Origin of the sequence: Kitasatospora sp. NPDC056184, from assembly GCF_042268405.1 — a bacterium.
Taxonomy (GTDB): Bacteria; Actinomycetota; Actinomycetes; order Streptomycetales; family Streptomycetaceae; genus Kitasatospora.
The window spans coordinates 96,061-151,584 of sequence record NZ_JBHJUI010000012.1; the positions used below are offsets into that span (position 1 = coordinate 96,061).

Genomic DNA, 55,524 nt, shown 5'->3' on the forward strand with positions numbered 1-55,524 from the left:
GCGGCGGGGGGGGGGGGGGGGGGGGGGGGGGCGGGGGGGGGGTGGGGGCGGCGGGGGGGGGGGCCCTGGGGGGTTCCCGGGGGGGGGGGGGGGGCGGGGCGGGGGGGGCCCGCCCGCCGGGGGATCAGAAGGTGGGGGTGACCAGGCCGGTGCCGGAGACCTTCTGCGTGCCACCGGTGTAGCGGCCGAAGGTGTAGGCGAAGTAGGAGTAGGCGACCAGCAGGACGCCGAGGTTGGCGGCCTTGGGCTGCTCGGCGCGGATGAACAGCGGCGCGTTCGGGTCCTCCCACAGGTGGCACTCGCTCGCGGGGACGACGTACAGCTCGTCCTCGTTGGTGCCGGCGCCGAGGTTGGTCGCGACGTTGTTGTCGACGATCACCTCCAGGCCGCAGGGCAGGACGCCGCGCGGGCCGGAGCCGTAGGAGCTGGCCGCGTTCGCGGTCCCGGCCGCCTGGACCGGCAGGTTGGTCCAGTTGACCATCGGCCAGGTCGAGGACATCTGGCTGGTCAGCCAGTACCAGCGGCGGGAGTTCATCACCGCGTGGGTCGGCTTGCCCATGGCGAGCAGCGCCGCCTCGACGCCGGCGGCCGCGCCGAGGATCTTCGGGTACAGCTCGGCGCCGGTGGGCGAGGCGTCGGTGTAGGTCGTGGCGGCGGCCATGGCGGACAGGCCGGTGGTGGCCTGGTTGATGAGCGTGTTGTCGAGGGTGGTGGCGACCCGGTTGAACAGGTCCTGGAGGGTGACGTCCTCGATGCCGGTCCCGCGGTCGATGGCCTGGCGGGAGACGGTCTGCTGGCCGGAGGCGGTCTGCACCGGGATGGTCAGCTCGGTGTCGTCCATGTTCGTCTCGGACACCGCGTCGTTCTGGTTCGCCTGGAGGGCGGCCGAGGAGGCGGTGGTGATCCGGGAGATGGTCACCGACATGCCCTGCTCGGGGAGCGGGTGGGTGTTGCAGATGTCGGCGAAGGGCCGCAGCGCGGCGGTGGCCGGGGCGTAGAGGTCGGTGAGGTACTGCGGGACGGTCAGGCCTGCGAAGTTGCCGGTGCCGACCGCGCGCTGGAGGTACTGGGCGCGCTCGACGCGCTCCTCGCGCATGTGCTGGGCCAGGCGGGCGCTCGCCTCGACGTCCTGGAACATGAACTGCCTGCTGATGTCCATGAGGAACCCCTTGCCGTAGGGGTCCTGGTCGCGGCGGTAGGTGCGCTCCTCGGCGCCGACGCGGGCGACCTGGTCGTAGGCCGGCTTGCGGGTCTGGGTGGGCTGGACGTTGCGCTGGGCCTCGGCGCGCTCCTGTTCGTCGGCCTTGACCTTGCGGGCGTTGGCCAGCTTCACCTCGATGCCGGCGGCGTCGGCCTTGGCCTGGTCGCGGGCGGCGAAGCACTGGGTGACGCGCTCGTCCTCCTCCGGGGTGAGGTTGGAGCGGCCCTCCTGGCCGGCCTTGGCCAGGATCAGCTCGACCTCCTTGACGGCCTTGGTGCCGCGCTTCTGTGCGGCCTCCAGCTCGACCTCGATGCCGGCGATGAGATCGTCGATGACGGGCATGGTGGTGTCCTTCGGTCAGATCGGGTGTGGGTGTGGGCGGCCGCGGGCCGGGCGATCTGCCGGTGCGCGGGCCGGTGCCTCCGGGCGATCTGCCGGACGGCGGGATGGTCAAGGGGCCGGTCAGTCCTCGGCCTTGGCGACGAGGAGCTGGGTGGTCAGCAGGGACAGCGACCGGCCCTGCGGCACGGCGGCCGGAGCCGGGCCCGGCGCGGGGGCGGGCGGCAGGCCGGCGGGCGCGGGCTGGGTGCGGGCTGCGGCGAGGTCGGGGCGCTGGGAGAGCAGGGTGTAGGCCTCGCGGGCGACCAGCGGCGGCAGGGTCGGGATGGACGCGAGGAACTCCCCGGAGCGGGCTGCCACGCTGGTGTGGGGGTTGGCACCGAACGTGACGGGGCCGACGTCGCCGCGGTCCAGGTCGAACTCCTCGATCCGGTACTCGGTGTAGTCCGGCGACCAGACGCCGCGGGTGATGCGGAACTGAAACGATTGTTCGCGCACGTCGTCGTCCTCAATGGCCTGGACGAGCAGCTGCACGTCCGAGCGCTTGGGGTTGAGGAACGCGCGCTGCCCCAGGCCCTGGCTGTCCTCCCAGAGTTCGAGCCGCCCGTTGCGGGTGCCGGCCATCGGGGTGCCGGCGTGGTTGAACCGGAACACCACCTCGGGGTTCGCGGCCAGCGTCTTCTCGGCGGCGCCGAGCGAGACGACCTCGGTGTAGGGCCCGTACCAGTCCCACATCTCGTAGCCGCGCTCGTACACCGAGGCGTAGCCCTCGACCTGGAAGTACTCCAGGCCGTCGTCGCGCACGGTCTTCTTGGCGCGCAGCTGGGAGGTGAAGCGGACGTCGGCGGCCTCGGGGCGGTCGCGCGGCGTTCCGCGCTGGGCGAGGCCGGCCTGGGCGCGGGACTGGGCGGCGGCGGCCCGCAGTGTCTGCGGGTTCATGGGGTACCTCCGGGCGGAGCGGCAGGCGCGGGCGCCTGGGCGGGCGGCGGGTTGCGGCTGCCGAACAGCCGGTCGAACTCGGCGTACTGGGCCTCGGTGAACGGCTGCCGGTCCAGCAGCGCGCGGGCCTCCGACGGGGCGAGGATCCGGGCCTCGACCTGGGTGCGCATCGTCTGCGAGCGGGTGGCCGGGTCCATGCGCAGCAGCGAGTCCGTGTTGAGCTTCACGAACCGGGGCCGGGAGGAGAGGCGGCTCAGCGCGGCCTCGCGCCGGACCACGGCCGGGCCCAGGTTCATGATGAGGAACTGGAGGTTGCGCTGGGAGATGTTGGCGTAGGTCAGCGAGGTGCCGCCGACGGCCGCGTCGATGAGGTCGCCGGGGCAGTCGAAGAACCGGGCGACGTCCGCGATGCCGAACTGCTTGGCCTCCACCCAGGCGGACCCGGCCTGCTCGGCCTGGATCATCCGGTACTCCCAGTCCGCGCCGGCGACGAACAGGTCGCGGTTCGCGGTGGCGGCCTTGAACCTCGACTTGACCTCGGCGGCCTGCTGCGGGGAGATCGCCTTCGCGGTGTTCTTCAGCATCGCGGCCGGCATGCCGCCGGTGCCGAACCAGTCGAGGGCGAAGTCCTGGATGGACAGGTACTCGGCGATCGACCACGCCGCGTAGGCGACCGGCGAGAGACCGAGCGGGAACCCGGCGACGGTGTACTGCCGCTCGTGCCAGACCTCGGCCGGGTCGTACTCGGTGCCGCCGATTCGGTACGTCGCGATCTCGCCGCCGCTGCCCTTCACGCTGACCTCGCCGAGCGGGACGAGGTCGATGCGGGCCGGGAACCCCAGGCCGTCCCGTGCGGTGATCAGCCCGAAGGCGTTGCCCGCCCGGTCGAGGTCGAACTGGCTGGAGTACAGCCACTCCTGCATGTCGACCTTCTCGCCGCCGGGGGTGACCAGCACCGGGGGCTTGGTGACCTCGACCTGGATGCCGTCGACCTTGCGGTAGAGGTCGACCGGCATGCTGCCGATCATGTTGGCCCGCAGGCGCAGGCACGCCCACACCGCGGAGTGCCGCAGCGCCGTCTCGTTCGTCACCCGGGCAGTGCCCCGCCCGGCGCCCGGCCGGGGCGGGACCAGCTGCTCGGCGCTCGGGCCCGGCGCGGAGCGGCGGTGGAACAGGCTCACGCGCCGCCACCCCCGTCGGGCCAGCGGGCGGCGAGCCAGGAACCGGCCAGGACCACGGCGCCGGCCACGGCCAGGCACGCCCAGCCGACCAGCAGCCACGCGGCGGCCGCCGCTCCTGCGGCGAGCAGCAGCAGGCCGAGCACGTCGAGCAGGGTCGTCACGATGGTGCGCATCACGCCCCCTCTCAGAACACGGAGTCGAGTACCTCGTAGTCGTCGTGCACCAGGTGGGCGCGCGACTCGAACGCCCACCGGGCGAGAGTCGCGGCCACCAGCGGGGAGATGTCCACGGTGCTCACCCGGCGGGCCCACGCCCACGCGTCGCCCAGCGGCCTCGTCTTGGCGCCGCGGATCGCGGCCATCACCGGCTCCTGGCCGATGTGCCGCAGGGTGCCCTGCTTCACGGCGTCGACCAGCTGCCCGCAGCCGGCGGAGACGTCCTGGGCCAGAGGCAGGGCCAGCTGCCCGCGCTCGGGGCGCTCCGGGTCGTCGGGCGCCTCGATGCCGCGCTTGCTCAGCTCGACCAGCAGCGACCCGGCCGGGCCCTTCGCGTCAAGGCCGATCGCCACCGGCCGGTGGCGATCGCGCAGCTGCACCAGGCGCTCGACCAGCCAGTCCGTTCCGGCGCGGCGGTCGATGACCTCGACGTGGCCGAGGCCGTCCTCGCGCAGCCCGTACGCGGCGATCGACGCCCAGTCCCGGGACGGGGTGACGTCGACGGCGAACGCGACGTCGCCTGACCGTCGGCTGTCCGGGTCGGCCAGGGCCTCCCAGTCCTCCGGGTCCAGCGGGCCCGTGGCGCCGTCCGTGATGCGCGGCAGCCACGCGCCCAGGCGCTCGACCATGAACTTCTCGCCGAGGCCCGACGGCAGGGACTCGCCCCGGACGAACTCCTCGCTCATGCGCCGGCCCATGGACGGGTTGCACCGGTACCAGAGGTCGACGTCCCGGGCCGCGGCCCGGCGGTGCTCCGGGTCGGTCGGGTCCAGGTCGGTGCCCCAGTCCATATGCATCATCCGCGGGTCCGACCCGGCCGCGCCGTCCTCGCGCAGCCCGTAGCACCACGCGTCGGCGGTCAGCGGCGGCGTGCCGAAGAACCACAGCTGCGGGTCCGGCCGCGCGGCCATCGTCGGCAGCTGGGCGGCCATCTGCTCGGCCGTGATCGCCTGGGCCTCGTCCATCACGTTCTTGTCGCCGGAGAAGCCGCGGCCCGACCCCTGGGAGCGGGCGAGGAACCGCAGCCGCCCGCCGCCCGCCGATCTCGTGAGCTCGATGCCCTGCTCGCCGTTCGCCTGCCAGTACCGGTTCACCCGGCGGTCCAGGTCCGGCGTGTTCTGCACCAGCTCCTTGATCCGCAGGAACCCCTCCTGCGCGGTCTTGTACTCGTGCGCGCTGTGCAGGATCAGCCGCTCCTTCGTGAGGAACAGCCAGCCCAGCTCCAGCGCCTCGATCACGCCGCCCTTGCCGTTCTGCCGGGGCACCCACACCGAGTTCTTGAACGATGCCCAGGTGCCGTCCTCCCGCTCGCCCAGGCCGTGCGTCAGCACGAACTGCTGCCAGGGGTCGAGGATCAGGCCAGCCGACGCGGCGAGGTCGATGAACTCAGGGGCCGCGCTGCTCGCCGCCGGCGGGTAGACCGCGACCCTGGGCGTCTGCTCGCCGAGCCGCACGTCGCGCGGAGAGGTCGTCAACGGGGCTCACCTCCCGTCCGCCTGGCAGGGACTCCAGCTCGGCGATCGTGGCCCTCAACTCCTTCGACAGCTGGGCGACCACCGGCCCCGAGGACTCGGCCAGCTCGGCGGCCAGCTTGTCGCGCACCGCCTCCAGGGCGGCCCGCCGGTCACCCGACGCGACGGCTCCGACCACGTCGCCACTCATGATCACCTCGGCTCGAAATCGCGGGGAGAGAGACGGGGGAATGGGCGCGGGGCCTCCCGGCCGCCCCGGGCTAAAAAGCTGGCGACCGGTCGGCCCGCTCGCTCGTCACCACGGCTCCGAGGTCGTGAGCGGCCGCGTGACCGGGCCTGCCCCTCGCTCCTGGTTGCAGTGCCGGCCACACGTCGGGCACGGCGAGAGCGCGCCGTGCGCTGGCCGCATGAGGTGCGGGTCGACCGGCTGATCGGGGTGCAGCGAGACCGGGCCGAGGTGGTCCGCTTCGCCCGCCCCCGGGTGCCCGCACAGGTGGCAACGGTCGCCATAGATCGCGAACATCTGCGCGCGGGCCCGCCGGTAGGGGCGGCCCTTGCGGTGGCGGTTGGCTCCGGCCACAGGGGGGTGCCTCCTCCCGGGGAGGGGGTGGGGTGCAGAGGGGGGTGGGGGGTGTTCCGGGCCTAGGGGGCTACGGGTTCTCCAGCTCGGCGACCCGGGCCTCCACCGCCGTCATCCTCGACTCCAGGCCGGCCACCCGGTTGAGCGCGTCCGTGATGAACCCGTTGACGGTGGTGAACCCCGCCTCGACGGCGGACACGCGGGCAGCGAGCGCGTCGTAGGTCGCCTGAGTGCCCCAGCCGTCCGCGCCCTTCGGACCCTGCGCACCCTGGACACCCTGCAGCCCCTGCGCGCCCTGGTCACCCTTCATCCCCTGAACGCCCTGCGGCCCGGGCGCGCCCTGGACGCCCTGGTTGCCCTGCGGCCCCTGTGCGCCCTGCGGTCCGGGTTCGCCCTGGAGCCCGCGGGGCCCGGTGATGACGGTGTACTCGCCGGAGGCGGGCGTGGTCGGGGCGAGCTCGGCCAGCTTCACCGTGGGCGCCGAGGCGGGCAGGCTGATCGGGTAGCTGCGGCCGGGGGCGTCGTGCCAGTGCTCGGTGACGCGATACGTCCAGCCGGTCGGCTGGATATCGGTGGAGTCGACGGCGAGCAGCGTCACCGGGCCGGGGCTGCTCGCCCCGTCGTAGGCGACGGTGACGGCGCCGGCGAACAGGGCCCCGGCCTGGGCCGCGGTGACGACTGCGGGCTCGGGCTCGAACGTGATGCTGCCGCGCCGCACCGACCCATCGGCCCGCAGTGCACCGGGCAGGGCCACGCTGACGCTCTGCAGTCCACCGGGGATGGGCATCGCGCTACTCCTCAGCAGCGTGGTCGGGGGCGATGCTGTTGAGGAACAGGCGCTTGAAGGCGTCGGCCCCGGGGTCCGTGACCGACAGGCGGATCCCGCTCCTGGCGGCGTTCGGAGTGCCGCCGGTGGCCGGGCGCTCCGGGCGCGGGTCCTCGACGACGTCGACGTAGGCCGCGGCGGTCAGCGCCCGGCCCGTGTCCTTGGCCCAGATGTTGCCGGTCGGGGTGCGCACCACGACGGTCATGCTGATGAGGTCCATGTCGATGTGGACCTCGGTGATCGCGTCGGCGGGCAGGCCTAGCGATCGGAGCGCGTCGCACACCTGCTGGCGGGTCACCTTGTCGGGGACGCCTGCCGGGACGCTCGGCGCTGCGGCTCGGTCGGCGACGGGCTTGGGGGTGGTCGTCACTGGCGTCTCCTCCAGGCATGACGGAGGGCCCCGCGGCGGCTGCCGTGGGGCCCTCGGTGTCTGTGGTCCGCGTGCGTCTGGGCATGCGGCGCCGTTCGAATCGTGGCGCGCCCGGTTGATCTTGTCAAGCACTCCGCTGGCCGGGCCGGGTCGGCTTGGCCGCGCGACGGGCGGCTTGGACGTCGGCGACGCGGTAGATGGGGCGCTTCGGGGTGCCGCCGGATCGGGTGAGGATGCCTCGGCGGACCCAGTCGCGGATGGTGGCGGGGGCGACGCCGGCGGCGCGGGCAGCGAGGCTGGTGGTCAGGAGCCCGGGGGGCAGGGACAGGTACTCCATCTGGCCAGTGTGCGGGAATGGCCGAACCCCCGCCAGCGAGTACTGGCGGAGGCTCGGTGGGACGGGTCAGCTCTGCCGGAGGTTACGGCGGCGCTCCCACTCCCGGACACAGCTGAGGACGATGCTCTGGGTTGCGGGGTCGGGGTCGTCCTGGTGCTGCTGGATCGCGACGCACAGCTCTTCGGTGGTGAACTCCGGGACGGGCTTGTCGGGCCAGCGGCCTGTCATGGCGGTTCCTCTCGAACGGTAGGCGGGGTCGGTAGGCGCGGCGGTAGGGGGCCGGTAGGCACGGCGGTAGGTGGGTTCTGACCTGCGGTTCCTACCGGTCTACCGGCGCCCCGGGGGGTGGGGCGCGGGGCCGGTCGGGGAGGGTGTCACGCGGCGCTCGCGGCGGCCGACTGGACGATGGCCGGGAAGGGCGCCGGGTCGGCCTCGGGGAGAGCCTCCAGGAGGACCGCCATTCGGTTGCGGTTGCGGCCGTCGACGGTGAGCTTCTTGCCCTCCACCACGGGCACCCCGTAGGAGGCCAGTTCCTCGGTCAGATCGGCGACCTTCCAGTCGGTCATCTCGCCCCTCTTGCGGGCCTCGTCGAGGACCGCCTGGAGGTGCGCGCCGGTGCCCTGCCGGGTGAGGCTGGCGGTGTGGCGGATGAGGGCCCAGAGCACGGCCTCGTCGGGCGAGTCCTGGATCCATTCGTCGGCGTCATCCGGCTCGGGCGCGGCCGTCGGCGGGGCGGCCGGGTCGCCGGCCTTCTCTTCAGCCGCGGGGGCGCCGGGGTCGGGGGCGTGCATCATGGCGCCGACGCACCACAGGCCGATGCAGGACCAGGTGGCCATCGGAACCCACGGGCCGATGAGCTGCCAGGAGACGGGACCGGCGACGACGGCGACCAGGGCGCCGCCGCCGAGGACGTCGGCGACCCGGCCGCGCTTCTCGGCGCGGTCGGCCTTGTCGGCCTGGGCGTGGGCGGCCTTGGCCTTGGCGATCGCCTTCTCGTCGGTCAGCTTCGCCAGCTCGGCGGCGCGGGCGGTGGCGAGCGCGGTGGCGATCGCCTCGCGCTCACCGGTGGCCTTGTCGAGGCGGGTGGAGGCGGGGGCCCAGAGGCGGCCCGCCAGGACCGGGCTGCCGGCGATGACAGCTCGGACCGGAACGGCCGCGTTGGTGATGGCCTGCCGAAGCATCAGGCACCCACCAGCGACTTCAGCAGGCCGGTGGGCAGGGTGACCGGGAGCATCCACAGGCCGTTGGCCGCGGCGAAGACGCTGGGGGCGATGGCGCCGAACAGGGCGTCCTTCCAGGGGCGGGCCTTGAGGCCGAACACGCAGACGGTGAGCACCGCAGCGGTCGCGCCGGCCTTCCACTCGCCCAAGCCGTTCGCCTGCTGGAAGGCCTGGTTGAACTGGGCGCCGATGGTGCCCAGGTTGTCGAACGCGGTCCCCGCGCCGGCGGACACGAGCCCGATGCCGTACGCCCAGTAGGGCACGTGCTCCTTGTCAATCTTGATCTTGTTGTTGCCCCGGACGCCGACGAGGAGGGTGAAGCTGCCGACGACGGCCGCGCCGCCGGTGCCGAGGGCGATGATCCCGTCCATGGTGGAACTCCCTTGGGTTTGGGGTGGTTTGGGGTGATGGTGCGGCGGTGCGGGGGCTAGCTGAAGAGCTGGTGGACGCTGAGGTTCATGGCGGTGAGGAGGCCGTCGGCGCCCAGACCGGCGAGGAGCGCGGAGGCAAAGGGGACGCGGACGACGGCGAGGACCGGCAGGCGGCCGCGGCGGATGTCGCCGATCCGGGTCGCGCCCTCGGGGCGGGTGCCGCCGCGCAGGTACCAGTCGACGGACCAGCTCACGAAGATGAGGAAGCCGGCGGCGCCGGTCCCCATCCACTGCCCGCCCGCGTCCCAGGCGCCGGAGATCACCGCGCCGAAGGCCTGCGGCAGGTGCACCTCGGCGCCGATGGTCGCGGACAGGACGGTCAGCGCGGACCAGCGGCGGAAGCGGCGGGCGCGCTCGGCGCCGGCGGCGTCGCGGGTTCGGGTCCGCTCGGCCCTGGTCGGCTTCCTCTGCGGCTCGGCGCCATCCTCGGGCAGGTCGAACAGGCGCGAGACCCGGGTGCGGGCCGTGGCCGCGTGGTCGCCGCCGATCTCCCAGGCGACGCGGTCGGCGGCCGCGAGGCGGGCCGACCGGGTCCACCATGCGGGCGGGGTGACGTCCTCGGGCTCCTGGCCGTCCGGCTCGGTGTCGGCCGGGGCCGAGGCGGGCGGCACCGCGCCCGAGCCGCCGCCACTGCCACCGGCGGCTGGGGCCTGCGTCGGACGCGGCGGAACGGGCGGCGCCGGAGGAACCGGCGGAACTGGGCGCCGCGTCGGGCTGACCGGCGGAGCGGTCGGAGCCGCCGGGGCCGGGACGGGCTTCACGGCCTGGCCCAGGATGACCTGGGACGGTGTCGCGGCCGGAGTGGGCGGGGGCGTCGGGGCGGGGATGACGATGCCTTCCAGGACGACGTCCAGGTCGTCACCGTCGGCCGGGCCGGGCGCGGCGCTGGCCATCGCCTGGGTGACCAGGTCCGACCACCAGGACGGGGCCGGGTCGTGGTCGGCGGCGGTCGACGCGGGCAGGGCGAGCAACGCGCCGGGCTCGGAGGCGGCGTAGAGGGACGGTTCGTCGCCGGTCTCGTCGTGCGGCATGGTCATCGGGACCACCGCCGGGCGAGCTCGCGGATACCCCAGAGGAGGATGCCGGCGTCGGCCGTGCCGAAGAGGGTGAGGAGGATGATCCCCATGTCAGCTCCAGGTCTCGGTGCGGCCGTCAGCTGGCGACGCGGTCGACGAGTCGGCGGACGGTGTCGCGTTTCACGTCGGGGCCGTGGACGCGGCGGACAGCGGACAGGACAGCGTCGACGTTGTCCCCGTGGGTCCGGACAGCGGCGCGGACGGTGTCCGTGATGGTGTCGTCCGGGCGGTGGGGGACGAGCGCCAGCACGTCCCCTGAGCTGCTGTCCTGGCTGTCCGGGTGCTGTCCGGACAGCAGGCGGACCGTGTCCGCGTCGGTCTCGATGCCGATGCGGGCGAGCTGCTCGACGATGTCCTCGGGCCAGGCGCCCGGGCTGACCTCCAGCGCGGCGCGGACGGCGGAGCGGACGGTCGGCGAGACAGGCGCGGGCTGTCCGGACGGCCTGTCCGGGTCCGGCACGGGCTCGATGGCCGGCGCGGCGGTGTAGGCCGCGCGGTAGGCGGCGGCCCGGGCGCGGGAGCGCAGCAGCTCGACGTCCAGGCGCGCGTCGAGAAGCTCGGCGTCGGCGCTCTCGCGGCGCTCTCGAACCCAGGCCTGGGCCATGGGCGACAGCGGCTTCGCGGTGTGGGCGATGACCAGGCTCCACACGGTCTTGGCGATCGCCGAGACGCCAGCGCCGATGATGCCGGTGGCGAAGGCGTGCTCGGCGGCGGACAGCCAGCCGTGGACGCAGACGGCGGCCATCGCGACGACCAGGGCGACCCAGCCGAACGTCCGGGGCGCTCGGGCCTTGTCCGGGTCGTCGCGGGCGAGCCACTCCAGGATCATGCAGATGATCCACGCGGAGTCGAACGCGACGGCCGCGCCGTAGGCGATGACGGGGTTCGCGGCGCCGACGAGGAGGTCGCCGATGGAGGCGGTGGACCAGGCGACGGCGACGGCCAGGAGGACGGCGGTGCCGGTGGTGGCGGCGGCGAGTCCGCCGCGGCGCCAGTCCCGGGGGACCTGGACGGGGTAGGCCTCGGTGTCGGTGCGGACGGTGCCGTCGGGGGCAGTCCAGGTGATGGGGCGCTCGCACAGGACGGTGCGGGTCAGGATGGGCACGGTGGCTCCAGGAATGGTGGTGTGGTGGCCCGGGGCCGAGGGGTGTCTGCACCTCGGCCCCGGGCGGTGAGAGGGGGCGGTGACCGCGGCGCGCACGGGCGCTGGCACTTCCGCCGGGGGCGTTACATCAGCGGATCGGCGTGTGCTTGCGCCAGTTGCCGCCGCAGCCGCACGGGCACGGCGCGCTCACTCGCCGGCGTCCGGCGGGTCGAGGAGCGTCCAGCACTCCACCGGGATGCCGTTGACCTCGGTGGTCAGGCTCCAGTGAGTGCGCCCGTTGCCGTGCCGGCTGGAGGTGAGCTCGGCGCCGAGGGCCGCGGCCCAGGCCTCCAGGCCCGGCAGGTCCCGGTGGAGGCGCACGTCGATCGTCGGCTCGTAGGGCGACCACGCCGGGCAGTTGACCGTGATCCCGGTCGGCAGGGGCATGAGGAGCGCGAGGAGCTGGCCGGCCACGTCGTGCCCGGCCTGGTAGGCGGCGCGGTGGTCGTCGAGGTTCACGCGGCGGCCGCCGTCCGGGCCGGGGTGGGCTTGGGCCGGCCAACGGTGGCCGGGGTGCGGCGCAGCGTCTTGCCGGGGTCGCGCTGGGGCAGCGGCTCGGTGGCGGCGAGCGTGGCCTCGGCGTTCCACTCGGCGCGGGCCCGGGCGGCGGCGAGCGCGGCCTGGCGCAGGAGCGCGGTCCGGTCGCGGCGGATCTTCGCCAGGGTGATCACCTCGGGGTCCGTCGCGCTCGCGAGCGCGCCGCACGCGGCGGCGTACCGCTGGGTCATCGTCTTGTAGGCGGTGCACGCCTCGGTGAGGGTCTGCTCGGCCTGCTCGACCTCGGCCAGCAGCGCGCCGAGGTGCGGCGCGGCGGAGGCCGGCGCGGGGACGGCGCTGATGCGCGTCGCGGCGAAGTCGGTGACCCGCTCGTGGCTGCTGGCGCGCCGGAAGTGGTCGATGATGGCCCGATCGGCCAGCAGCTGGAGCAGCGCGCGGGGGTTCTCGACGGCCAGGCCCGCGGTCATCTTCCGCCACAGGGACAGAAACGTCTCGCTGGTGAGGTCCTCGGCAAGGTGCCGGTCGGTGCGGTAGAGGTGCGCCGCGATGTGCGAGGTGATCTGCCGGGAGTGGGCCCGGTAGAAGTCCTCGAACTGCTGGCGGGGGGCGGGCGGCGGCTCGGCCGACAGCGTGGGAGCATTGATCACAGCTGGTCTCCTTGGTAGTGCAAGGGGTCCGGTGAGGCCTTGCCTAGGCGTTGGCGCGCCAAGGCAAGGCCGTTCGTTTTGCCACCCTAGGGTGGCTAGCCACCACTGTATGCGCGGCTATGGACCGGTGGCAAGCCACCGTGAGAGGATTTCCGCATGCCGTCCGTCCACAAGAACCCCGCCAAGGCGTTCAGGCCTGAGCCGGAGCTCTACGAGAAGGCCAAGGCCGCGGTTGCCGAGGTCGGCTCGGACATGAACGCCCACCTGGTCGGCTTCTTGCGCTGGCTCACCCACGAGACCGACCAGCTGCCGTCCCGGCCGGCCAAGTCCGAGGGCTAAGCCGCTGCGGCCAGGTCGAGCCACGCCGACGGCGGGTAGGACGTCGAGCACCACGGGCACCGGATCTCCGGCACCCCGGGCGTAGCCCTCAGGACCGCCCCGCACACCTCGCCGTCGACCTCGGCTGTGCAGGTGCCGGCGCGCACCGTACGCCCCCGCGGGTCCACGATGCTGAGCGCGGCCGCATGGTGCGCCCGCACCTCGGCCGCGAACTCGCCGGCCGCGGGCCACCACTCCGCCATCGCAGGCAGCTGCTCGCGCAGCGCGCGCACCGCCCGGAGCAGGCGCCCCCGGTAATCGCCGAAGGGCTCCGGCCACCGCACGTCGGCGTCCTCACACCAGGCCTGCCGCCACTGCTCCAGCACGGTGACCATGCCGCCCGGGCCCCGGATGTCCAGCACCTCCTCCGACACTGGGAGCGGGGCGTCCGGACTGGCACTGCGGGTTCCCACCGCAGTGGAGGCCTGTGCCGACGGTCGCAGCCAGTCCGCCAGGACCTCGTACAAGGCCGGCAGCTCGCGCAGATGGTCGTCGGTCCGAGCGGTGCACGTCTGACACAGGGTGGCGCTGCGCTGCGTCGGGGCGGCACAGGAGAGGCAGATGTCCACGGGTACCTCCGGAGCGTGGCTGGTGGAGCGGGGACTGGCCTGCCGCCCGGTGTGGGGCGGCAGGCCGGCTCGTCGGTCAGTTGGCGGGCGGCAGCGGCAGGCCCTGGGCCACGTAGCCGATGCGGAGGGCGACCTGGCCGGGCGCGCCGAGGGTGCCGCCGCAGCCGAGGCTCGCCAACTGCTCGTTGCTGCCGTTCTCGCGGAGGCTGGCGTGCTGCCACCCGGTCTCTGTGGACCAGGCGACGAGCAGGCCGTGCGGGTGGGTCTCGACGTCGACGAGCGGGTGCTCGGGCCGCCAGGTGAGGACGGCGCTGGGGACGGTGGTGATGCCGTCCTCGGCGAGCTCGTCGCAGTCGCGGATGTCGACGTCGGTGGGGCGGAGGCCGCAGGCGGTGAGGGCGTCGTCGACCTGGTCGATGTACTGCTCGGCCTGGTCCATGGTCATGGTGGTCATGGGGTCCTCGGTGGGTTGGGGGCCGCCCGCGGGGTGCGGGCGGCCGGTCGGACGTCAGCTGGTCGTGGTGCGGGCGGCCAGGACGATGCCAGCGGCGGAGGCCAGCAGCGTGCGGCACCGGAGAAGCGCGTCGCCCTGGAGGCGGATCTCGGTGCGGAGCCGCGCGATCTCCTCGTCGCGGACGGCCAGCTCGGGCTCGACGACGGCCAGCACGGAAGCGGCCAGGGCGTCGGGCTCGCCGTACACCGACGCGACCACGCCGTGCCGGAGTGCGGAGACCTGAATCGGGTGCCGGGCGTCGCACTCGGCCTCGGTGAGGTCACAGCCGCCGGGGCAGTCGTAGGCGGCGTCGCGGATCGCCTGGGCGATGCGCTCGCGGAGGTCGGACGGGGTGGTCACCGGCCCTCCCCCGCGGCCTTGGTGGTGCGGATGAACAGCGGCGCGCCGGTGTACTGCGCACGGTGCTGCTCGGTGACGTAGCCCAGGGACCGCAGCGCGGCCTCGTGCCGGTCGGTCTGGGCCTGGAGGTCGGCTCGGCTCTGGGGACGCACGCAGACCTCGACCCGCCACGGGCTGTCCTGCAGCGAGATGAAGCCGCGGGTGCAGGTACCGGAGCCGTCGCCCGTGGACACGGAGCGGGTGAAGCCGGCCTGCCGGAGCTGTCGGCTGATGGCGGCAGCGGAGAGGGTGGCGCGGGCGGCGGTCGACGGGCCGTAGGTGTCGCCGTCGTCGTAGATGCCGGGCATGCGGGGCTCCAGGGGGGTCGGGGTGCGGGCGGCGAGGGTGTCGCGGAGGGCTCGGGCGTGGGGCTTGTCGGTGGCGAGCGCGTTGTCCCATCGGTCCGCGAGGGCGGTCACGCGGTCGAGCGCGGCTCGCAGGACGTGGGCGATCTCGCGGTTCGTCTCGACGGCGGCTTCGGCCGCGGTGAGCTGGGCCGCCAGGTGGCGAACGCCCGCGCGGAGGAGCGCGGCCTCTTCCACGGTGAGACGGCGTCGGTCGGCGGTGCCGAGCAGGTGGTCGAGCTGGTCGGCGTTCGGCGGGACGGTGTTCATGCGGCGGCCCCAGCGGCGCTCGCCCGGAGGGCGCGTCGGCGTTCGGCCTGGGTCTCCCCGCCGCAGACCCCGGCCTGGCCGGTGGCCCGCGCCCAGGACCGGCACGCGAGCATGTGCGGGCAGTCGTGGCAGAGGTCCGCAGCGCGCAGCTGCTCGGCGTGGACCGGCGAGTTCCACAGGTCCGGGTCGGTGGTGCGGCAGGGCAGGACCTGGTCGTCGACGTTCAACGGCAACGGGGACGCGGCGCGCGCCGATCCGGGAGCGGTCGTGGTCACCGGGGTTCTCCTCTCTGGGTGGTTGGATGGAAGCCGGGCGGGCCTACTAGGGGTGGGCCCGCCCAAGTCAGGCGGCGACGGCGGCGGCCGCCCGGACCCACGGGTCGAGCAGCGCGGTCGCCTGGGCGATGTCGAGCGCGTCGGAGACGTCGCCGGCGGTCCAGCCGGGGCTGACCCGCACCCGCCGGTAGCGGCACAGCTGCAGCTGCTTCGGGGAAGCCGGGCGGGCCCGCCAGGCGGAGTCGCGCAGCGCCAGAGCGCGGCCCTCGCGGCTGCGGGCGCCGATCTCGGCCCACCGCATCGCGTCGGCCTGGGTGAAGTCGTGGTCGAGGCTCGGGGGCTGGACACCGCCGTCCTCGGACCAGCGGCGGATCCGGTAGAGGCCGGCCGCGCTCGGCACGAGGAAGTAGAGCGAGCGGCCGGCCGGGATGAACCAGATGCCGCCGCCGGTCCGGAGCCAGCGCACCCGCGAGTGGTGGAACAGGTCGACGTCCTCCCAGCCGACCGCGAACGCGGCCCCGGCCCCGGGCTTCGTAGGCTCGGGCTCGGCGGGCTCGGCTGCGGCCTCGGCGAGCGACTGGTTCTCGCGCAGCGCGCCGACGTCCCGGCCGGTGAGGTCGACGATGGACGCGAGCTTGTGCCGGGTCGAGCTGCCCATCACGTCGAGGACCAGGGCATCCGTCTTGCCGGGCGACGGACGGAGCACGCGGCCAACCATCTGGACGTACAGGCCCGCCGACTTGGTGGGCCGGGCGATTACCGCGCAGGACGCCCACGGCGCGTCGAACCCCTCGGTCAACACCATGCAGTTGGTGAGGACCTGGACGTCACCGGCCTTGTACCGGTCGAGGACGGCGGTCCGGTCCTCGCGGGGCATGTCGCCCCAGACGGCGGCCGCGGTGATACCGGCGGCGGTGAGGGCCTCGGCCATGCCGTGGGCGGTGGCGACGGTCGGGGTGAAAACCACCCCGGGCCGGTCGGCGGCGTGCTCGGCGTAGGCGTCGGCGACGACCCGGGCGGCGCCGGAGTCCTCCAGGGCCTGGCCGAGCTGGCTGTCCTGGAGGTCGCCGGCCCGGGTCTTGACCTTGTCGAGGTCGAGGCCGCCGACGGTGACGCGCTTGCCGCGGACGTCGACGAGGTGGCCGTCGGCCATCAGGTCGAGGATGTCGAGCTGGAACACGATGTCCTGCCAGATGTCGGCGAGGCCTCCGTCGGTGCGGGTCATGGTGGCGGTGAACCCGGCGACCGGCACGCCCGACCAGGCGCCGAAGTGGTCGAGGACCTCGACGTAGGAGTCGGCGGCGGCGTGGTGGCACTCGTCGACGACGACCAGGCCGACGCCGGTGATCGCGGCCCGCCGCTTGCGCACGGCCAGGGTCTGGACGCTCGCGACGATCACGTCCACGCCGCGGTGCTCGTTCCGGCCGGCCTTGACGATGCCGACCGTCAGGTGTGGGGCGATGGCGCGGAGCTTCGCGGCGGCCTGCTGGATGAGCTCCTCGCGGTGCGCGATGACCAAGGCCCGGCGGCCGGTCTGCTGGTGCATGCGGCTGATCAGGTGGGACAGGACGACCGTCTTCCCGGCACCGGTCGGCAGGACGACGGCGAGCCGGGTCGGGCCAGCGGCCTGCCAGCCGTCGATGAGCCTGGAGATGGCCTCGCGCTGGTACGGGCGGAGGGCAAAGAGCATGGAACACCTCGATTCGAGTGGAGACGAGCAGGGATGCGGTACGCAGTGCGTACCGGCTGCGTACCGGCTGCGTACCGGGGCAATAGGCCCTCTGACCTGCTCTTTCTTGTCTCCCTGGAGAGACTGGTATGCAGGTACGCAGAACAACAGAGGGGTCGATGTGCGCAGGCACGCACGCACGCGCACACACGCACGCACACGCCTGAGGGGTGCCATTTCCTGGCGACCGCGTACCGCCCCGCATGAGGCCCTTGAGGGGCCTTTGACCTGGGGAAACTCGGGGCCTGGGGTGGTACGCACCCCGTGCGTACCACCCCAGAGGAGGGTGGTCACTGCTCCTCGGCCTGGTCTCCGAAGGCGATGCCCTCGGGGGTGAAGGCGAGGCACTTGGCCCGTGCGCCGTCGAAGCGGCGGGGCACCAGGTGCGCCGGGCGCTGGCTCTTCAGAGTCTTCAGGTACTGCGCGTCCACCCAACTCCCGACGACCGCATCGAGCGAGTAGCCGGCCTCGGCTAGGACCCTGCGGACGCGTTCGGGGAGCAGCGCGACCTCCGTCACCCCAGCTTTGTCCACCGACAGGGCGCCCAGCCAACCGGTGTACGGCGGCCGATCCCCCATGGCCGCGCGCGAGGCGCTGTACAGCTCATGGGAGTGCCCGGCGACGTACTCCCGGAGGACGTCCAGCGCCATCTCGGGCCGGTTGTCGGTGGGGTTGTGGGCGGTGAACAGACCGCGCCATAGGTCATGGGTCAGCGGCTCGTAGGGCAGCAGCCCGATGCCGCAGGCTAGGGTTTCGGCGAGCGCCAGGACAGCAACCATTGGCGCGCGCCGGTTCGTCATGTCTCCACCGCCGCGGAACTCGTCCACCAGGCGGCGGTGGTGCTCCTTCAGTTTGTCCTGGCCGTTCGGCTGGGCCAGGCCGCTGAGGATGTACTGGATGAACTCCGGCCCCGCATGACCGTGGTTGGCGAGCACGCCTTCTCGGGCCGCCGCCGCGGCCGCCCCGCCGTCGTCGCCGAACGGAGCGACGGTGGTTCCGAGAATGCGAGCTGCCGCGCCCTGGCTGGTGGTGAAGGAAAGTGCCGGCCGTTCGCCGGATGACAGGAGGATGGTCTCCCACGGCAGCATGTTTCCGAACGCACCGCCGCTACGGGCCTTCCCGTGGTTCATCGGGAGCTGGTACAGCACCTCGTCGATGAGGCTGTCGTCGGTCACGGCCATCGTCTCGTCGAAGACGGTGAGGATCCCGCGAACCAGGTTCAACCGCTTCTCGATCGCGTACAGCGTGGTGCGCCAGTTGGACATCGCTGACGCATGCTCGGAAGGGTCCGCCCACACCGACAGCGCGCACTGGAGTGCGGTCGTCTTCCCCTTCGTCGACCGGCTGGAGATGTCCAGGGTGAAACTGTTCAGCCCGAGCGGCTTGAGCAACGGCGCGGCGAGAGCGGCAGCTACTGCGACGCGCGGCACGGGGAACGGGGCGAGCTGGCCAATGGTGTCTCGCCAGCCATCCAGCTTTCCCTTCCGCGCGTGAGCACGTGCCGGGCCTCGCTGCTCCTCGAAGGGCGTGTCCACCTTGATGCCGTCCTGAGGCGACGAGACGAAGGTGCCGTCGTCCTGCCAGCCCAACCAGCGCGCCAGTTGCTCGGACGGGATGCGCCCAACGTTGGCGGACTCGAACTCAGCGAGCCACTTCTCGACGGCGCGCGCGTCCCCTTCAACGGCAGGAAGTCCGGCCGAACCCAGCGTTTCGATCAGCTTCCGCCCCCGCTTCGCGGTCTCGCGGCTGACGATGCGGGAGATGTGTCGGGGCCGACCCAGGCTTCGGTCGATCCAGGACAGCTCCACGTACTGGTCGCCTTCGGGGTCCTCGAAGGTGGCGGTGATGACCAACGGTGCGAACGTCACGCGGAGCCAGTTCTCGCCGCTGGTGCTGAGCACCTCGACCCCACGGTCGGTGACCCGGTAGTCGAAAGGCGTGCGCACCGAGGCGGGAAGGTCGAACGAGCTGTAGTCGAACCCCTCCCTGCCGCTCGCTTCGGCCGCCGCGGCCTGGCCGCCCTGCTCGGCGGCTGGCGTCTCGGCGGCGCCCGGCTGTTCGGCGCCAGGCGTCGGGCGCGGGACACCGGCCGCCACAGGGCGGCGACTTCCGTAGTTCTGACGAGCCAACTCCTTGGCGGCTGCCTTGTGGTCGCCGCCGTGGTGCAGCAGGGCATAGGCGCCGAACTTGCTGTACGGCACCTCGGCCAGGAACTCTGAGCCGGTGGTGAAGACGAAGAGCCGGTCCTGTTCATCGCGACCGGTCGTCGCCTTCACACCGCCGACGCCGTCATCCCACCCCCAGTAGGTCTCGGAGCCGCGGGTGTGCAGAGGGCGGAAGATGCCGCGGAGGATGTCAGTCCAGTCAGCACGCGCCTCGAAGTCGTCACCGGGCCGCATCGTGCCGTCGGACCTGGGCGGTGCCGGGCGCGGTGCCGTCCGAGGCGCCTCCGGCCGGGGCACCCGGTCCATCATCCGGCAGACCTCGCGGACGGCGCCCATGGTGTCTGCGTCCAGGACTGGAATGGTGCTCGGCCCTCCGGCGATCCGGACATACGGCCGGCCGGTGGCGTGGACGGTGCCGCCGGAGGGCTCGGTGAGTCCGTACCCGCCCTCGCCTCGCGTCTCGATGAGCACGCGCAGGATCCGGCTGTTCGGCCTCTCCGCGAGACGCTGACGCTCCTCCGGGGTGTACTCGTCCTCGCGCGCCGGGCGTTGGGCCAACTTGGTGTTCGGGGGGACCGGAGCGCCCTCGACGCGAACCCGGTAGTGCACGCCGCCGGACGGCGACTCGGTTGCCCAGCCCGTTCGGATCGCGGCCCAGATGTCACCGAGACCGGAAGCCTCCATGACCTCGGTGACCTCGTCGAGGACTCCCTCGCGGACGGCGAGGCCCTCGAACTCGATCATCTCGACTCCGCCGGACACGCCGCCGTAGACGACGGCGATGCCGACGGTGCGGCCGGGGGCGAACCAGCGGTCGTGCTCCTCCGGGGTGGATCGGTGCGTCTTGTACGGCGTCCAGCTGCTGACCGCAGCCGCCTTGCTGCCGTCCGCCTTGACAGGCAGGACGCACAGGCCGGCGTTGTGGAGGTCGCGAGCGGCGTCGCGCAGGGTGGTGCTGGTCAACGGAGCTCTCTTCCGGGCTGATGGCGAGGATCTGCAGCGACGCGTCAGGCCGTGCGTCGGGTACCGATCGGCGCGGAGTCGAACATCTGGCTGATGGCGAGGATCTGGTCGAGGCGCCAGGTGAGCTTCCCGGCGACGCCGGTGAAGGGGACCCGGCGGGCGTACGCCTCCTTTTTCAGCCAGCGCGCGGTGCAGGGCAGGAGGCGGAGCTGCTCGATCTCGTCGGCGGTGTAGTGGCGGACCGCCGCCTCGGTCAGGGGCGCTACGGCGCCCGCCTCGGCCTTCGGGTCGGCCTTGGACTTCGTCCTGGCCGGGCTCTTGATCGCCTTCACAAGCGTGCTCACGACATCTCCTCTCGGTTGATGGCCGCTACGGGGACGTCCAGCGCTGCCGCTATGTCGCGGAGGCTGGTCTCGCTCGCCCCCGACTTGCCGCGCTCGACGCGCGAGATGAAGGAGCGGTCGAGACCAGCGCGCGCCGCAAGCTGACGCAGGCTCACATTGCAAGCCTGGCGGATGACCCTGATCGCCGTGCCATTCGGTGTCACGAGAGAACAGAATCACAGGTAGGCCTACGTTGCAAGCTTTTTGGCACTCAGATGACTACATCGCGATCACCGCACAAGCTCACCTTGTAGGCAGCTCAAGGGGCGCGACTTACCACGCGCACGCCCCGTGCAACCCAATGTGAGCCTTAACGCAGGCCAAAAGGCCGGATCGGGCCTCGTTGGTTGCATGGAGGGTGGTGCATCATGAGCACCATGGACAGAGACTGGGTTCGGCTGGGGCGCATGCTCGCCGCAGCCCGAAAGACCGCCGGCCTGACGCAGGGCGAGATGGCCAGCGAGTTGGATCTCGCTCGGGCAACCGTCCAGAAGATCGAGAGGGGACACGAGTACGGCAAGGTCACCTCGAACCACCGCGCGCTCGCCCGACGAGTCGGATGGACTGCGGAGAGCGTGGAGGCGGTACTCGCCGGCGGTGAACCCGCCCGCGCCGAGGTTGGCGCACACGCCCCGCCGGGCGAGACTCCAGCGCTCGACACCGCCCTGGACGGGCTGTCCGAGCGGGTCCGGCTGGCGCTGCTCGGCGGGCAGGTCGTTGATGGCGACGTGATCGATCTGGCGCCGGACGACCCCGACTCGGTGGCCGTCCTGATCCTCAAGCGAGGCGCCACCAGACCGTCGGCCAGCACGGAGCGGATGCGGGAAGATCTGCGGAAGTGGAGTCAGCTCCAACGGGCAGCCCGACAGATTTTTTCTGATGACGAATCAGGTTCTTAAATCCTCTTTGCCTACACCCGACCGTGTGATTGGATTCCGTTTACCTGAGTGGGGGGTCACCCATCACAGGTGCACAGGGGCTGCCTCATGCGGATCATGCTCGTACCGGAGATGCCCTACGGCGGAGACGTCTACGTCGAAAGGAGCGGCGACACCGAGCCAACCATCTGGCTGGACGAGAACGTCTACTCGGAGGAGCAGGCTTTCTTGCTGGCCCGGAGGCTGGACGGCCCTCCGGAAACCCGCTGATCACCGGGGCCCGGCCGTTCGCACAGCGCCACCCGTCCGGCACGGCGGGGCCCTATCGTCATGATTGGCCCCGCCGGCCAGACGACGAGAGGGGAACGCTGTGGCGTATGCAGAGAAGCGCGTAAGCCAGGCCAAGGGAAAAAAGGGAAAAGCCACTTGGCGGGCACGTTTCAAAAAGCCCGATGGTAGCTGGGACAGCGAACCGGGCTTCCCAACCAAAACGACCGCGCTCGAATACGGCCAGGAGCAGGAAGCGGCCATCCGTGCCGGCACGTGGATCGATCCGAAGCTGGGCCGAGTCCGCTTCGGAGAATGGGCGCTGGAATGGCTCCAGGCGCAGTCTCCTCGCGGCCGAACCACCGACAATCGGTGGAACCTCCTGGAATCCCACATCCTCCCCCGTTGGCGGGAAACGGCGCTGATCGCGTTCACCTGGTTCGAGGTCGAGGCCTGGGCCCGCGGACTGGCCGGCGCGGTGGCGGAGAGCACGATCCGGGACGCGGTCGGTCTGCTCTCGCGGATCCTCACCGGCGCCGTGGACGCTCGACGGATCCCGATCAACCACCTGTACAACCGGCGCCTGACAGGCGTGGACGCCGCCTCAGCGGCGCGGCGTGGCGTCCGCGCGGCTCCTGTGAAGCCGAAGCCGCCGGTGGCGCCGTATGCGACCACGGAGTCCGTCCTGCGGCTCACGCGGCGACTCGGCCCGCTCTACGGCCTGCACGTGCTCACCGTGGCGTTCGCCGGCCCCCGCTGGGAAGAGCTCACCGGGCTCCACCGCGACAACGCCATGCTGACTCGGGCCGAGGCCGACGAGGAGGGGGGCATCTTCACGTGCCCGATCATCCGGATCGACGCCGAGATCGGCGCCCTGGCCGAGTACGCCAAGCGCGACCCGGAGACAGGCAAGCGGACCTCCTTCCGCGGCATCGAGCCGCTGAAGAACCCGCAGTCGGCCCGAGACATCGACCTGCCCCCCTTCCTCGCAGACCTCCTCCAGCAGCACCTGGACTCCAGGCCCTACCCATACGTCTTCACCACGGCCAAGGGCAAGTGGTGGTGGCGGAACGCGTGGTACGAGATCATCCGCCCGGCGGCCGACGGCCGTCCTGCCCGGCCGCCCGGGCGCGGACGGCCGGCCTGCGAGGAGTGGGAGCCTCTCCACCCCGGGCTGACAATGCGGCGGCTCCGGCACACCCATGACACCTGGCAGGCCGAGGAGGACGTGCACCCGCTGCTTCAGCATGAGCAGGCCGGGCACAAGTACCCTGGAATCAAGGGCGTGTACCAGCACCCAACGCCGTCCATGCGTCGGCACCGGCTCGCGGCGTTTCAGCGGCGGTACGAGCGGACGATGGAGGCGTTGCGCTGGGACCGACTCTGGGAGGCTCAGTAAATGATCTCCCGAATATCCCCCAGATGATCATGGTTTCGGGGTTTCAGTCCTCGGACTGACGACTCGCCCCGCTGGTCAGCGGCTCGGAGGCGATGGCCTCATGGTGCCTGATCACCTCAGCGATGATGAAGTTGAGGAACTTCTCCGCGAACACCGGGTCCAGGTGCGCCCCGGCGGCCAGCTCCCGCAGGCGCTTGATCTGGGTGCGCTCCCGGGCGTGGTCGGCGGGCGGGAGCCTGTGCTCGGCCTTGAGCCGGCCGACCCGCTGGGTGGCCTTGAAGCGCTCGGCCAGCATGTGGACCACCGCGGCGTCGATGTTGTCGATGCTCTCGCGCAGGCTGGTCAGCTCGGCCCGCACGGCGTCGTCGACCCCCTCGGGCAGTCCGGCGTCGGGGGTCGTGGGGTGGTCCGTCATCGGGGCGGCTCCGCGGCTCTCTCGGTGGTGCGCCCGACCGCGCGGCGGCCGGGCCCGGGCCCGGGCCAATCTAACAGGGCGCCCGGCACCGGCCCGCACCATTCGGCCTAACCGTCCACGATACGGACGGCACACGGACCGACCTCGGGGCCGCGCTCCGAGCTGCCGGGGTCCGTCCACGGACGACCCGGACCGCTGGGGCGGCCGGGGGATTTTCGGACGCGACGGACCGGTGCGCTACTTGTGGCACGCCCCCGACCTGCACGTAGGCTGGGCGCGGCATGACCGGACGTGACGAGTCAGCAGTTCCTCAGTGATGGAGGTACCGATCGTGGCAACCACCCGCACCGCCCGCACCGCGTGGGAAGGCAACCTGGTCGACGGCAAGGGCCAGGTGACGTTCGCGTCGTCCGGCATCGGCGAGTACCCGGTCTCGTGGCCGGCCCGCGCCGAGGCCCCGAACGGCAAGACCAGCCCGGAGGAGCTCATCGCGGCCGCGCACTCCGCCTGCTTCTCGATGGCCCTCTCGCACGGCCTGACCGGCGCGGGCACCCCGCCCACCAAGCTCGACACCCAGGCCGATGTGACCTTCCAGCCGGGCACCGGTATCACCGGCATCCACCTCACGGTCACCGGCGAGGTGCCCGGGCTGGACGAGGCCGGCTTCGTGAAGGCCGCCGAGGACGCCAAGGCGAACTGCCCGGTGAGCCAGGCCCTGACCGGCACCACCATCACCCTCACGGCCAACCTGGCCGGCTGACCTTCCCGGGCGTCCCGTCCACGGCCCCGGTCCGGGCGCGGCGCGCGGTCGGCGCGCGGTCGGCGCCGAACCGGGCCCCGAGGGCGCGCTCCCGGAGCACACGCCCCTGGTGCACATCATGTGATGTGCACCAGGGGCGTCCGCATGTATCGCCACACTCGCCCCCAAACCAGACGAATCACCCTGGCGGCGGTCACCGCGCGTTGCCATCGCGTCCTATGATCGGCCGCAGCGCCCTGTTCCTCACGGTTCCTCAGGCGGGCTCCCACCCGGTCGCTCCGTCCCGAGCGTCCCGCACCGGGGTCCCGTCTCCGCGAGTCCGGCAGAGTGCGGAGCCGGCCGCCGAAGTCGGGTGACCGGCCGGACCAGCGTCAAGCGTCAGCAGCGGACGGGAGCATGCCGTGCCGGGCCAGAACGAGGGGGCCGACGCACACCACCCAGGCGTGCGGCACGAGGACCCGCGGCCACGCCGCCTCCTGCCGCCCGCCCTCCACCCCGCCCCGGCCAACGGCACGGCCCGAGCCGCCCTGGCCGACCCCCGGGAGGGCCCGGTCGACGACACCGCCCTCCGCTGCCCCACCTGTTCGGCGCCGCTCGGTGACGGCACCCACCACGAGCCGGACGGCGACGGTGCGAACGGCCGGCCGGGGGCCGAGGAGCACGGCCGGCAGCTGGCCGCCCTGCGGGCCAGCGAGTCCCGACTGCGGGCCGCCTTCTCCGACGCCGCCATCGGCATGGCCCTCATCGACCCCGAGGACCGGATCATCGAGGTCAACCCCGCCTTCGCCGCGTTGACCGGCCGCACCGTCGACGAGCTGGTGCGGACCCACCTCCACGAGATCGTCGACCCCGAGGGCATGCCGCGCCGGCTGTTCCCCGCACTCGTCCACGGCGAGCACGACCGGCTCCGGGTCGAGAAGCAGCTCAAGCACCGCGCGGGGCGGACGGTCTGGAGCAAGGTGACCGTCTCGCTGATCCGGGACGCCGAGGGCAACCCGCTGTACACGCTCGCCCTGGTCGAGGACATCACCGAGCAGCGCCGGCTGGGCGACCGCCTGGAGTACCAGGCCCTCCACGACCCGCTGACCCGGCTGCCCAACCGGACGTACTTCTTCGAACGCCTCGACGCCGCCTGCCTCACCCCCGACCGGGCGACAGGGCCGGTCGCCGGGAGCACCGGGAGCGCCGGAACCGCCGACGGCTCCGGCGTCGCGGCCGACGGGACCGGGACAGGGGTCAGGGTCGGGGGCGCGGCAGGGGGCGGCGGGCCCCGGGTCGGCGTCTGCTACCTGGACCTCGACGGGTTCGCCGCGATCAACGAGGCCCTCGGCCACCACATCGGCGACCAGCTGCTGATCGCCGTCGCGACCCGGCTGCGGCGCGGCTTCTCCGCGCACGGCGCCCAACTCGTCGCGCGGATGGGCGGTGACGAGTTCGCCGTCCTGGTGACCGACAGCAGCGGCAGCGACCAGCTCACCGACCTGGCCGCCCGGATCCTCGACGCCCTGGAGCGCCCGTTCGACGTGGCCGGCCACCGGCTGGTGGTCACCGCCAGCGTCGGCGTCGTCGAACGCTCCGTGCACGAGACCACCCCCACCGACCTGGTCAAGGACGCCGACGCCACCCTGTACTGGTCCAAGGCCGACGGCCGGGCCCGCTGGACCCTCTACGACCCCGACCGGGGCGCCCACCAGCTGACCCGCCAACTGCTCGCCACCGCGCTGCGCCCGGCGCTGGAGCGCGGCGAGTTCACCATCGAGTACCAGCCGCTGGTCGGCCTGGCCGACGGCGCGGTGCACGGCGCCGAGGCGCTGGTCCGCTGGCGCCACCCCCGCTACGGGACGCTCTCGCCGGACCGCTTCATCCCGCTCGCCGAGGAGTCCGGGGCGATCGTGCCGCTCGGCAAGTGGGTGCTGGAGGAGTCCTGCCGCCAGGCGTACCGCTGGCTCACCGAGTTCCCCGAGACCGAGACCTTCGTGAGCGTCAACCTGGCCGCCCGCCAGATCTGGGACTCCGACGTGGTCGCCGATGTCGCCCAGGCCCTCGACCGCACCGGCCTGCCGGCGCGGCTGCTGCAGCTGGAGATCACCGAGAGCGCGCTGCTCGGCCCCGGTGGACGCCCGCTCCAGGCGCTCCAGGCACTCGCCGACATGGGTGTGCGGATCGCGATCGACGACTTCGGGACGGGCTACTCGAACCTGGCCTACCTCTCCCGGCTCCCGGTGCACGTGCTGAAGCTGGACGGCACCTTCATCGAAGGATTCCGCGACCCGGCGCCGGCCGGCGGCCGGCCGGAGCTGCCCGAGGTCCGCTCACGGCGGAGCGACGCCGACGAGCAGATCGTCGGCGCGATGGTGCAGCTGGCCCACACGCTCGGCCTGACCGTGACCGCCGAGGGCATCGAGAGCGCCGCGCAGGCCGAACGGCTGCGGCTCACCGGCTGCGACACCGCCCAGGGCTGGTACTTCGCCCGCCCCGGCGAGGCGGAGCTGGTCGCGGCGATACTCCGCGACGGCCGGGACGAGCGGGATGACCGGGCGGACCGGGCGGGCGTGGAGAACCGGGACCGGCGGGACACCCCGGGCGAGCGTTGACCCAGGGGCGTCCCGGCCCCGGTCCCGACCTCCCTCAGGCGGTCGCGGTCCGGTCCCCGGTCAGGCCGTACGCCTCGGCGATCAGCCCGTAGGACCGCAGCCGCGCCTCGTGGCCGTGGATGTGCGAGGTCACCATCAGCTCGTCCACCCCGGTCCGCTTGCGGAGCGCCTCCAGCCCGTCGGCCACCTCTCCCGGGGCACCCAGGACGACATTGCCCAGCCAGTCGTCGATGAAGTCCGCCTCCACCGGGCTGTACGGGTAGGCCTCGGCCTCCTCGGGGGTGGGGATCGGGCCCGGGTCGCCCCGGCGCAGCCGCAGCATGCTGAGCCCGGCGGAGCGGGCGAGGCGGCGGGCGGAGGCCTTGTCCTCGGCCGCGACCGCGCTCACCCCGATCAGCGCGTAGGGCTCGTCGAGGACGGCCGAGGGGCGGAACTCCGAGCGGTAGAGGTCGAGCGCCGGAAGGGTGTTCGCGCTGCTGAAGTGGTGGGCGAAGGCGAACGGCAGGCCGAGCCGGCCGGCCAGCTGGGCGCTGAATCCGGAGGAGCCGAGCAGCCAGACCGGCGGCCGCCCCTCCCCCTTCGGGACGGCGGTGAGCCGCTCGTACGGGTGCCCTGCGGGGAAGCTGCCGTCGAGGAAGTGGGTCAGCTCGGCGAGCTGCCGGGGGAAGTCGTCGGCGCCCTCGCCGAGGCCCCGGCGCAGGGCCCGGGCGGTGGCCTGGTCGGTGCCGGGGGCGCGGCCGAGGCCGAGGTCGATCCGTCCTGGGTGGAGCGACTCCAGCAGGCCGAACTGCTCGGCGATCGCCAGCGGGGCGTGGTTGGGCAGCATCACGCCGCCGGACCCGAGGCGCAGGGTGCTGGTGTGGGCCCCGAGGTGGGCCAGCAGGACGGCGGGCGTGGAGCTGGCGACGCCGGGCATGCCGTGGTGCTCGGCCACCCAGAAGCGGTGGTAGCCCCACTGTTCGGCACTGCGGGCCAGCGTGGTGGTCGCGGCGAGCGCCTGCGCGGGCGTGTGGCCGACCCCGACGGTGGCCAGGTCGAGAATCGACAGCGGGGCGGGCGCCGTTCCCCGGGAGGTGCCCCGGATCGCGTCCGCGGAGTGCGGGCCGGACCCGTTCTCCCGCCGGCTCTCCTGACTGTCCTCGGTCGTCATGCCGTCCGTCCTCCTGGCCGTGGTCGGGTACCGTCCGCCGGTGCGGTGCACCGGCGCTGCCCACCGGTGGCGGTCGGTGCCGCAGCCGGTGCCGACACTGGTCAACCCCGCCCCCGGGTCGCCTTGTTCCCCGGCCGGCGGTCCGGCCGGACCCTCCCGAGGGCGCCCGCCGACCGGCCTCCGCCGGCCGCCCGGTGACGTTCCCGCGGGCCTCCTGCGACTCCGGCCCCGGGTGGAGAGGCTGACGCAGAGCCAGCGGACGAACACCCGTGGCGACTTCACGCCAGCGCGGGAAGTCGCCAGCCCGGGGGCTCGCGGCCGGCCGTCGCCATCCGGCAGGCTAGGGCTCAGGCGGATCACCCAACCGGATCCGCACCACCAGCAAGATCGTCGGGCTGGACCAGCGCCGACCGATCCCCGCGAGCCCTCGGAGCGGCACCCCGCCCCGGGGGCTCGTGCCATGGTCCGCCCGGCGCCGGGGTGTGCCGCGTCCCGAACGGGCCGGAGCGGATGTGAGATACGCCACCCGCACCCACCGCATGACCGGGGTGCTTCATGGCATGAATAGTCGAGGCGCTAGCGTTGTCCCTTGCAACCACTGCTCCCCCGGGCAGCCTGGAGGGAGTAAGGGCATGGACATCGCGGCACTGGTCGGATCCTCATGGATCTGCGGCCTGGCGCTCTGCGCCGTGCTCGGCGATGCCTTCCTCCCGTTCCTGCCCAGCGGGACCCTCGTCATACTCGCGGTGCTCAAGACGGCGCAGATAGACGGCGCCCCCGTGCTCCTCGGGCTCGGGGTGGCCACGGCCTCCTTCCTCGGCGACCTGCTGCTGCTCCAGCTCGCGCGCCGCGGTGCGCCGATGGTCAACCGGCGCCTGGAACACCGCCCGAAGCTGGCGGCCAGCGTGGCACGGGTCCAGCAGGCCCTGGACGGGCGCACCACCCGGGCGGCGGCGGCCATGGTGGTGATCGCCCGCTTCGTACCGGCCGGGCGGACCATCCTCGACCTGGCCATCGGCCACTCCCCCGCCCATCCGCACCGCTTCCTGCGGTGGTCGGCCCTGGCCGCGCTGATCTGGGCGGCCTACATCGTGACCCTGGGCTGGCTCAACAGCCACTGGTTCGACACCGCCTGGCTGAGCCTCGCGGTCTCCTGCACGGCCGCCACCGTGGTGAGCACCGCCATCGCACGGGTCGCCTGCCGCAGCCGCCGCGTCTCCCTCGGCTGACGCCACAACGCCGGCGCCCTCGAAACGCCCCCCGCGAAACGGGCGAAGCGTCACAGGACGGCAACAGAAGACATTTCTTCGCATCCCGTACAGGTGTGCCCGGCGTGTTCAGTACCGGCGGACCTCGGGCCCCTTGGTGACCCCCGCGTTCGCATGACATGCTAACGACGGATAATCAATCAATTGTCCGATATGACTGGCACGGCCTGAGTTGCGGCCTCACCGGTCCGGGCAGCAGGGGAGACGATGGCCGGCATCTCGCGCAGGACCGTGCTCACAGCCACCGCCGCGACTGCGGCTCTCGGAGCGGTGGCGGCCTGTTCCGGTGGCGGCTCGGGATCGACCGATCCCACCGGGTCCGCCTCGGGCTCCGCCCCTGCCCCCACGACCGGCACCGGGAGTTCCGGACCGGCCGCCGGGTCCTCCGCCACGGCCCCGGCCAAGGGCACGCCGATCGGGGACGGCTCGACCTCCGACACCGGCCCCCAGCCGAACCAGCCCAAGCCGGAGAAGCTCAAGCCGGGCGAGCGGCCGCCGCAGTTCGTGGTCTTCTCCTGGGACGGCGCCGGCGGCACCGAGGACGGCCAGTTCCCCCGGTTCCTCAAGCTCGCCGAGGAGCACAAGGCCTCGATGACCTTCTTCCTCTCCGGCATCTACGCCCTCCCCAAGGGCAAGGCCGACCTCTACCACCCGCCGAAGCACGCGGTCGGCGCCTCCGACATCCCCTATCTGTCGGACGGCGCGGTGAAGGCCACCCTCAAGCTGATCAGCCAGGCCTGGTCGGCCGGCCATGAGATAGGCACCCACTTCAACGGCCACTTCTGCTCGACCCGCTCGGACGGCAACGGCGTCAACAAGTGGACCCCCGAGGACTGGCAGAGCGAGATAGACCAGGCCGTCGGCTTCGTGACCCAGTGGCGGACGAACACCGGCTTCACCGACGTCGACCCGCTCCCCTTCGACTACAAGAAGGAGCTGATCGGCGGCCGCACCCCCTGCCTGGAGGGGCAGAAGGCCCTGCTGCCGACCATCGCCAACCTGGGGTGGAAGTACGACGCCAGCTCCTCGGGCGGCCTGCAGATCTGGCCGCAGAAGGTGCAGGACGGCAAGATCTGGGACCTCCAGTTGCAGAGCATCCCCTTCCCCGGGCACACCTTCCAGGTGCTCTCCATGGACTACAACGTCCTGGCCAACCAGTCCGCGGGCAGTACCAAGGGGGACCCGGCCAAGTACAACGACTGGCGCACCCAGGCGCGGGACGCCTACCTGGCCGGGTTCGACCGCGCCTACAACGGCAACCGCGCGCCGTTCTTCATCGGCAACCACTTCGAGCAGTGGAACGGCGGCATCTACATGGACGCCGTCGAGGAGACGCTCAAGACCATCGCCGGCAAGCCCGAGGTCCGGCTGGTCTCCTTCAAGCAGCTCGTCGAGTGGCTGGAGGTCCAGGACCAGTCCACCCTCCGCAAGCTGCGCACCCTCAACGTCGGACAGGCGCCGGCCGGCGGCTGGGAGTCCTTCCTGGGCGCGGCCGGCTGACCCGTCGCGGCGGCTACGCGTCGGCGGGGCCGCCGGAGGCCGTGCCGAGCAGGGCGCGGACCACCGCCTCGGCCCCCGCGCGACCCCAGAGGATCGAGTAGTGGTTGGTGTCCGGCACCGTCGACGCCAGGACCGGGTGGGCGCGGTCCAGCCCGACGGCGGCGAGCCGCTTCTCGTCGTAGAGGCCCTGCGGCTCGTCGAGCAGACCGCGCTCCGCCCAGATCAGCTCGCCCGGGCAGGGCAGCCGGTGCACGGCGGTGGCCGCTTCCTGGTCCAGCAGGACCTGTGACCCGTCGGTCTCGACCGCCGCCAGCACGCAGGAGGAGCGCAGCTCGGGTTCGTCGCCGACGAGATCGCGCTGGGTGTACGCGTCGATCTCCGCGGACCAGTCGGCGGCGAAGGCCGGGTGCCGCTGCCAGAACTCGCGGTACGCCTGCCGGTCGGGGAAGGTCATCGACAGCCGGGCCAGCGCCGGCCCGAGCACGGTGGCCAGGGCGTCGTCCTCGCTCACGCCCTCGGGCAGCGGGAAGGTGACCCCGCCGTCGACCAGCACCACCCGACCGACCAGGTCGGGGTGGCGGACGGCCGCCAGGGCCGTCACCCACGCGCCCATGGAGTGGCCGGTCACGACGGTCGGCCCCAGACCGAGTCCGGCGATCAGGGCCGCCACGTCGTCGGCGTGGCGGGCGAGTCCGTAGGGCCCGCCGAGGTCGCGGCTGTCACCGCGCCCGCGCAGGTCGGGTGCGAGCAGGGTGGCCCGCCCGGCGAGGCGGCGGGCGACCTCGAACCAGGCGAGGCCGTTGGCGGTGATGCCGTGCACGGCCACGACGGTCGGGGCGCCGGGCACAGTGGCGGGCCAGCGGAGCACGGACAGCTCCCCGCCGGGGACCGGGACGCCCAGCCGTTCCGGGGCCGCCAGCCCACCGGGGACCCCGGACGGCTCGGGCGGCTCGGGCGGCGGAGCGGGCTGGGCGGATCGATCGGTCGCCCGGTGTGTCGACGGGCTCTCGGACTGGCTCACGCGGGACTACCTCCTGGGAGGGCGGGCACTGGGCGGAACGGCGGTCCGGCCGGCGACCCGGGCCGAACGGGTGGAGCGGGCGGCACGGATCCGGGCGGACGGCCTGGCCGGGCCGCCCGGCAGCACATGGACCACGGCGGCGAAGAGGCCCGAGGGCGGCGAGGGCCGGGGCCGGGTGGGGGGCGGGGGCGGAGGCGATCCAGGAGAGGTCGGTGGTGTTCTCGATGCCCCGGGGGCGGCCGGCGGTCGGCCCGCCGGGATCGCGCCGGACGAGAATCGAACCGGCCGGTGCGAAGGCCGGGGTGGCCGTGGAGGAGCCGGTGCCGGTGACGCGGAGGCCGACCGGGCCGAGCAGCAAGGGCCGGCGCGACGGTGCGGGCGGCGCCGAAGGCGGCCGCCGTCGCGAACGGCAGCCGGAGCTTCGGCCTGGCGAGGTCGGTGGTGCGGAGGCCGGTCGCGAAGCAGCGCGCGGCCGAAGGGCAGCAGTCCGGTACGGCCGGGCCGAAGGCCGTACCCGGAGGCGAGGGCCCCGTAGAACAGGCACGGGGCGATGAGTGGGAGGCTCCCGGGGCTGCCGAGCGGGCCGGCGAGCAGTCCCGGGGCGGGAAGCGCACTGTATGGGGCGACAAGGAACAGGATCAGCAGAGCGATCGGCCACGATCGTAGCCCTCGGTGCGGGATTGTCGAGCGATTTGTGATCGATTCACCTGTTCGAGCGATTCCAGCCCGTTCGGGCCCTCCTGAGCGGCTTCCGGCTGCGTCGATGTCAGTGCCGGGGACCGGAGGCGGTGGCGCCGGCCACGAGGAGGACACAGGCCGCAACCGCGGCGAGCCCGCGCGCGGAGCGGGCTCCGGATCGGACACCGGAGGGGGTCGTGGTGGGAACTGTCGAGCTGTGCATGATGACCGGCTCCCGAGGGCGGTGCTGTCGAGGTGGATGCCGGAACCGTAGACGGGGCGTACGGGCAGCGACATGTGTCCGGCCGATGCATCAGACCGCGCCGCTGTGGCGGCCGGCTCCATACCGCCCGCCGGACGGCGGCCCGGCGGTGCCCCGGTGTGGCCGTACGCCATGCCTCTCCGGCAGAGCGTGGCGGCGGCCGACATGGCCACGCAGGGCCGGCCGACGTGACGGTGGGTACGGCGGACCACGCACCACACCCCCCGCATCCCACCCCTCCCCCCTTCCCCTCCCGATCCCCCTCACGAGGTGACACCTTGGACAAGGTCCTGGACTCCGCCGCCGACGCGGTCGGCGACATCCCCGACGGCGCGGTGCTCGCCGTCGGCGGCTTCGGCCTCTGCGGCATCCCCAGCACGCTGATCGGCGCGCTCGCGGCCACCGACACCACCGGGCTGCGGGTGGTGTCGAACAACTGCGGGGTGGACGACTGGGGGCTGGGGCTGCTCCTGCGGGCCGGGCGGATCGCCCGGATGACCTCCTCCTACGTCGGGGAGAACAAGGAGTTCGCGCGGCAGTACCTCTCCGGCGAACTGGAGGTGGAGCTGACCCCGCAGGGCACGCTCGCCGAGCGGCTGCGGGCCGGTGGCGCGGGGATCCCCGCGTTCTTCACTCCCGCCGGGGTCGGCACCCAGGTCGAGGAGGGCGGACTGCCGTGGCGGTACGCGGCGGACGGATCGGTCGCGGTGGCCTCGCCGCCCAAGGAGGTCCGGGAGTTCGGCGGGCGTCGCCACCTCCTGGAGGAGGCCATCACGGCGGACTTCGCCCTGGTCCGCGCCGAGGTCGCGGACCGCCACGGCAACTGCGTGTTCCACGCCGCGGCCCGGAACTTCAATCCGCTCTGCGCGACGGCCGGGCGGATCACCGTCGTCGAGGCGGACCGGATCGTCGAGCCGGGCGAGTTGGCCCCGGACGCCGTCCACCTGCCGGGGGTGTACGTCGACCGGGTCGTCGCCGCCGACCCGCAGGACCGGCGGATCGAACGGCGCACCGTCCGCGCCGCGGCCCCCGAGGACGCCGCGGGCTCCACCGCCCGGAACGCGCTCGCGGCCCGGGCGGCGCGCGAACTGCGCGACGGCCAGTACGTCAACCTGGGCATCGGACTGCCCACACTGATCCCCGATCACCTCCCGGCCGGCGTGCACGTGGTGCTGCACTCCGAGAACGGCATCCTGGGCGTCGGCCCGTTCCCGGTGGAGGGGGACGAGCACCCCGACCTGATCAACGCCGGGAAGGAGACCGTCACGCTCACCGCCGGGGCCTCGACCTTCGACTCCACGTCCTCCTTCGGCATGGTCCGGGCGGGTCGGATCGATGTCTCGGTGCTCGGCGCGATGCAGGTCTCGGCCACCGGGGACCTCGCCAACTGGATGATCCCGGGCAAGACCGTCAAGGGCATGGGCGGCGCCATGGACCTGGTGCACGGCGCCCGGCGGCTGATCGTCGTGATGGAGCACACGGCGCGGGACGGTTCACCGAAGATCGTCGAGCGGCTCTCACTTCCCGCCACCGGCCGGGGCGTTGTGGACCGGATCGTCACCGAACTCGCGGTGATCGACGTGGCGCCGGAGGGGCTGCGGCTGGTCGAGACGGCGCCCGGAGTCACCGTCGACGAGGTGCGGGCGGCGACCGGTGCCGCCCTGCTGCCGCCGCTGTCGGCCCGGGCGGCGCCGCCAGTACGACACACCCACTGAACCACACACACATTCGAACAATCCGGAGGTGTCGAAACGCGATTCACCCCCTATAACACCGACACGCCCCCGATTGGCCGGGAATCACCGGATTCACCGATCTCCTCCCTGATCATCTTTCGGACCGGTTGCAATCAGGCTTCCCCTCCGCGACAGTTGGGGAAGCCCGGGGATCCCGGCGCCCCGGAAGGGAGTCCGGGACCGCCACGGGGATCCCGCTTTCCGACGCCGTTCCGCCACCGCGCACCACCCTCGATCGCGCACGTTCCAACGATTGACGGCCAGGGATCACCGAAAGCCACCGGACCGCCGGAATGCCGAACCACCGGAAGCGGAACGGTTCGCCGGACAGCGGCCCGGCAGCGGAGGCAGGGCTCCGGGGGACCGGTCCGCCGCCGTGCGGCTGTGCGGCGCATCAGGTCGCACACCCCTGGTCGGAGCACGCACGAAAGGCGGGTCCGCGCGGCCGGCCACGGGGGGAGCGCACATGACCGGGCCGCTGTCGCGTCGGGCGAAGGGCACGGATCCGTCCGCCCCGGCCGCCGTGCCGGAGCCGATCGCCGTTCCCGAAGCCCCCTACGACTACGCCTACTTCAGCCGCCTCGCCGGCCGCGCGGTCGAGGACCCCGCGCCGGACGAGCCGTACCGGGTGCAGTACCGCAGCCTGCTGCGCCGCGAACCGCACCGCATCCGGGCCGCGCTGCTCCTGCTGGCCGCGCCCCTGGTCGAAGGCGTGCTGCTGGTCTGGCTGCTCCAGCCGGGCCACTGGCCGGTCCGGCCCGGCGAGACCGACACCTGGCTGCTGGTCGGCGACAAGGTGATGATCGGGATCATCGCCGTGGTCGAGGCGTTCCGGCTGGTCAACGTCGTCTCCAACGTGCACGCGACGCTCGCCGCCCGCGACCCGGTCCCGGTGACGCCCGAACGCGGCACCCGGGTCGCGTTCCTCACCACCCTCGTCCCGGGCAAGGAACCGCCCGAGATGGTCCGCGCGACGCTCACCGCCGCGCTGGCCGTCCGGCACGACGGGCCCTACCAGGTCTGGCTGTTGGACGAGGGGAACGATCCCGCCATGCGCGATCTCTGCGACCGGCTGGGCGTGCGCCACTTCAGCCGGGACGACATCCCGCAGTGGAACACGCCCAAGGGCCGGTTCCGTGCCCGGACCAAGCACGGCAACTACAACAGCTGGCTCCAGGCGTACGGCGCGGACTACGACTTCTGGATCTCGGTGGACACCGACCACGTGCCGCTGCCCGAGTTCTGCGAGCGCATGCTCGGCTACTTCCGCGACCCGGATGTGGCCTTCGTGGTCGGCCCGCAGGTGTACGGGAACTACCGCAGCTCGGGTTCGGTGGTCACCAAGTTCTCGGAGAGCCAGCAGTACCTCTTCCACGCCCTGGTCCAGCGGGCCGGGAACCGCTACGGCGCACCGATGTTCGTCGGGACCAACAACGCCGTCCGGCTGGAGGCGCTGCGCTCGATCGGCGGGCTGTACGACTCGGTCACCGAGGACATGGCCACCGGTCTGGAGTTCCACCGGAGCCGCAACCCGGCCACCGGCGCGCGCTGGAAGTCGGTCTACACGCCGGACGTGCTGGCGGTCGGCGAGGGACCGTCGTCCTGGACGGACTTCTTCTCGCAGCAGCTGCGCTGGAGCCGGGGCACCTACGAGACGCTGCTGACCCAGTTCTGGCGGGTGGCGTGGGGGCTGTCGCCGGGGCGGCTGCTGAACTACACGCTGCTCGTCTCCTTCTACCCGATGGCGGCGCTGACCTGGCTGCTCGGCGGGGTGTCCAGCGTGCTCTACCTGGGGTTCGGCGCCTCGGGCGTCCATGTGTCGTCCGAGCTCTGGATGGCGCTCTACAGCGACGCGGCCGTGCTGCAGCTGCTGCTCTACACCTGGAACCGCAAGCACAACGTGAGCCCGCACGAGCCGGCGGGCTCCTCGGGCGTGGCGGGCATGGTGATGTCCGCGCTGTGCGGTCCGGTCTACGCGGCGTCGCTCCTCCAAGCCCTCCTGCGGATCCGCAGCCGCTTCGTGGTGACGCCGAAGGGCGCGTCGACCAGCCCCGACCGGGTCTCCACCTTCCGGTTCCACCTGTTCTGGGCGGTGGTGTTCGGCGGCGCCGTCGCGGCCTCCTTCCGTACCGGCCACGACCACGTCGCCATGCGCACCTGGGCCTGCCTGGCCCTCCTCCTGAGCCTGCTGCCGATGCTGCTGCTCGCCGCGGACGCCGTGCGCCGCCGCCGGGCCCGGCCCGTCTCGACCCTCACCCTCACCCTCACCCCGGCGGGCGCGACCGCCACCCCGGCTCCCGCACCCGGGCCCGCGCCCGCGCCGGAGCCCGGCTCCACGCCCGCAGTCGAGCCCGAGCCCGAGCCCGAGCCCGAACCCGAAACCGCCTCCGAACCCGAAGCCACACCCGCCACGAGGGGATGACGAACCACCGTGAAGATCCGCCACACCGGCCGCACCCGGCGCTTCGCCCTCGGCAGCACCGTCGCCCTCACCGTGGCCGGGATGAACGCACCCGCCGTCCTCGGCTTCGCCACCGACCAGTACCACCACTACGCGATCAACCGCCCCGCCTACAAGGCGGAGTACGGCCACTGGCAGACCCTGGTCCTCCCCGCCGAGTTCCGGATCAACGCCATCCACGCCGCCCTGCTGCGCACCGGCAAGGTCCTGATCATCGCCGGCTCCGGCAACAACCAGAAGAACTTCGACGCCGGCACCTTCCGCAGCCTGCTCTGGGACCCGGTCGCCAACACCTACAAGAACGTCCCCACCCCCGCCGACATGTTCTGCGGCGGCCACACCGCGCTGCCCGACGGCCGAATGCTGGTGGCCGGGGGCACCCGCCGCTACGAGGCGCTGGACGGCGCGGTGAAGAAGGCCGCCGGCACCATGCGGATCCGCAACGAGGACCCGGACACCGCCCGCAGCCTCCCCCGGGGCACCGTCTTCCGCGCGCCCGACGGCCGCGAGTACGTCTCCACCGACGACGTCACCGTCCCCGCCGCGACCAAGACCGGGGCCGGCGCCGCGACCGTCGTCACGGCCGGCGAGACCAGGGTGTTCGCCGAGGCGGTGGCCCCCGGCCCGGGCTCGGTGCTGGACTCCCCCGCCCAGTACACGGTCAAGGGCCTGACCGGCGCCGACGCCCGGAACGTCTACGGCACGGCCGACCGGATGACCCTGGAGAAGCAGGACTACCAGGGCATCCGCGCCGCCTTCGAGTTCAACCCGGACACCGAGCTGTACGAGCAGGTCACCGACATGGCCTACGCCCGCTGGTACCCGACGCTGACCGGTCTGGGCGACGGCCGGGTGGTCACCGTCTCCGGGCTGGACGACACCGGCCAGATCCTCAGCGGCAACGACAACGAGATCTACGACCCGGCCCGCAAGACCTGGTCCAAGGCCCCCGACCGCTACTTCCCGACCTACCCGTCGATCTTCCTCACCGGGTCCGGCAAGCTCTTCTACTCCGGCTCGAACGCCGGCTACGGCCCCGCCGACAAGGGCCGCGCGCCCGGGCTCTGGGACCTCGCCGACAACAGCTTCCACCCCGTCCCCGGCCTGCGCGACCCCGAGCTCACCGAGACGTCCTCCTCCGTCCTGCTGCCGCCCGCGCAGGCGCAGAAGGTGATGGTGCTCGGCGGCGGGGGCGTCGGCGAGTCCCCGCTCTCCACCGCCCGCACGGACATCGCCGACCTCGCCGCCGAACGGCCCGCGTTCACCCCGGGCCCCGACCTGCCGGCCGGCGGCACCCGGTACCTCAACAGCGTGATCCTGCCCGACGACACCGTCTTCACCACCGGCGGCTCACGCGACTACCGGGGCAAGCACCGCAGTGACCTGCTCAAGGCGCAGACCTACCACCCGGACACCAACACCTTCACCACCGCCGCCGAGCCGGCCGTCGGCCGGAACTACCACGCCGAGGCCCTGCTGCTGCCCGACGGCCGGGTGGCGGTGCTCGGCTCCGACCCGCTCTTCAACGACAGGGCGAACACCGAGCCGGGCACCTTCGAGCAGCGGATCGAGATCTACAGCCCGGCCTACCTGTTCCACGGCGAGCGGCCGCGGCTCACCGGCGCCCCGGCCGCCGCCAAGCTCGGCGGCACCGTCCAGGTGACCGCTCCGGCGCCGGGCGGCATCGCCACCGCCAAACTGGTCCGGCCGAGCTCGGTCACCCACGCCACGGACGTCGAGCAGCGCTCGGTGGCCCTGGACATCACCGCGCGCACGGCGGACGGCCTCGCGCTCACCCTGCCCGCCAACCCGAACCTGCTGCCGCCCGGCTGGTACATGCTCTTCGTCACGGACGCCGCCGGCACCCCCTCGGAGGCCCGCTGGATCCAGGTCACCCCCTGAGCGGAGAGGCCCGCTACCCCGCGGCCCCGGTGCCGCCGGCCGCCGTCGCCAGCCCCAGCGCGTACGGGAGCCAGAACTCGCCGGCGCGCGGCTCGCCGCGGCCGCACTCGCCGTCCGACTCACCGGGGTTCTTGATCCAGAGGTAGGCGTCGACGCCGGGCCGGCCGGTCCCGGTCGTGGGCGGCGCGCCGAGGGCCCGGCCGGGCGGGTTGCACCACGCCCCGGCGTCCAGCGGGCCGTTGCCGTTGCGGCTGGTGTCGACGACGAAGTGCTTGCCGTCCAGCAGGGCGGACAGCTGCGCGCCGAACGCCTCGTTGCGGTCGGTGGTGAAGAAGTTGGAGACGTTCACCGCGAAGCCGTCGGCCGCCGCGATCCCCGACTTGCGCAGGGCCTCGGCCAGCGCCGGCAAGTCCTGCGTCCACCCGGGGTTGCCCGCGTCCAGGTAGACCCGCACCTGCGGGCGCTTCTTCAACTCCTGGACGGCGAAGGCCAGCAGGCCGTACCGCTCGGCGGCGGCGTCGCCCTTGACCCCGCAGGTGTCCAGGGTGTGCGCGACCGCGTCCGGCTCCAGCACCACCCAGGCCCGGCGGTCGCCGATCGCCTCCGCCAGGCCGGTGATCCAGGCCCGGTACGCGCCGGCGTCGGCCGCCCCGCCGGCCGAGTAGAGGCCGCAGTCCCGGTGCGGGATGTTGTACGCGACGAAGACCGGCGTGCGGTCGGCCTCGGCGGCACGGCGGCTGACCTGGTCGGCGATGCCCCGGGCCGCCTGGTCGCCGAGCCACTGGGAGGACGGCTGGGCGGCGATCCGTTGCAGGGTGTCGGCCTCGGCCGTACGGCCCTGGCCGCGCAGGGCGGCCGCCTGGCGGGCGACGGAGGTCTGGTCGGAGACGTAGAAGGTCTGGCCCGGAAGCTGCGGCAGCGTGCCGGCGCCGGCCTGCGCGGTCGGCGTCCCGCTCGGACTCCCACCACCGGGCGCGGTCTGCGCGCCGCCTGCGCTCTTCCCGGTACTTCCCCCCGAGCAGCCCGTGACACCCGCCACCAGTCCCAGCAGGGCCACCCCCACAGCCAGCCGGAACCCCGCCCCTCGCCCTACTCGGCGCACCTACGCCCCTCCCCCGCCCCGGTCCGGCCCCCAGCTTCGCACACCGGAGCACCGCCCGCCGTCCACCTCCAGGTGAACGGCGGGCGCTCGCCCCACGGCAGACGCTCCGTCAGGCCGGTCGAGGGGGCACCGCGGCTCAGGCCTGCTTGAGGTCCGGGATCCGCCAGTCGATCGGGTCGACCCCGAAGCCGTCCAGCGCGGTGTTGATCTGCGAGAACGGCCGGCTGCCGAAGAACAGCTTGGCGGACAGCGGGGACGGGTGCGCGCCCTGGACCACCACGTGCTTCTCGGTGTCGATCAGCGGCAGCTTCTTCTTGGCGTAGTTGCCCCAGAGCACGAAGACCACCGGCTCCTCGCGCGCGCTCACCGCCTTGATCACCGCGTCGGTGAACTTCTCCCAGCCCTTGGCCTTGTGCGAGTTGGCCTCGTGCGCGCGCACCGTGAGCACCGCGTTGAGCAGCAGCACGCCCTGCTCGGCCCAGTGCATCAGGTAGCCGTTGTCCGGCGCCTGGATGCCGAGGTCGGCGTCCAGCTCCTTGAAGATGTTGCGCAGCGACGGCGGGGTCTTGGTGCCGGGCAGCACCGAGAAGCTCATGCCGTGCGCCTGGCCGTCGTCGTGGTACGGGTCCTGGCCGAGGACGAGCACCCGGACCTTCTCGTACGGGGTGGCCTCCAGCGCGGAGAACTCCTGCCCGCTCGGCGGGAACACCTGGTGCTCCGAGCGCTGGGCCGCCACGAAGGACGCCAGCTCGGCGAAGTACGGCTTCTCCGTCTCGGCGCCCAGCACCCCCCGCCAGGACTCCGGCAGCTCCAGCCCGGTACCCGCTTGCGCCTCGCCCACGTTCGCCTCGACCGTCCCCGCCTCGACCGTGTCCGTCACGACGACCTCTACCTCCCACCGGGCGGCCGCTCACCGCGGCACCGCCCCGACCCGCGGGCGTATCGCGCCGCTCGCGCCGTACGCCCTCTTTCACCCCGAACGCTACACAGACCCACCGACAACCGGCTCAACGCCCAGCTCACGGGCCGCCGCCCTCGCCACCCGCAGGTGCTCGACCACGTTCAGCGCCACCAGCACCACCGCGAGCGACACCAGCGCGGTGATCGCCGGCCACCGCACCATCAGCGGCGCGAGCGCCAGCACCACCGCCGCCGCCCCGATCCGGGTCGTCGCGACCGAGCGGAACATCATCCAGCGGGTGTAGCCGAAGGTCAGCAGGTACAGCCCGCACCCCCCGTACAGCAGCGCCACCGACCCTGCGCCGAGCGCCCGGCGCGGATCGGCCACCGTCTCCCCGAACCCGACCGCCACCGCGATCACTCCGGCGACCAGCGCCAGGTGCCCGTACTGGAAGACCCGCCGCACGACGTCCCGGCGCGAGTCGGCGACCTCGACGGCGTGGCGCATGGCGTCGGCGGCGTAGACGAAGTACTGCCACCAGAGCCCGGCGGAGATGGTGAACGCGGCGGTGACAGCGAGGAGTTCGGCCGCGTCGAGGCGGGCCGCCGCCGCGGTGGCGCCGATCCCGACGATCGACTCGCCGAGCGCGACCAGCAGGAACAGGGCGAACCGTTCCGGCATGTGCGCCGGGTGGTACGCGACGTTCGCCAGCCGCCTGCGGAACACCACCGGAGCGGACAGGTCGCAGAGCGCCGCCAGCCCCCACAGGACGACCCGCGGCCCCTCCGGCAGCAGCCCGCCCGCCACCAGCAGCGGCCCGCTGACCAGCACCCCCACCCCGTACGGCCCGCGCCACACCCCCGGGATCCGCACCAGCAGGAGCAGCAGCACGATCCGCGCCGCCCAGTACGCGGCCCCGAGCAGCACCCCCCGTCCCTCCCACGCCCCGGGCACCGCGAGCGCCATGACCAACCCGGTCAGCCCGACCGACAGGATCCCGAGCCGGTCCCGCGCGGTGTCCACGTCCCGGATGTTCGCCTGCACGGTCGTCCCCACCCAGCACCAGTACACCGGCACGAACACCACCAGCGCCCGGACGACCCCTATCCCGTCGTGGTGGTGGTGCAGCAGCCCCGACACCTGGGTGATCGCGAACACGAACACCAGGTCGAAGTACAACTCCGCCCAGGTGACCCGCTTCTCCCCCGCCAACTCCCCCGCGCCGCCCATTCCGTCCTCCCCGACGCCCACAGCGAACGGGCCCCGCTCCCGACCGTCGGCCGGGACCGGGGCCCGCAACAGCAGCCCCGAGGCTAGAGCAACCCGGCGGGGCCCGCGACGCCGGACCGGACAGACGCCGGACCGGACACCGGGCCATCGGCCGACCGGTCCCCGACGGCCCGCCGGTGACGGTGGTTCCTCCCGGGCCGGGGGCCGGTCCGGGCTGTGGGCGGGCTCTGGGAGGCGCGGGGAGGGACGACTACGCTGGTCCACGTTGGGGCAGCCGAGCGGCGCCCGGCCGGCCACCGGTGTCCGGTCCGGAGCGATGCACGAGATCGTTCAGAACCATCGCAAGACGTAGGAGACACCGACGTGGCAGAGCGAGAGCGCAAGCCGATCGATTCCTGGCTGACCGACATGGACGGCGTCCTCATCCACGAGGGCGTGCCGATCCCCGGGGCCGACACCTTCCTGAAGCGGCTGCGCGACTCCGGCAAGCCGTTCCTGGTCCTCACGAACAACTCGATCTACACCCAGCGCGACCTGCACGCCCGGCTGGCCCGGATGGGGCTCGACGTCCCCGTCGAGCACATCTGGACCTCGGCGCTGGCCACCGCCAAGTTCCTGGAGGACCAGCGGCCCGGCGGCACCGCCTACGTCATCGGCGAGGCCGGCCTGACCACGGCGCTGCACGACGTCGGCTACGTCCTCACCGACACCGACCCCGACTTCGTGATCCTCGGCGAGACGCGGACCTACTCCTTCGAGGCGATGACCAAGGCCGTCCGGCTCATCGACGCGGGCGCCCGGTTCATCGCCACCAACCCCGACGAGACCGGACCGTCCGCCGAGGGCGCGCTCCCGGCCACCGGGGCGGTGGCCGCCCTCATCACCAAGGCCACCGGGGTGGAGCCGTACTTCGTCGGCAAGCCCAACCCGCTGATGATGCGGGCCGGGCTGAACGCCATCGGCGCGCACTCCGAGAACAGCGCGATGATCGGCGACCGCATGGACACCGACATCGTCTCCGGCATGGAGGCGGGCATGTCGACCTTCCTCGTCCTCACCGGCCTGACCCAGGCGGAGGACGTGGAGCGCTTCCCCTACCGGCCGACCCGGGTCGTCGAGTCGATCGCCGACCTGGTCGACCTGATCTGACGCGCCGGCGCACCGGCGCACCGGGGGTCCTCCGTGCGGGGAGGACCCCGGACCCGGGCCCGTCGTCATGCCCTCCTCAAGGGCTCCTTAAGACGCCCCTAACGGCGGCGGCACCCCTCGGCAGCACGGCCCGGTCCGGCTACCGTGAACGCCACGCCGCCGCGTCCCCCACCGCGGCGGCGGCACGCTTCCGCTCCCGCGCGTCCCGGCGCGGGGACCCGCCCCCCCCCGCGCCGACGCCCGAAGGCCGCCGCCGGGGGCCGACGCCGAAACCGGGGCCAACCGGACGCGCCGTGGTTGAGTAGGACGCATGACGACCTCCGCGCACCGAGCCCCGGCCGCCCCCTCCGGAACCCACCCGCCCTTCCGCGTCGGTCTGATCGGCTACGGGCTGGCCGGCTCCGCCTTCCACGCCCCGCTCATCGCCACCACCCCCGGGCTCCGGCTGGACGCCGTGGTCACCGCCAACCCGGAGCGCCGGGAGCAGCTGCGGCGCGAGCACCCCGGGGCGCGCGCCGTCGACACGCCCGAGCAGCTGCTCGCCGATCCGGAGGCGCTCGACCTGGTCGTCATCGCCTCCCCCAACCGCACCCACGCCCCGCTCGCCCGCGCCGCCCTGGCCGCCGGGCTGGCCACCGTGGTCGACAAGCCACTGGCCGGGACCGCCGCCGAGGCGGCCGAGCTCTGCGCGCTCGCGGAGGCGAGCGGCACCCTGCTCACCGTCTTCCAGAACCGCCGCTGGGACGGCGACTTCCTCACCGCCGCCCGACTGGTCCGCGAGGGCGCGCTCGGCCGGGTGCACCGCTTCGAGTCCCGCTTCGAGCGCTTCCGCCCCAAGCCCAAGCCCGGCTGGCGCGAGCTCGCCGACCCGGCCGAGGTCGGCGGCACCCTCTACGACCTGGGCAGCCACCTCGTCGACCAGGCGCTCACGCTCTTCGGGCCGGTCGAGACGGTGTACGCCGAGATCGACGTCCGGCGCGACGGCGCGGTGGTCGACGACGACGCCTTCCTCGCCCTCACCCACGCCAACGGCACCCGCTCCCACCTGTGGACCAGTGCCCTCGCCCCGCTCGTCGGCCCGCACCTGCGGGTCCTCGGCGACACCGCCGGGTACGTCAAGTCCGGCATGGACCCGCAGGAGGCCGCCCTGCGCTCCGGCCTGCGCCCCGACGCCGCGACCCCCTGGGGCGCCGAGGACCCGGCCCGCGACGGCGTGCTCGGCACCGACGAGTCGACGGTCACCGTGCCCACCGACTCCGGCGACTACCCCGCCTTCTACGCCGGAGTCGCCGCCGCCCTGGCCGACCCCGGCACCCCGCCCCCGGTCGACCCGCGCGACGCCGTCGCCGTCCTCACCGTCCTGGAGGCCGCCCGCGCCTCCGCCGCCACCGGCAGCACGGTCCGGCTGGACCCGGCCGACCGGGGCTGAGCACCCCGGCGCGGGGGCGGGTCCGGCCCGCCCCCGCGCCCGCGCGTACCGCCCGTCCCTTCCGGCGGAACGCCGTGTCCCCGCCCTTCACCGGGCTCCTGAACTCCGCTGAACTCGGCCCGCCGCCCTGCCGTTCCGCTCGCCCGTTCGCCTACGCTGCATCCCATGCAGACCTGGGGGGAGCGGTATCAACAGGGCCTGACGGACAGTGCGGAGCAGCGGCGGCGGGCCAAGGCCGACGCGGTCGCGCTGCAACGCCGCAGCTGGGCCCGGGGCGAGAACGTCCACTGGACACCCGTCACGGTGACCACCCCGGACGGCCGGCCGGTGGGTCTGCGGGTCGTCTGGATCGGCGCCGGCCTGCCCGGCGACGGGAACCTCGACAGGCGCGCGTCCCGCAACCTCGTCGCCGTCCACCTCATGGGGCTCCTTGTCCTGCTGTCGGAGCTCGTCGGCGCCCTGATGCTCCTGGGCCTCGCGCTCCGCTGGCTCCACATCGAGCTGACCGGCCGTCCGCACTACGCCGTCCTGGCCACCGCCGACGGCGCCCCGGTCGCCGTCCACCGCACCCGCCGCCGCAAGCAGGCCCTGATCGCCGCGGCCGCCCTCGCCGACCGCATCGAACGCGAGGGCACCACCGCCCTCGCCGCCCCGGGGGGCGACCGATGACCGACGGCGCCGCACCCACCGGATACCGCCCCGGGTCGCGCATGATGGCACTGCAGCGCCGCAGCTGGGCCCGGGGCGAGAACGTCCCCTACACCGGCCACGTCGCGGTGGCCGGCCCGGACGGCCGGACGGTCGGCCTCTCCGTCGTCCGGCTCGACGTCCCCGGCGCCGTCCCGAAGCCGAAGCGCCGCCGCAGCGGCCCGGGTATCGAGGCCTCGGGCCTCGCCTCCGACGCCTCGGGCATCGGCGCCGTGCTCGCGATGGTCGCCGTTCTCGGCTTCCTCCTGTTCGTCGTCGGCCGCTGGCTGTTCAACGAGCTGACCGGCCGTCCGCACTTCGCCGTCCTGGCCACCGCCGAGGGCACCGCCGTCGCCGTCCACCGCACCCGCCGCCGCAGGCCGGCCCTGATCGCCGCGGCCGCCCTCGCCGACCGCATCGAACGCGAGGGCGCCACCGACCTCGCCGACCTCACCGCCCCGGGGAGCGACCGATGACCGACTCCGTCGACGAGCGCGCCGTCCGGGAGGAGCAGCGGCGACGGGAGCGGGAGTGGACCGCCGAGTTCGAGCGGCGGGCGGCGGCGGCCGACACGGCGCGGGAGGAGCGTGCGCGGGCCGACCGCGCAGCCGCCCTGCGGGCGGCCTGGGCGCGCGGCGGGCGGGGTGAGCGGCACACGTTCGCGGAGGTCGCCGCCCCGGACGGCGGGGAGCCGGTGCGGATCGCGGTGGTCTGGCTCGGCCGGTACCGGCCCGTGCGGAGGGCGTTCCGCGGGAGCGTCACCCACGGGCAGGTCGGCGACGGGCTGGGCATCGTGATCGTCGCCGCCGCCGGCCTTGTGCTGGGGCTCCACCACATCGTCCGCCGCCTGCTGCTCCGGCTGTCCGACGGACCCCGCTGGGCCGTCGTCGCCGCCGTGAGGCCGGACGGGAAGCACGTGGTCGTGCGGCGCGAGCGCGACGAACGGCCCGCCGCGCTCGCCGCCGCCGCACTCGCCGACCGCGTCGAGCGGGACGGCGCGGCGGCCGTCACGGCCGCGGGCGGCTGAGCGGGGTCAGACCCCGATGACCTCCACGGCCGAGCCCAGCCCCTTGAAGTCCGCGACGTTGCGCGTGTACAGCGGCAGGCCGTGCGCGGAAGCGATCGCGGCGATCATCAGATCGATCCGGCGCGGGCGCGGCTGGCGGCCGGCGGCGATGGTCAGGGTCACCAGGGTGCCGTAGCGGGCTGCGGCGGCCGCGTCGAAGGGCAGCGGCTCGAAGTCCGCCATCGCGGCGCCCAGCACCTCCATCCGGGCCGCCCGGCTGATCGGGTCGCGGGCCATGGAGACGCCCTGCTGCAGCTCGGCGAAGGTGATCGCGGTCAGCTCCGGCACGGCCGGCAGGTCGGCCGGGCTGAGCAGCGCCAGGTCGATGTAGACGCAGGTGTCCAGCACCCCGGCGGGCCGCCGCCGGGAGGCCCGTCGCCGCTCAGCCACGCGGCCGCTCGAACGGGTCGCCGCCCTCGTCCCCGACCAGTTCCTCCGGCCCGAAGTACTCCTCGGCCTCCTTGCGCAGCTGCTGGTAGTCCACGCGCGGCAGCTTCACGTGCCGCGCCACCAGTTCCTCCGCCGTGAGCCGGCGCCGTCCCGCCACCGGCCGCAGCTCGGCGACCTCGACCCCGTTCCTGGTGATGTGGAAGGTCTCCCCCGCCTCCACGGCGTCCATCACCGCGGCGGAGTTGTTCCGGAACTCCCGCTGGGTAATCGTCTTCATCCTCCCAAGGTAGCCCCGCGTAGCACCAGCGGCTACACCTCGCGCGGCAATCGTCGGAATCGACCGCCCGAGGACGGCCGGACGGGGGCAGCCAGATGTGGGTCAGGGCCATCCGGACGCCCTGAACCGGGAACCGGGGCGGGGGCCCGATCGTCTTCCCGCTGTGCAGGCACAGGATCCGGAGCGCAGCAGGAGGGCAGGGACGTGGCGCTGGTCGCGATGCTGCTCGGGATGCTCCGGGTGCTGAGTGGCGGGGAGTGGCTCGCCGAGGGCGGCGGGTCGCTGACCTCGGTGGCGGCCGCGGCCGCCGTGGTGCTGGTGACCGGGGCGGTCGCGGGGGCGCTGGTCGTCGCGCGGCTGCTGGGGGCGCGGGCACCGGCGAACGTGCGGGACGGGATGCTGCGCAGGCGCGCGTTCCGGACGGCGTTCCTGCCGCAGCGCGATCCGGACGCCCGGGGCCGACGGCGTCCCAGGGCGCCGGGGGCGGCCCCGGCGGCCGCGTAGTCCCGGTAGCAGTCCTTCCCGGAACGCCGCACAGCGCGGCCGTCCTCCGCCGACCACTCGTACCCCGAGACCCCGGAGGGCTCGCCCCGTCATGTCCGTTTTCGCTGTCCTCGACCCGGCCGTCGGCCTGGCCCACGACGTCGTCGCCGCGCTCGCGCACGTCGTCCCGACCGCGCTCGCGATCGTCCTGTTCACCGTCTGCGTCCGGCTGGCGCTGCACCCGCTGGCGCGGGCGGCGGCGCGCGGCGAGAAGTCGCGCGCCCGGCTGGCGCCGCGGGTCGCCGAGCTGAACCGCACCCACAAGGGCCGCCCGGAGAAGCTCCAGGCGGCTCTCGCCGAGCTCTACCGGGAGGAGAAGGCCTCGCCGTTCGCGGGGTGCCTGCCGATGCTGGTGCAGATCCCGTTCTTCTCGGTGATGTACCGGCTGTTCACCACGCCGAACGACCTGCTCGGCCACACCCTGGCCGCCACCCCGCTCGGCCTGCACGTGGGCCAGGCGCAGGGCGCGGGGCAGTGGGCGGTGTTCGCCGTGCTGTACGCGGGCCTGGCGGCGGTGGCGTACGCCGGCTTCCGGCGGGCCCGGCGCGCGCAGGCCGCACAGGCCGCCGTGGGTGGCACCCCGCCGCAGCCCGGGTTGGCGCTCCTGCCGTACCTGTCCTTCGGCACGGTGCTGTTCGCCGCCCTCGTGCCGCTCGCGGCCGGGGTCTACCTGCTGACCACCACCACCTGGTCCGCCGTCGAGCGGGCCTGGCTGTACCGGGACGGCGCGCCGGAGCCCGCGGGAGTGGCGCTGGTGTGACGCCCGGGTCGGAGCGCGTGCCGGGACTCCTCTAGCCTGTGTGATCGTTTGGGCCGGTCGGCCGGACGCTCACACAGGTGAGATCACACAGGCGAAGGGAAGGGTCGGATCATGGCGGTCGCTGCTCCGGCGTTGGCCGAGTTGCGGGAGGTCTGCCAGCCGCAGGCGAAGCTGGCGAGCCGCAACGGGGAGCACTGGGCGGGTCGGCTCTACATGCGCGCCGTGTCGCTGCGGGTCACCCGCCAGTTGGTGCGGACCTCGGTCTCGCCCAACACGCTGACCTGGGTGATGGTGGTCTGCGGGGTGGGCGCCGGGGCGGCGCTGCTGATCCCGGGGCTGCCGGGCGCGGTGCTGGCGGTGGTACTGATGCAGGGCTTCCTGCTGTTCGACTGCGTCGACGGCGAGGTGGCCCGCTGGAAGCGGCAGTTCAGCATGGCCGGGGTGTACGTCGACCGGCTCGGCGCCTACCTGGCGGACGCCGCGCTGATGATCGGCGCGGGTGTCCGGGCGGCCCGGGGCGGCTCGGAGCTGTGGGTGTCGGTGGGCCTGGCGGCCGCGCTGGGCGTGGTGCTGCTGAAGGCGTCGACCGACCTGGTGGACGTGGCGCGGGCGCGCAGCGGGATGGCGCCGGCGGACGAGGAGTCGACGCAGCCGCGGTCGCAGGGCATCGCGACGGCGCGCCGGCTGGCGTCCGTGTTCAAGATCCACCGGGTGACCAACGGGATCGAGGCCTCGCTGGTGCTGCTGGCGGCGGCGGTCGTGGACGCGGTGGTCGGCAACACCGACCCGACGCAGGCGACGGTCGCCGCGATCACCGTGATCACCTGGGGGATGGTGGTCGCGCACCTGGCGTCGATCCTGTCCTCCTCCCGCCTGCGCTGAGCGGGCACCGGGCCCGCCTCCGGACGGCGCGCCGCCCCGAGGGGTGGCGCGCCGTCGCACGTCCGCGGGACCGTCGCCCGGTCCGATGACGGCCCGCACGAGGGCTTCGCCGCCGGTGCCGACGGCGTCGGCACCTGAGCCCGCCACGGCGGCGACGCCCCTCCGGGAGACGCCGTCAACCCCGATGGCGCCGGTCGCACCGCCCCCGCCGTTCGGCCGGGCGGCGTCGTCCCCTCGGGGACGCCGGGGCTGATCCCGAGGGGTGACGCGACCGGCTTTCACGGGTGCGAACGTGGTTGCCGGGTCCCGGAGTTCGGGCCCCGGGGAGGGATCACCATGAACGTCACCCGCACCACCTCCGCCACCCGGAGCGGCCGACGCGCCCGGCGGCTCGCCGCCCTCGCGCTGGCCGCCGCCACCGTCGTCGCACTCACCCCGGCGGCGGCGGTGGCGGCCGACGGCAGCAGTTCGACCACCGTGGCGTCCGACGCCGCCACGCGGGTCGACCTGAGCCCCGAACTGCGGGCCGTCGTCGAACCCGGCGCCACCACGGCCGCGCTCGCCGAGACCCGCGAGAACGGCCGCCGGACCTGGCGGGACTCCGCCGGCGTCACCGACCTCGACTCGCGGCGCCCCGCACGCGCGGACGGCCGGTTCCGGATCGGCAGCGTCACCAAGACCTTCGTCTCCACCGTCGTGCTCCAACTCGTCGACGAGGGAAAGCTCCGGCTGGACGACCCGGTCGAGCGCCACCTGCCGGGCGTCGTCCCGAACGGCGGCGCCATCACCCTGCGCCACCTGCTCAACCACACCAGCGGCCTGGACGACTACCTGGACGACCCGCGCTTCCTCTTCAAGGGCGAGGAGAGCCTGCGCACCTTCCTCGCCGGACGCCGCTGGCAGGACTACCGTCCGGCCGAGCTGATCGAGGCGGGCGTCGGCCGGCCACCGCACTTCCCGCCCGGCCGGGGCTGGCACTACTCCAACACCAACTACATCCTCGTCGGCGAGGTCGTCCGCAAGGTCACCGGGCACCGCTGGCAGCGCGAGGTGGAACGGCGGATCGTCGAGCCGCTGCGGCTGAAGGACACCGTGTTCCCGGGCTCCTCGCCGGGCGTCCCCGGCCCGCACGCCCACGGATACGCCCGACTGCCGGAGGGCCCGGTGGACATCACGCTGATCAACCCGACCGTCGGTGACGCGGCGGGCAACGGGATCTCCACCACCGCCGATCTCAACCGCTTCCACGCCGCCCTGTTCGGCGGCGCGCTGCTGTCGCCCGCGCGCTTCGCCGAGATGACGACGGTCGTCCCCGCCACCGACCTCGACGCGCACTACGGGCTGGGACTCATCCGCTACGACCTCCCGTGCGGCGAGGTCTGGGGCCACACCGGCGGCGTCCCCGGGTACAGCACGGTGTGGCTCGGATCGAAGGACGGCACCCGGCAGTTCGCGCTCTCCTTCAACGATGTGGCCGGTGTGGAGAGCCCCGGCACCCACGCCGCGATGAACGCCTTCGTCCGGACGGCCTCCTGCGGACCGCAGGCCGCCGCAACGACGAGCGCGGGCGTGAACTCATCGTTCGCAGAGCTTCGTTGAGACCCGCCATGCGCGACCGGACGAGTGTCGGGGAACGCCCGCCGTCAACCCCGGCGATGCCGATTTCACCGGTCGGCCACCCCACCGTTCGACCGGGTCGTGCACTACCCCCGAGGGCCGACGGGGCTGGTCCCGGAGGCTGACGCGACCGGGTGCGGCGGGTGCGAACGTGGTTGGAGGGGACCGGAGTTCGGGCCCCGGGGAGGGATCACCATGAACGTCACCCGCACCACCTCCGGCATCCGGACCGGCCGACGCGCCAGGCGGCTCGCCGCCCTCGCGCTGGCCGGCGCCACCGTCGTCGCACTCGCCCCGACGGTGGCGGTGGCGGCCGACGGCAGCAGTGGGCCGGCCTCCGTGTCGGCCGACGCCGCCACGCGCGTCGACCTCGACCCCGAGCTGCGCGCCGTCGTCGAACACGGAGCCTCGACGGCCGCGCTCGGCGAGGCGCGCGAGAACGGCCGCCGGACCTGGCGGGGCTCCGCCGGCGTCACCGACATCGACTCGCAGCGACCGGTGCGCGCCGACGGCCGGTTCCGGATCGGCAGCGTCACCAAGACCTTCGTGTCCACGGTCGTGCTCCAACTCGTCGACGAGGGGAGGATCCGGCTGGACGACCCGGTCGAGCGGTACCTCCCGGGCGTCGTGCCGAACGGCGGCGCGATCAGCGTGCGCCAACTGCTCAACCACACCAGCGGCCTGTACGACTACCTGGACGACCCGCGCTTCCTCTTCCACGACGAGGCCAGCCTGCGCTCCTACCTCGCCGCGGGCCGCTGGATCACCTGGAGTCCGTCGCAGCTGATCGAGGTGGGCGCGCAGGGGACCCCGTACTTCGCGCCGGGGCAGGGCTGGCACTACTCGAACACCAACTACGTCCTCCTCGGCGAGGTCATCCGCAAGGTCACCGGACACGCCTGGCAGAGCGAGGTGGACCGGCGGATCGTCAAGCCGCTGCACCTGGACGAGACCACGTTCCCGAGCTCCCGGACAGCCGTGCCGGGCCCGCACGCCCACGGGTACGTCAAACTGCCGGAGGGCCTGGCGGACATCACCCGGCTGAGCCCCAGCTTCGGCGACGCGGCCGGCAACGGCATCTCCACCAGCGCCGACCTCAACCGCTTCCACGCCGCCCTGTTCGGCGGCAGGCTGCTGTCGCCGGCCCGGCTCGCGGAGATGACGACGGCCGTCCCGGCGCCGATGATCGGCGCGCACTACGGGCTGGGCCTGATCCGGTACGACCTGCCGTGCGGCGAGGTCTGGGGCCACACCGGCGGGCTCCCCGGGTACAACACGGTGTGGCTCGGGTCGAAGGACGGCGCACGGCAGTTCTCGCTCTCCTTCAACCTCTCGCAGGGGGCGGAGACCGAGGAGACCTTCACCACGCTGAACGCCTTCATCCTCAAGGCGTCGTGCGGCACCGGTACCGCGGCCGCGAAGGGTGACACCACGGCGAACGCGCCGCTGACGATCCTGCGTTGAGCAAATCCGGCCGGGACGGCGGGCAGGGCTTGCCGTCAACCCCTGCGAAGCCGATCGGCCGACGCGCCGACCCCGCCGTTCGGCCGGGTCCCGGAATACCTCCGGCGGATCAGCGGGGGCCGCCGACGCCGGTCCGGAGGACGACGCGGCACGGGCGGGGCGGGTGCGAGTCTGAGGGGCGAAGGGCCCGAGGTCCGGGCCACGGGGAGGATGAATCACCATGGCGTTCCTTCAGACCCGAGCACCGCGCGGGCGCGGCCGGTTGGGGATCCGGCTGGCCGCCGCCGCACTGGCCGGGGCGAGCATCGTCACGCTCGCCCCGGCGGCGGCGATGGCCGCCGCACCGGCCGGGACGTCCGAGGCGTTCGGGGCCGAGGCCCGCCCGCGCGGTGGCGACGCCCAGGCGGAGCTGCAGGCGTTCATCGCGGACGGCTCCTCGACGGCCGCGTTCGCCGAGGTCCGGCAGAACGGCCGACGGGTCTGGCGGGGCGCGGCCGGCACGTCCGACCTGGCCACCGGGCAGCCGGTCAGGCCGGACGGCCGGTTCCGGATCGGCAGCGTCACCAAGCCGTTCGTGTCGACGGTCGTGCTCCAACTGGTCGCCGAGCGCAAGCTGCGGCTGGACGACCCGGTGGAGCGCTACCTGCCGGGCCTCGTCCCGAACGGCGGCGCGATCAGCGTGCGCCACCTGCTCAACCACACCAGCGGGTTGTTCGACTACCTGGAGGACCCCCAGTTCTTCTACAGGGACGAGGCGAGCCTGCGCGACTGGGTCCACGGGTCGAGCCGCTGGCAGGACTACCGGCCGGAGCAGCTGGTCGCGGTCGGCGTCGCGCACCCGCCCTACTTCGCGCCGGGACAGGGCTGGCACTACTCGAACACCAACTACGTCCTCGCCGGAATGCTGATCCGGAAGCTGACCGGGAAGAGCTGGCAGAGCGAGGTCGAGCGGCGCATCGTCCGGCCGCTGCACCTCGACGACACGACGTTCCCCGGCTCCGGGACCGGCGTGCGCGGCCCGCACACCCACGCGTACGCCAAGCTGGCGGAGGGGCCGGCGGACATCACCCGGCTGAACACGACCGTCGCCGACGCGGCGGGCAACGGCATCTCCACCGCCGCCGACCTCAACCGCTTCCACGCCGCCCTGTTCGGCGGCAAGCTGCTCCGGCCGGCCGAGCAGGCCGAGCTGAAGCGGACGGTGCCGACCGGCTCGGGCCACTCGTTCTACGGACTCGGCGTGGCCCAGGCCGACTTCGGCTGCGGCCCGCTGTGGGGCCACGACGGCGGCCTGCCGGGCTGGGGCACCCTGCTGTTCGGCACGGCGGACGGGAAGCGGCAGGTGGCGCTGTCGTACAACCCGTACGAGGGCACGGACCCGTCGGGGATCGACACGGCGGTCGTCAACGTGGCGGCCAAGACGCTGTGCGGCTCCTCGGCCCCGGCGGGGGCGGTCGCGGACGCGACGGCCGGACTGTCGGCCCTGCGGGGCGCGAGCGGGGCGGCCGCCGCGCGCTGATGACCACCGGGGTCGGCGCCGGACTCGCGCCGACCCCGGGCCTCAATCCGACGATCATTCATATTCCTTTTCAGCTAAGGCTGGTAACAACGTTTCCATCAGGTTACGGTGTTACCCATGAACACGATCTACCAGGACGCGTTACAGCGCGGCCAGGAATCGGCCCGCGCCGCCGTCCTCGACTGCGCGATCGGCCTCCTCATCGCCGACGGCCCCGCCGCACTGACCATGCGGCGGGTCGCCACCGAGATCGGCACGTCGACGAAGGTGCTCTACACCATGTTCGGCGCCAAGGAAGGGCTCGCCGAAGCCCTGTACCGGGAAGGGTTCGCCCGGTTGCGCCGCGCCCAGGAGCGCACCCCGCTCACCGCCGACCCGCTGGCCCGCCTCAACGACCTCGGCGCCGCCTACCGGCAGCACGCCCTGGCCGAACCCGCCTACTACCGCGTCATGTTCGAACAGGCCATTCCCGGCTACCGGCCGAACGCCGAATCCCTCGCCTCCGCCGAGACCGCCTTCGACGCGTCCGTGGCCGCCGTCGAAGCGTGCATCGCGACCGGCGTCTTCCGCCCCGGCGACCCGCACGAGATCTCCAAGCTGCTCTGGGCCGCCGCACACGGCGCGGTCAGCCTCGAACTCGCCGGCCACTTCCCTCCCGACACGGCCGACCAGCGCTTCACCACGCTGATGGCGGCGGTCGGCCGGGCCTTCCTCGCCCGTGACCACCGGCCGGACGGAGGACCGACCGCATGACCGCCCCCGCACGCGCCAACCGCTACCTGTCGGGCGGCTTCGCCCCCGTCACCGAGGAGGTCACCGCCCACGACCTCCCCGTCACCGGCCGGATACCCGCCCACCTCAGCGGCCGGTACCTGCGCATCGGCCCCAACCCGCTCGGCGTCGAGGACCCGGCCGCGCACATCTGGACCCTCGGCGAGGGCATGGTGCACGGCGTCCGCATCCGCGACGGCCGCGCCGAGTGGTACCGCAACCGCTGGGTCCGCTCCGCCTCCGTCGCCGACCGGCTCGGTGAGCCGCGCCGCGGCGCCCCCGTCGACGAGCGCCTGGACTTCGCCCCCAACGTGCAGGTCGCCGGGCTGGACGGCCGCACCTTCGCGCTCATCGAGGGCGGGCTGAAGCCGTACGAGCTGACGTACGAGCTGGACACGGTGGGCCCCTGCGACCTCGGCGGGACACCCGAGGGCTACACCGCCAACGCGCACTCCGTGTTCGACCCACGGAGCCGTGAACTGCACTCGGTGGCCTTCCGGTACGGCGCCGAGGCCGTCCAGCACATCGTGATGGACGCGACCGGCGCCGTCCGCCGCGTCACGACCGTCCCCACGCCGGGCAGCCCGTACATGCACGACTTCGCGCTGACCGAGGACCACGTGATCCTCTACGACGCGCCCGTGGTCTTCAGCGCCGCGCACCTGGGCACCGGCGTGCCGTTCACCTGGGACGACAGCCACCAGGCCCGGGTGGGCGTGATGCCCCGGGAGGGCGGCGCGGTGCGGTGGTTCGAGGTCGCGCCGGGCCTCGTCGGCCACACCCTCAACGCCCACCAGAGCGGGGCGGAGGTCGTCGTGGACCTCGTCCGCCACCCCGAGGGCTTCGCGATCCGGGACTTCGGCACCAGCCGCCCCACCCTGGACCGCTGGACGGTCGACCTCACGGCCGGCCGGGTGCGGGAGGAACGCCTCGACGACCGCGTCCAGGAGTTCCCCCGGCTCAACCCCCGGTACACCGGGCAGCCGTACCGGTACGGCTACG

General features: G+C 73.4%; 57 protein-coding genes (1 of these 57 only partly in view). 24 read left to right on the forward strand and 33 right to left on the reverse strand.

Translation table 11 applies throughout. The features are described 5' to 3' along the window. Positions 1–124: 124 nt before the first annotated feature. From ACFC0B_RS23925 to ACFC0B_RS24000, 16 genes are all read right to left on the reverse strand, one after another. On the reverse strand, positions 125–1,543 hold the full coding sequence (locus tag ACFC0B_RS23925; RefSeq protein WP_376089225.1) for a phage major capsid protein: 1,419 nt from the start codon (positions 1,541–1,543) through the stop codon (positions 125–127). Positions 1,544–1,663: 120 nt separating this feature from the next. After that, positions 1,664–2,479, reverse strand: a complete 816-nt coding sequence (locus ACFC0B_RS23930; protein ID WP_376089228.1) for an HK97 family phage prohead protease — start codon at positions 2,477–2,479, stop codon at positions 1,664–1,666. Continuing rightward, a complete protein-coding gene (locus ACFC0B_RS23935; RefSeq protein WP_376089231.1) occupies positions 2,476–3,660 on the reverse strand; it encodes a phage portal protein in 1,185 nt (394 codons plus the stop codon). The genes ACFC0B_RS23930 and ACFC0B_RS23935 overlap by 4 nt, the downstream gene beginning before the upstream one ends. After that, positions 3,657–3,833: a hypothetical protein gene (locus ACFC0B_RS23940; protein WP_376089234.1), complete on the reverse strand. Its 177-nt coding sequence runs from the start codon at positions 3,831–3,833 to the stop codon at positions 3,657–3,659. The genes ACFC0B_RS23935 and ACFC0B_RS23940 overlap by 4 nt, the downstream gene beginning before the upstream one ends. An 11-nt stretch (positions 3,834–3,844) precedes the next feature. Further along, positions 3,845–5,350 (reverse strand): terminase, encoded by a 1,506-nt coding sequence (locus ACFC0B_RS23945; protein WP_376089236.1) that lies wholly within the window; start codon positions 5,348–5,350, stop codon positions 3,845–3,847. Next, complete coding sequence (locus ACFC0B_RS23950) at positions 5,262–5,537, reverse strand: hypothetical protein (protein ID WP_376089239.1); 276 nt, start codon at positions 5,535–5,537, stop codon at positions 5,262–5,264. The genes ACFC0B_RS23945 and ACFC0B_RS23950 overlap by 89 nt, the downstream gene beginning before the upstream one ends. 460 nt (positions 5,538–5,997) lie before the next feature. Continuing rightward, complete coding sequence (locus ACFC0B_RS23955; protein WP_376089242.1) at positions 5,998–6,714, reverse strand: hypothetical protein; 717 nt, start codon at positions 6,712–6,714, stop codon at positions 5,998–6,000. Positions 6,715–6,718: 4 nt separating this feature from the next. Continuing rightward, a complete protein-coding gene (locus tag ACFC0B_RS23960; RefSeq protein WP_376089245.1) occupies positions 6,719–7,123 on the reverse strand; it encodes a hypothetical protein in 405 nt (134 codons plus the stop codon). Between the two features lie 124 nt (positions 7,124–7,247). After that, positions 7,248–7,460 carry a MerR family transcriptional regulator gene (locus ACFC0B_RS23965; RefSeq protein WP_376089248.1) on the reverse strand — a complete coding sequence of 71 codons (213 nt, stop codon included), beginning with the start codon at positions 7,458–7,460 and terminating at the stop codon, positions 7,248–7,250. Positions 7,461–7,526: 66 nt separating this feature from the next. Then, entirely contained in the window at positions 7,527–7,688 is a 162-nt protein-coding gene (locus tag ACFC0B_RS23970; RefSeq protein ID WP_376089251.1) for a hypothetical protein, read from the reverse strand. Between the two features lie 146 nt (positions 7,689–7,834). After that, positions 7,835–8,641 carry a hypothetical protein gene (locus tag ACFC0B_RS23975; protein WP_376089253.1) on the reverse strand — a complete coding sequence of 269 codons (807 nt, stop codon included), beginning with the start codon at positions 8,639–8,641 and terminating at the stop codon, positions 7,835–7,837. Further along, entirely contained in the window at positions 8,641–9,051 is a 411-nt protein-coding gene (locus ACFC0B_RS23980; protein ID WP_376089256.1) for a hypothetical protein, read from the reverse strand. Before ACFC0B_RS23980 ends, ACFC0B_RS23975 begins: the two co-directional genes overlap by 1 nt. A 56-nt stretch (positions 9,052–9,107) precedes the next feature. Continuing rightward, positions 9,108–10,148: a hypothetical protein gene (locus tag ACFC0B_RS23985; protein ID WP_376089259.1), complete on the reverse strand. Its 1,041-nt coding sequence runs from the start codon at positions 10,146–10,148 to the stop codon at positions 9,108–9,110. Between the two features lie 115 nt (positions 10,149–10,263). Then, positions 10,264–11,292 (reverse strand): hypothetical protein, encoded by a 1,029-nt coding sequence (locus ACFC0B_RS23990; RefSeq protein ID WP_376089262.1) that lies wholly within the window; start codon positions 11,290–11,292, stop codon positions 10,264–10,266. Between the two features lie 186 nt (positions 11,293–11,478). Next, positions 11,479–11,790 (reverse strand): hypothetical protein, encoded by a 312-nt coding sequence (locus tag ACFC0B_RS23995; RefSeq protein WP_376089265.1) that lies wholly within the window; start codon positions 11,788–11,790, stop codon positions 11,479–11,481. After that, entirely contained in the window at positions 11,787–12,476 is a 690-nt protein-coding gene (locus tag ACFC0B_RS24000) for an RNA polymerase sigma factor (RefSeq protein WP_376089268.1), read from the reverse strand. The genes ACFC0B_RS23995 and ACFC0B_RS24000 overlap by 4 nt, the downstream gene beginning before the upstream one ends. 156 nt (positions 12,477–12,632) lie before the next feature. Between ACFC0B_RS24000 and ACFC0B_RS24005 the strand changes: the two genes are divergently transcribed. Beyond that, a complete protein-coding gene (locus ACFC0B_RS24005; RefSeq protein WP_376089271.1) occupies positions 12,633–12,815 on the forward strand; it encodes a hypothetical protein in 183 nt (60 codons plus the stop codon). Here ACFC0B_RS24005 and ACFC0B_RS24010 read toward each other — a convergent pair. From ACFC0B_RS24010 to ACFC0B_RS24050, 9 genes are all read right to left on the reverse strand, one after another. Then, positions 12,812–13,216: a hypothetical protein gene (locus ACFC0B_RS24010; protein ID WP_376089274.1), complete on the reverse strand. Its 405-nt coding sequence runs from the start codon at positions 13,214–13,216 to the stop codon at positions 12,812–12,814. The two genes, ACFC0B_RS24005 and ACFC0B_RS24010, sit on opposite strands and share 4 nt — an antisense overlap. Before the next feature lie 283 nt (positions 13,217–13,499). Then, entirely contained in the window at positions 13,500–13,877 is a 378-nt protein-coding gene (locus ACFC0B_RS24015) for a hypothetical protein (RefSeq protein ID WP_376089277.1), read from the reverse strand. Positions 13,878–13,931: 54 nt separating this feature from the next. Next, positions 13,932–14,276: a hypothetical protein gene (locus ACFC0B_RS24020; protein ID WP_376089280.1), complete on the reverse strand. Its 345-nt coding sequence runs from the start codon at positions 14,274–14,276 to the stop codon at positions 13,932–13,934. Further along, the gene (locus tag ACFC0B_RS24025) at positions 14,273–14,929 is read right to left on the reverse strand and encodes a hypothetical protein (RefSeq protein ID WP_376089283.1); all 657 of its coding nucleotides are present in this window, start codon (positions 14,927–14,929) and stop codon (positions 14,273–14,275) included. The genes ACFC0B_RS24020 and ACFC0B_RS24025 overlap by 4 nt, the downstream gene beginning before the upstream one ends. Then, the gene (locus tag ACFC0B_RS24030) at positions 14,926–15,204 is read right to left on the reverse strand and encodes a WhiB family transcriptional regulator (RefSeq protein ID WP_376089286.1); all 279 of its coding nucleotides are present in this window, start codon (positions 15,202–15,204) and stop codon (positions 14,926–14,928) included. Before ACFC0B_RS24030 ends, ACFC0B_RS24025 begins: the two co-directional genes overlap by 4 nt. A gap of 67 nt (positions 15,205–15,271) precedes the next feature. Further along, positions 15,272–16,894: a DEAD/DEAH box helicase gene (locus ACFC0B_RS24035; RefSeq protein WP_376089289.1), complete on the reverse strand. Its 1,623-nt coding sequence runs from the start codon at positions 16,892–16,894 to the stop codon at positions 15,272–15,274. Positions 16,895–17,223: 329 nt separating this feature from the next. After that, positions 17,224–20,061 carry a DUF927 domain-containing protein gene (locus tag ACFC0B_RS24040; protein ID WP_376089292.1) on the reverse strand — a complete coding sequence of 946 codons (2,838 nt, stop codon included), beginning with the start codon at positions 20,059–20,061 and terminating at the stop codon, positions 17,224–17,226. Positions 20,062–20,105: 44 nt separating this feature from the next. After that, positions 20,106–20,405 carry a hypothetical protein gene (locus ACFC0B_RS24045; RefSeq protein WP_376089295.1) on the reverse strand — a complete coding sequence of 100 codons (300 nt, stop codon included), beginning with the start codon at positions 20,403–20,405 and terminating at the stop codon, positions 20,106–20,108. Then, complete coding sequence (locus ACFC0B_RS24050; RefSeq protein WP_376089298.1) at positions 20,402–20,608, reverse strand: helix-turn-helix domain-containing protein; 207 nt, start codon at positions 20,606–20,608, stop codon at positions 20,402–20,404. The genes ACFC0B_RS24045 and ACFC0B_RS24050 overlap by 4 nt, the downstream gene beginning before the upstream one ends. A 204-nt stretch (positions 20,609–20,812) precedes the next feature. Here ACFC0B_RS24050 and ACFC0B_RS24055 point away from each other — a divergent pair, with 204 nt between their 5' ends. The 3 genes from ACFC0B_RS24055 (at position 20,813) to ACFC0B_RS24065 (ending at position 22,988) form a co-directional block, all read left to right on the forward strand. After that, positions 20,813–21,343 (forward strand): helix-turn-helix domain-containing protein, encoded by a 531-nt coding sequence (locus ACFC0B_RS24055; RefSeq protein ID WP_376089301.1) that lies wholly within the window; start codon positions 20,813–20,815, stop codon positions 21,341–21,343. Between the two features lie 87 nt (positions 21,344–21,430). Beyond that, positions 21,431–21,592 carry a hypothetical protein gene (locus ACFC0B_RS24060; RefSeq protein ID WP_376089304.1) on the forward strand — a complete coding sequence of 54 codons (162 nt, stop codon included), beginning with the start codon at positions 21,431–21,433 and terminating at the stop codon, positions 21,590–21,592. A 100-nt stretch (positions 21,593–21,692) separates the two neighbouring features. Then, positions 21,693–22,988 (forward strand): hypothetical protein, encoded by a 1,296-nt coding sequence (locus ACFC0B_RS24065; RefSeq protein WP_376089307.1) that lies wholly within the window; start codon positions 21,693–21,695, stop codon positions 22,986–22,988. A 43-nt stretch (positions 22,989–23,031) separates the two neighbouring features. On the opposite strand, the gene ACFC0B_RS24070 is transcribed toward ACFC0B_RS24065, so the two are convergent. Further along, positions 23,032–23,403 carry a chorismate mutase gene (locus ACFC0B_RS24070; RefSeq protein ID WP_376089310.1) on the reverse strand — a complete coding sequence of 124 codons (372 nt, stop codon included), beginning with the start codon at positions 23,401–23,403 and terminating at the stop codon, positions 23,032–23,034. A gap of 331 nt (positions 23,404–23,734) precedes the next feature. Here ACFC0B_RS24070 and ACFC0B_RS24075 point away from each other — a divergent pair, with 331 nt between their 5' ends. After that, positions 23,735–24,163: an OsmC family protein gene (locus ACFC0B_RS24075; protein ID WP_350571830.1), complete on the forward strand. Its 429-nt coding sequence runs from the start codon at positions 23,735–23,737 to the stop codon at positions 24,161–24,163. A gap of 443 nt (positions 24,164–24,606) precedes the next feature. Then, positions 24,607–26,757 (forward strand): putative bifunctional diguanylate cyclase/phosphodiesterase, encoded by a 2,151-nt coding sequence (locus ACFC0B_RS24080; protein ID WP_376089314.1) that lies wholly within the window; start codon positions 24,607–24,609, stop codon positions 26,755–26,757. Positions 26,758–26,791: 34 nt separating this feature from the next. Here ACFC0B_RS24080 and ACFC0B_RS24085 read toward each other — a convergent pair whose 3' ends face one another. After that, entirely contained in the window at positions 26,792–27,907 is a 1,116-nt protein-coding gene (locus tag ACFC0B_RS24085) for an LLM class flavin-dependent oxidoreductase (RefSeq protein WP_376089317.1), read from the reverse strand. A 632-nt stretch (positions 27,908–28,539) separates the two neighbouring features. Here ACFC0B_RS24085 and ACFC0B_RS24090 point away from each other — a divergent pair. Then, positions 28,540–29,136 carry a DedA family protein gene (locus ACFC0B_RS24090; protein WP_376089320.1) on the forward strand — a complete coding sequence of 199 codons (597 nt, stop codon included), beginning with the start codon at positions 28,540–28,542 and terminating at the stop codon, positions 29,134–29,136. Positions 29,137–29,382: 246 nt separating this feature from the next. Next, positions 29,383–30,675, forward strand: a complete 1,293-nt coding sequence (locus ACFC0B_RS24095; RefSeq protein ID WP_376089323.1) for a hypothetical protein — start codon at positions 29,383–29,385, stop codon at positions 30,673–30,675. A 13-nt stretch (positions 30,676–30,688) separates the two neighbouring features. On the opposite strand, the gene ACFC0B_RS24100 is transcribed toward ACFC0B_RS24095, so the two are convergent. After that, positions 30,689–31,594: an alpha/beta hydrolase gene (locus tag ACFC0B_RS24100; protein WP_376089720.1), complete on the reverse strand. Its 906-nt coding sequence runs from the start codon at positions 31,592–31,594 to the stop codon at positions 30,689–30,691. Positions 31,595–32,914: 1,320 nt separating this feature from the next. Between ACFC0B_RS24100 and ACFC0B_RS24105 the strand changes: the two genes are divergently transcribed. From ACFC0B_RS24105 to ACFC0B_RS24115, 3 genes are all read left to right on the forward strand, one after another. Further along, positions 32,915–34,351, forward strand: a complete 1,437-nt coding sequence (locus tag ACFC0B_RS24105; RefSeq protein ID WP_376089326.1) for a 3-oxoacid CoA-transferase — start codon at positions 32,915–32,917, stop codon at positions 34,349–34,351. A 487-nt stretch (positions 34,352–34,838) separates the two neighbouring features. Further along, positions 34,839–36,794, forward strand: a complete 1,956-nt coding sequence (locus ACFC0B_RS24110) for a glycosyltransferase family 2 protein (protein ID WP_376089329.1) — start codon at positions 34,839–34,841, stop codon at positions 36,792–36,794. 9 nt (positions 36,795–36,803) lie between these two features. Beyond that, positions 36,804–38,735: a galactose oxidase-like domain-containing protein gene (locus ACFC0B_RS24115; protein ID WP_376089332.1), complete on the forward strand. Its 1,932-nt coding sequence runs from the start codon at positions 36,804–36,806 to the stop codon at positions 38,733–38,735. 13 nt (positions 38,736–38,748) lie between these two features. Here ACFC0B_RS24115 and ACFC0B_RS24120 read toward each other — a convergent pair whose 3' ends face one another. From ACFC0B_RS24120 to ACFC0B_RS24130, 3 genes are all read right to left on the reverse strand, one after another. After that, on the reverse strand, positions 38,749–39,792 hold the full coding sequence (locus ACFC0B_RS24120; protein WP_376089335.1) for a glycoside hydrolase family 6 protein: 1,044 nt from the start codon (positions 39,790–39,792) through the stop codon (positions 38,749–38,751). A gap of 181 nt (positions 39,793–39,973) precedes the next feature. Beyond that, positions 39,974–40,651, reverse strand: a complete 678-nt coding sequence (locus ACFC0B_RS24125) for a uracil-DNA glycosylase (protein WP_376089723.1) — start codon at positions 40,649–40,651, stop codon at positions 39,974–39,976. Between the two features lie 168 nt (positions 40,652–40,819). Continuing rightward, entirely contained in the window at positions 40,820–41,968 is a 1,149-nt protein-coding gene (locus ACFC0B_RS24130; protein WP_376089338.1) for a low temperature requirement protein A, read from the reverse strand. 408 nt (positions 41,969–42,376) lie between these two features. On the opposite strand from ACFC0B_RS24130, the gene ACFC0B_RS24135 reads away from it, so the two are divergent. The 5 genes from ACFC0B_RS24135 to ACFC0B_RS24155 all read left to right on the forward strand — a co-directional run bounded on the left by ACFC0B_RS24135 (position 42,377) and on the right by ACFC0B_RS24155 (position 46,260). Then, positions 42,377–43,117 carry an HAD-IIA family hydrolase gene (locus ACFC0B_RS24135; protein WP_376089726.1) on the forward strand — a complete coding sequence of 247 codons (741 nt, stop codon included), beginning with the start codon at positions 42,377–42,379 and terminating at the stop codon, positions 43,115–43,117. Positions 43,118–43,427: 310 nt separating this feature from the next. Continuing rightward, a complete protein-coding gene (locus ACFC0B_RS24140) occupies positions 43,428–44,546 on the forward strand; it encodes a Gfo/Idh/MocA family oxidoreductase (protein ID WP_376089341.1) in 1,119 nt (372 codons plus the stop codon). Positions 44,547–44,711: 165 nt separating this feature from the next. Next, positions 44,712–45,215, forward strand: coding sequence for a hypothetical protein (locus ACFC0B_RS24145; protein WP_376089344.1), 504 nt, complete (start codon positions 44,712–44,714; stop codon positions 45,213–45,215). A 44-nt stretch (positions 45,216–45,259) separates the two neighbouring features. After that, on the forward strand, positions 45,260–45,709 hold the full coding sequence (locus ACFC0B_RS24150) for a hypothetical protein (protein ID WP_376089347.1): 450 nt from the start codon (positions 45,260–45,262) through the stop codon (positions 45,707–45,709). Beyond that, positions 45,706–46,260 (forward strand): hypothetical protein, encoded by a 555-nt coding sequence (locus tag ACFC0B_RS24155; RefSeq protein WP_376089350.1) that lies wholly within the window; start codon positions 45,706–45,708, stop codon positions 46,258–46,260. Before ACFC0B_RS24150 ends, ACFC0B_RS24155 begins: the two co-directional genes overlap by 4 nt. 6 nt (positions 46,261–46,266) lie before the next feature. On the opposite strand, the gene ACFC0B_RS24160 is transcribed toward ACFC0B_RS24155, so the two are convergent. Together ACFC0B_RS24160 and ACFC0B_RS24165 are read right to left on the reverse strand one after the other, a co-directional pair. Beyond that, a complete protein-coding gene (locus ACFC0B_RS24160) occupies positions 46,267–46,689 on the reverse strand; it encodes a type II toxin-antitoxin system VapC family toxin (protein ID WP_355370541.1) in 423 nt (140 codons plus the stop codon). Beyond that, a complete protein-coding gene (locus tag ACFC0B_RS24165; protein ID WP_376089353.1) occupies positions 46,682–46,966 on the reverse strand; it encodes a type II toxin-antitoxin system Phd/YefM family antitoxin in 285 nt (94 codons plus the stop codon). Before ACFC0B_RS24165 ends, ACFC0B_RS24160 begins: the two co-directional genes overlap by 8 nt. 204 nt (positions 46,967–47,170) lie before the next feature. Here ACFC0B_RS24165 and ACFC0B_RS24170 point away from each other — a divergent pair, with 204 nt between their 5' ends. The 8 genes from ACFC0B_RS24170 to ACFC0B_RS24205 all read left to right on the forward strand — a co-directional run. Then, positions 47,171–47,470: a DUF6412 domain-containing protein gene (locus tag ACFC0B_RS24170; RefSeq protein WP_376089356.1), complete on the forward strand. Its 300-nt coding sequence runs from the start codon at positions 47,171–47,173 to the stop codon at positions 47,468–47,470. A 91-nt stretch (positions 47,471–47,561) separates the two neighbouring features. Then, positions 47,562–48,269, forward strand: a complete 708-nt coding sequence (locus tag ACFC0B_RS24175) for a YidC/Oxa1 family membrane protein insertase (RefSeq protein WP_376089359.1) — start codon at positions 47,562–47,564, stop codon at positions 48,267–48,269. A gap of 111 nt (positions 48,270–48,380) precedes the next feature. Next, positions 48,381–49,151: a CDP-alcohol phosphatidyltransferase family protein gene (locus tag ACFC0B_RS24180; RefSeq protein ID WP_376089362.1), complete on the forward strand. Its 771-nt coding sequence runs from the start codon at positions 48,381–48,383 to the stop codon at positions 49,149–49,151. Positions 49,152–49,487: 336 nt separating this feature from the next. Continuing rightward, on the forward strand, positions 49,488–50,750 hold the full coding sequence (locus tag ACFC0B_RS24185; RefSeq protein ID WP_376089365.1) for a serine hydrolase domain-containing protein: 1,263 nt from the start codon (positions 49,488–49,490) through the stop codon (positions 50,748–50,750). 213 nt (positions 50,751–50,963) lie between these two features. Continuing rightward, on the forward strand, positions 50,964–52,232 hold the full coding sequence (locus ACFC0B_RS24190; protein WP_376089368.1) for a serine hydrolase domain-containing protein: 1,269 nt from the start codon (positions 50,964–50,966) through the stop codon (positions 52,230–52,232). Positions 52,233–52,452: 220 nt separating this feature from the next. Beyond that, positions 52,453–53,751 (forward strand): serine hydrolase domain-containing protein, encoded by a 1,299-nt coding sequence (locus ACFC0B_RS24195; RefSeq protein ID WP_376089371.1) that lies wholly within the window; start codon positions 52,453–52,455, stop codon positions 53,749–53,751. A 117-nt stretch (positions 53,752–53,868) separates the two neighbouring features. Further along, positions 53,869–54,504, forward strand: a complete 636-nt coding sequence (locus tag ACFC0B_RS24200) for a TetR/AcrR family transcriptional regulator (RefSeq protein ID WP_376089374.1) — start codon at positions 53,869–53,871, stop codon at positions 54,502–54,504. Continuing rightward, a protein-coding gene (locus tag ACFC0B_RS24205) for a carotenoid oxygenase family protein (RefSeq protein ID WP_376089377.1) crosses the window boundary here: on the forward strand, positions 54,501–55,524 show its 5' portion. Its footprint extends 359 nt past the window's final position; only the first 1,024 of its 1,383 coding nucleotides appear in the window; its start codon is at positions 54,501–54,503; its stop codon lies off the right edge, out of view. The genes ACFC0B_RS24200 and ACFC0B_RS24205 overlap by 4 nt, the downstream gene beginning before the upstream one ends.

What these genes read in the sequence shown, in the direction of transcription:
- ACFC0B_RS24135 (WP_376089726.1), top strand. Translation starts at nt 42,377, where the DNA reads ATGGACGGCGTCCTCATCCACGAGGGCGTGCCGATCCCCGGGGCCGAC.
- ACFC0B_RS24060 (WP_376089304.1), top strand. Translation starts at nt 21,431, where the DNA reads ATGCGGATCATGCTCGTACCGGAGATGCCCTACGGCGGAGACGTCTAC.
- ACFC0B_RS24165 (WP_376089353.1), bottom strand. Translation starts at nt 46,966, where the DNA reads ATGAAGACGATTACCCAGCGGGAGTTCCGGAACAACTCCGCCGCGGTG.
- ACFC0B_RS23980 (WP_376089256.1), bottom strand. Translation starts at nt 9,051, where the DNA reads ATGGACGGGATCATCGCCCTCGGCACCGGCGGCGCGGCCGTCGTCGGC.
- ACFC0B_RS23930 (WP_376089228.1), bottom strand. Translation starts at nt 2,479, where the DNA reads ATGAACCCGCAGACACTGCGGGCCGCCGCCGCCCAGTCCCGCGCCCAG.
- ACFC0B_RS23965 (WP_376089248.1), bottom strand. Translation starts at nt 7,460, where the DNA reads ATGGAGTACCTGTCCCTGCCCCCCGGGCTCCTGACCACCAGCCTCGCT.
- ACFC0B_RS24090 (WP_376089320.1), top strand. Translation starts at nt 28,540, where the DNA reads ATGGACATCGCGGCACTGGTCGGATCCTCATGGATCTGCGGCCTGGCG.
- ACFC0B_RS24130 (WP_376089338.1), bottom strand. Translation starts at nt 41,968, where the DNA reads ATGGGCGGCGCGGGGGAGTTGGCGGGGGAGAAGCGGGTCACCTGGGCG.
- ACFC0B_RS23970 (WP_376089251.1), bottom strand. Translation starts at nt 7,688, where the DNA reads ATGACAGGCCGCTGGCCCGACAAGCCCGTCCCGGAGTTCACCACCGAA.
- ACFC0B_RS24055 (WP_376089301.1), top strand. Translation starts at nt 20,813, where the DNA reads ATGAGCACCATGGACAGAGACTGGGTTCGGCTGGGGCGCATGCTCGCC.
- ACFC0B_RS23955 (WP_376089242.1), bottom strand. Translation starts at nt 6,714, where the DNA reads ATGCCCATCCCCGGTGGACTGCAGAGCGTCAGCGTGGCCCTGCCCGGT.
- ACFC0B_RS24140 (WP_376089341.1), top strand. Translation starts at nt 43,428, where the DNA reads ATGACGACCTCCGCGCACCGAGCCCCGGCCGCCCCCTCCGGAACCCAC.
- ACFC0B_RS24200 (WP_376089374.1), top strand. Translation starts at nt 53,869, where the DNA reads ATGAACACGATCTACCAGGACGCGTTACAGCGCGGCCAGGAATCGGCC.
- ACFC0B_RS23940 (WP_376089234.1), bottom strand. Translation starts at nt 3,833, where the DNA reads ATGCGCACCATCGTGACGACCCTGCTCGACGTGCTCGGCCTGCTGCTG.
- ACFC0B_RS24025 (WP_376089283.1), bottom strand. Translation starts at nt 14,929, where the DNA reads ATGAACACCGTCCCGCCGAACGCCGACCAGCTCGACCACCTGCTCGGC.
- ACFC0B_RS24005 (WP_376089271.1), top strand. Translation starts at nt 12,633, where the DNA reads ATGCCGTCCGTCCACAAGAACCCCGCCAAGGCGTTCAGGCCTGAGCCG.
- ACFC0B_RS24195 (WP_376089371.1), top strand. Translation starts at nt 52,453, where the DNA reads ATGGCGTTCCTTCAGACCCGAGCACCGCGCGGGCGCGGCCGGTTGGGG.
- ACFC0B_RS24145 (WP_376089344.1), top strand. Translation starts at nt 44,712, where the DNA reads ATGCAGACCTGGGGGGAGCGGTATCAACAGGGCCTGACGGACAGTGCG.
- ACFC0B_RS24085 (WP_376089317.1), bottom strand. Translation starts at nt 27,907, where the DNA reads ATGACGACCGAGGACAGTCAGGAGAGCCGGCGGGAGAACGGGTCCGGC.
- ACFC0B_RS24095 (WP_376089323.1), top strand. Translation starts at nt 29,383, where the DNA reads ATGGCCGGCATCTCGCGCAGGACCGTGCTCACAGCCACCGCCGCGACT.
- ACFC0B_RS24175 (WP_376089359.1), top strand. Translation starts at nt 47,562, where the DNA reads ATGTCCGTTTTCGCTGTCCTCGACCCGGCCGTCGGCCTGGCCCACGAC.
- ACFC0B_RS24155 (WP_376089350.1), top strand. Translation starts at nt 45,706, where the DNA reads ATGACCGACTCCGTCGACGAGCGCGCCGTCCGGGAGGAGCAGCGGCGA.
- ACFC0B_RS23975 (WP_376089253.1), bottom strand. Translation starts at nt 8,641, where the DNA reads ATGCTTCGGCAGGCCATCACCAACGCGGCCGTTCCGGTCCGAGCTGTC.
- ACFC0B_RS24070 (WP_376089310.1), bottom strand. Translation starts at nt 23,403, where the DNA reads ATGACGGACCACCCCACGACCCCCGACGCCGGACTGCCCGAGGGGGTC.
- ACFC0B_RS24110 (WP_376089329.1), top strand. Translation starts at nt 34,839, where the DNA reads ATGACCGGGCCGCTGTCGCGTCGGGCGAAGGGCACGGATCCGTCCGCC.
- ACFC0B_RS23950 (WP_376089239.1), bottom strand. Translation starts at nt 5,537, where the DNA reads ATGAGTGGCGACGTGGTCGGAGCCGTCGCGTCGGGTGACCGGCGGGCC.
- ACFC0B_RS24035 (WP_376089289.1), bottom strand. Translation starts at nt 16,894, where the DNA reads ATGCTCTTTGCCCTCCGCCCGTACCAGCGCGAGGCCATCTCCAGGCTC.
- ACFC0B_RS23925 (WP_376089225.1), bottom strand. Translation starts at nt 1,543, where the DNA reads ATGCCCGTCATCGACGATCTCATCGCCGGCATCGAGGTCGAGCTGGAG.
- ACFC0B_RS23985 (WP_376089259.1), bottom strand. Translation starts at nt 10,148, where the DNA reads ATGACCATGCCGCACGACGAGACCGGCGACGAACCGTCCCTCTACGCC.
- ACFC0B_RS24180 (WP_376089362.1), top strand. Translation starts at nt 48,381, where the DNA reads ATGGCGGTCGCTGCTCCGGCGTTGGCCGAGTTGCGGGAGGTCTGCCAG.
- ACFC0B_RS24015 (WP_376089277.1), bottom strand. Translation starts at nt 13,877, where the DNA reads ATGACCACCATGACCATGGACCAGGCCGAGCAGTACATCGACCAGGTC.
- ACFC0B_RS24150 (WP_376089347.1), top strand. Translation starts at nt 45,260, where the DNA reads ATGGCACTGCAGCGCCGCAGCTGGGCCCGGGGCGAGAACGTCCCCTAC.
- ACFC0B_RS24190 (WP_376089368.1), top strand. Translation starts at nt 50,964, where the DNA reads ATGAACGTCACCCGCACCACCTCCGGCATCCGGACCGGCCGACGCGCC.
- ACFC0B_RS24185 (WP_376089365.1), top strand. Translation starts at nt 49,488, where the DNA reads ATGAACGTCACCCGCACCACCTCCGCCACCCGGAGCGGCCGACGCGCC.